Source organism: Halococcus morrhuae DSM 1307, assembly GCF_000336695.1.
In the GTDB taxonomy this organism is placed as follows: Archaea; Halobacteriota; Halobacteria; order Halobacteriales; family Halococcaceae; genus Halococcus; species Halococcus morrhuae.
On record NZ_AOMC01000124.1, the window covers coordinates 1 to 50,582 of the forward strand.

Consider the following 50,582-nt stretch of genomic DNA (forward strand, 5'->3'; position numbering starts at 1 on the left):
CTACAGACGAAGGAGACCGCCGGCCCGAACGCACGATGGGTGTAAACGTGCTCGCCGCCCGCGAACGGCATCGCCGAGACGAGTTCGCCGTAGATGAGCGCGACGAGGAGCACGAGCACCCCACCGATGGCGAAGGCGGCCATCGCCCCGTACGGCCCCGCTTCGTCGATCCAATAGCCCATCTGAATGATCCAGCCCCAGCCGACGATCGCGCCGAAGCCGATGGCGAACAGCTGCCATCGTGAGAGGACCCGTTCCAGCGACCCATCCGTGGTATCATCAGTCATGCTACCGCAATACATTCGCGAATACTTTAATGTTATGTATATTTGTTGGAGTTTCTTGTAGCTATGGACAGTATTCTTGCTGTATTCGTCAGAATTCAACCGTCGATCGGGACGCCGTCGTCGGGTTTTGTTACCGAACCCTCATGAACGACCGGCCTGCAAGCATGTCGGCCGACGAGCAGCGTCGTCCGGACCGTTCCGGCTCGGCGTGGTGGACGGTCGTTCCAATCATCGAGTCGAAATCGACAGCATTGAGCGATACACGCCCCGTATATAATATTTTGTTCGGTATATCGACGATAGTACGGTAGAAAAGTTTAAGATACTCGCGCATAGTTGTCGATATGCGCATGAGCACACTCGCATCCGAGGAGGACGTGACCGAGCGGGGAACGCTGATGATCGACCGCGACGAGCTCGACGACTGCGTCGAGATGGCGGGCGTCATCGACGCGATCGAGGACGCCTTCGTCGCCTACGAGGACGGCGACGCGGTGATGCCGCCGAAGACCTACGTCGACCTCCCCGAGGAGAACGGCGACTTCCGGGCGATGCCGGCGTACGTCGACGGCGCGGCCGGTCTCAAGTGGGTGAACGTCCATCCGGACAACCCCGTGAAACACGATCTGCCGACGGTGATGGGCGTCGTCATCTACTCCGATCCGGAGACGGCCTACCCGCTGGCGATCATGGACGGAACGAAACTCACACGCTACCGCACCGGCGCGGTCGGCGGCGTCGCCAGCCGCCATCTCGCCCCGCCGGACGCGCGCACGATGGGACTGGTCGGCGCGGGCGAGCAGGCACGCGCACAGCTGGAAGCGATCTCGAGCATCATCGATCTCGATCGCGTCGTCGTCACCGATCTAGACGAGACGGCGGTCACCGACCTCTGTGAGAAGGAGGCCGATCGCGCCGACGAGGTCGTCGGCGGTAGTCCGGAGGAGGTCGCGAGCTGTGACGTGATCTCGACCACTACACCCTCGACGGAGCCGATCCTGAAGCGCGAGTGGCTCGACGAGGGGACACACATCAACGCGATGGGGGCCGACGCGGAGGGCAAGCAGGAGCTCGACCCACGGATCATCGAGGACGCCGCCGTCGTCGTCGACGACTGGGAGCAGTGCTCGCACAGCGGCGAGATCAACGTCGCCGTCGCCGAGGGTCGCCTCGCCAGAAAGGACGTCCACGCCGACCTGAGCGAGGTCGTCAGCGGAACGCGCGACGCGCCGACCGACGAGCTCACTGTCTTCGATTCGACGGGACTGGCGATCCAGGACATCGCGGCCGCGGGTCTGATCTACGAGAGCGCCGAGGAGCAGGGTGCCGGCTACACGTTCGATCTCGTGGGCACGTAACGACTGCACCGGTAGTTCCCCGTCGCCCGGTTTCCGACCGTTTCTTCAGTCATCGTTCTACACGTAATGGGGAGGATTAAGTGCGCGTGTCGAGTATCTTCCAACCGCATTCAACTATGGACGAACGTGACATCAAGATCCTCTCGGCGATTGCGAACCTCGGCACCGGCAGCCCCGATCGGCTCCACGAGGAGACGGGCATCCCGAAGTCGACGATCTACTACCGACTGAACAACCTCCGCGAGGAGGGCGTTATCAAGAACGACCTCTACGACATCGACTACGAGAAGGTCGGGCTCGGCGTCACCATCATCGCCGAGGTCATCGCCGAGTACGACGAAGGCTACCACGAGCGCGTCGGTGAGAAACTCTCGGCCATCGAGGGCGCGGATCAAGTGTACTTCACGATGGGCGAGACCGACTTCGTCGTCATCGCCCGCCTCGGCAACCAGGGAATGGTCGAGGACCTCATCAGCCAGTTCGAGGGGATCGACGAGGTGATCCGCACCCGNTTCGTCGTCATCGCCCGCCTCGGCAACCAGGGAATGGTCGAGGACCTCATCAGCCAGTTCGAGGGGATCGACGAGGTGATCCGCACCCGCTCGATGTTCACCATCTCCACCATCAAAAACGAGCCGCGACTGCTCAAGAACTTCGAGTTCGATACGCTCGAAGCGATCGCCGACGCCGAAGACGAGTAGCGCTACTCGAACACCTCCTCGATCGACTCTTCGAGCGCCGCGACGCCCGTCTCGATGTCGTCCTCGTCGACACAGAACGGTGGCGAGAGCATGATCTGGATCAACGGTCGACCGCCGCCGACGAGCACGCCTTTCTCGCGCGTGCGGGTGAGGACGTCCGCGACGGGGTTGTAGCCGTCCTCGACGCGCGGATCGAACACCAGTTCGCCCGTTTCGGGGTCGGCGAATTCGACCGCCCAGTGGAAGCCGCGCCCGCGGACGTCACAGACGACGTCGTGATCGGCGAGACTCCTGACCCGCTCTTCGAGTGCGGGCGAGAGCTCCTGGACGTTGTCGATCAGATGGTCGTCATACTCCTCCAGAGCGGCATTGCCGGCAGCACAGGCGACCGGGTTGCCGGCGAACGTCTGGCCGATGTCCATCGCGTCCTCGCGGAGCGCCGTACCGAGTTCCGAGCGCATCAGCACGCCCGCGAGCGGCGCGTAGGCGCTCGTCACGCCCTTGGCGAACGTGATCATGTCCGGCTCGATCCCCTCGGTCTGGCTGCCGAACCACTCGCCACAGCGGCCGAAACCGGTGATGACCTCGTCGGCGATCAGCAGGATGTCGTACTCGTCACAGAGCTCGCGCACGCCCTCGAAGTAGCCCGGCGGTGCGGTGAACGCCCCGCTCGATCCGCCGACGATCTCGGTGACGAGCGCCGCGATCGAGTCCGGCCCCTGGTTGCGGATGACGTATTCGAGGTGGGCGAGCGACCGCTCGGTGAGCTCCTCGGGCGAGTCGGCGTCGAAGGCGGCATCGGCACCCCCGAACGGCGGGAGGAACTTCACGTTGCCCGTGGTCGCGGCGTGCGATTCGACCGGCAGCCGGATCGCGGGATCGCCGGTGATGCCCGCGGTCGCGTACGTGCCGCCGTGGTAGGAGCGCCAGCGGGTCAGTACCGTCGAGGCGTCCTGGAACTCGCGGGCGATCTGGATCGCCGCCTCGTTCGACTCGCTGCCCGAGATCGAGAAGAACACGTCCGTGAGCGGCTGTGGAGCGACCTCGGTCAGCGTGTCGGCGAGCTGGCTGCGCGCGTCGTTGTCCTTCGCCGAGGAAACGTATTGAATCCGATCGAGCTGCTCGGCCATCGCGTCGGTGATGGCGTCGTTGCTGTGACCCGCGTTCACACAGTACAGCTGGGAGGTGAAGTCCAGGTACTCCTCGTCATCGTCGGTGCGCACGTACGCACCGTCACCCTCGGTGATCGTCATCGGTTCCTCGTCCATGTGCCCGAAGTGAGCGAGCACGCCGCGTTCGCCCGTCCTGATCTGTTCGCGTTGCGCCATACCCACACGTTCGACCGCGAACCATTTATAGATACTGGTTGATTTGTAGCATTAAGCAGCAATTCGAAAGTGAGTAGAAGAAATAGACAAAGATAGTCTATAGAATAGATTCTAGGACAAGGACTGGTGAGACCAGGAACTTTCCTGGAGAAGAAAATCTATCGAATTCACATCTGAAGTTGTATTCTACTTCCAGTCTGCTCATATAATCAGTAACTTTCATTAACTTCCGTCGTATATGGTGAATGTGGATATGAAACAGAGACCACGACGACCGATCAAGGAGACGACCGACGCAACGAACTACGACCGCGACAGCGAAGCGATCGAGCCGCTCGTGCCGGTCATGCCGCCCGACAAGGGCGATCCAGGGCGCGAACGGCAGCGGGACGGCACGGACGGAAGCATGATGCTCGATCGCTCACAGCTGGGCCACACCACCGAGTACACGTGGGACATCGAGATGGTCGAACCGGGTGTGCCACGACTATGAGAGGACGGCCAGGGTAAAACCGGCCCTCTACCTCCCCAACGATCCGCCGCCTTCGTCCCCCCCCCCACCCCTCATTCCCATCGTGGCTCCCATTCCCTCCCCGCTGTTCCTTCCGCCCAGCGAGAACACGATCGGTGAGCGGTTGGGTCGTCGAATAGCATTCGATCGAGATTCTGTCGTCACGTTCCACGAGCGGCGAAATGTATAACCATCCCGGCAAACAACGGGCGTGACAATGATCGTCGCCGCAGTGGGTGAATCCGATCGGAGCGAACAGGTCGTCGCCGAGGCGGACGCGCTCGCGGACGCTTTCGACGAGGAGACCCACGTCGTCCACGTGCTCAGCCCGATGGAGGCACGGAAGATCGAACAGAACGCCACCGAGAGCAGTACGATGGAGCTCGACGACGACCCCGACGACGGCGAGGGAGCCGCACAGAAGATCGCTGCGGCGGCGACGGTCGGCAGCGGCGCGACGCCCGTCGGGCTCGTCGGCAAGGCCAGCGAACGGATCATCGCGTACGCCGACGAGCACGACGCCCGCTACGTCGTCGTGGGAAAACGCAAACGCTCGCCGACCGGCAAGGCGGTCTTCGGCAGCGTGACGCAGTCGGTGCTGCTGAACGCCGACCAACCCGTTCTAAGTGTCATGTGACTCCGGATCGTGGCCGAATCGTGTAGTTTGATTTCCAAATCCGATGGCCGATGTTTATTACCGAGCCAGCCGGTGGGAGGGTATGGACTGGCAGGAAGCCGAGGCGGAGTTCGAAAGCGAGGTGCTCGGCGAGCGAACGCTGTCGCGGATGTTCGAGCGGAGCGCTACCCGCCACGACGAACACGTCGCCCAGCAGTACAAGGGCGGCGTCTACGACCGCTCGCTGGCCGGTCCGATCGTGGCGCAAGCGGCCGACGGCGAGTTCGCGACCCTGACCTACCGGCAGATGCACCGGATCGTCAAGCGGCTCGCGGCGGGCTTTCGCAGCCTCGGCATCGAGGCCGGCGACAGAGTGGGGCTGTTCGCGAACACGCGCATGGAGTGGGCACAGACCGACTTCGCCGTGCTCGCCGCCGGCGGGGTCGTGACGACCGTCTACACGAGCTCCTCGCCCGACCAAGTCGAATATCTCCTTGACGATCCCGGGGCCACGGGAGTGGTCGTCGAAAATCAGGAGCTGCTCGAACGCGTGCTCGCCGTCGAGGACGAGCTCGATCTCGATTTCATCGTCTCGATGGACAGTATCGAGGGGTACGGCGACCGTGAAGACGTGCTCACGCTCGCACAGGTCCACGAACGCGGCGTCGGCTCGTTCGACCAGAGCGACTACGAGGGCTGGCTCGACGCGCGCGATCCCGACGATCTCGCCAGCCTCGTCTACACCTCCGGGACGACCGGCCAGCCAAAGGGCGTCAGGCTCACCCACCGGAACTTCAAGGCGAACGTCGATCAGGTCTACCGCCGGTTCGGGCCGCGCGAGGACAAGGGTGATCTCCCGACGATCGACCCCAGTGCCTCAACGCTCTCCTTTCTCCCGCTCGCGCACGTCTTCGAGCGGCTGGCGGGCCACTTCCTGATGTTCGCCGCGGGCGCGACCGTCGCCTACGCCGAGAGCCCCGACACGCTCCAGGAGGACTTCCCACTCGTCACCCCCTCGACGGGGACGAGCGTCCCCCGAGTGTACGAGAAGCTGTACGATTCGATCCGCGAGCAGGCCGGCGAATCCCCGCTGCGCGAGCGGATCTTCGAGTGGGCCGTCGACGTCGGCCGGGAGTACCAGCAACGGGAATCACCCGGGCTCTCGCTGCGCGCGAAACGTGCGCTCGCCGATCGGCTGGTCTTCGAACAGGTCCGCGAGGGCGTCGGTGGCAACATCGAGTTCTTCATCAGCGGCGGTGGCAGCCTCTCGCCCGAACTCGGCCGGCTGTTCGACGGGATGGGGCTACCGATCCTGGAGGGCTATGGTCTCACCGAGACCGCACCCGTCGTGGCGGTCAACCCGCCCGAAGCACCCGAAATCGGTACCATCGGCCCGCCCGTCGTCGACGAGGAGATCAAAGTGGATGCGAGCGTGGTGCCCGACGATCTCGACGCCGACGGCGAGGTCGGCGAACTGCTCGTGCGCGGACCGAACGTGACTGATGGGTACTGGGAGAACCCCGAGGCGACCGAGGACAGTTTCGATGGGGAGTGGTTCCGGACCGGTGACGTCGTCGAACGCCGCCCCGACGGCTACATCGCCTTCCGCGAGCGCTCGAAGCAGCTGCTGGTGCTCTCGACGGGGAAAAACGTCGCGCCCGGCCCGATCGAGGACGCCTTCGCCCAGCGCCAGCTCGTCGAGCAGTGCATGGTGCTCGGCGACGGCGAGAAGTTCGTGAGCGGGCTCGTCGTCCCCAACGAGGAGCGCGTTCGCAAGTGGGCCGGGGAGGAGGGCATCGACCTGCCCGAGGATTCGAGCGCGCTCTGTCAGAACGAGCACGTCCAGGCACGCATCGGCGAGGTGGTCGAGGCGGTCAACGAGAACTTCGAGTCTCACGAGCGCATCAAACGGTTCGCGCTCGTGCCCGAGGAGTTCACCGAGGACAACGATCTCCTGACGCCGACGATGAAGAAGAAACGACGGAACATCGAGGAGCGCTACGACGAGGCAATCGACGCGCTGTATGTCGACTGAGACCGCACCGCCACGCACCGCTCCGCGGAGTGAACGCCCTTATATGGTCTGGTTTCTTACCGGTCGAAACATGGAGGGTCGGGAGTGGCAACCGGCGGGGCAGAGCTAATAGCGCTCGTCGCGGGCATCATGGCGCTCGGAGTCGCCTCGCAGATGCTCGGCGATCGCTTTCGCGTACCGAGCATCATCTTCCTGTTGACCACGGGGCTGATTCTCGGTCCGTTGTCGGGGCTGGTGCTCCCCTCGCGGATCATCAGCGCCGACACGTTCGGCGGCGCGCTCCCGGCCATCGTCGGGCTCGCGGTCGCGATCATCGTCTTCGAGGGGGCCTTCCACCTCCGCATCGAGGACCTCAGACAGACCTCTTCGGCGACGATACGACTCACCACGCTCGGGGCGGCCATCTCGCTGCTCGGGACGGCCATCGTCGTCCACTACGCGCTCACCGCCCCGTGGGACATCTCCCTTCTCGTCGGCGCGCTGCTGGTCGCGACCGGTCCGACGGTCATCGCACCGATCCTCGACGTCGTCCCGGTGCGCGATCGCGTGGCGACCACCCTCGAAACAGAGGGGATCGTCAACGACGTGACGGCAGCGATCCTCGCGGTCGTCGTCTTCGAGGTCGTCTTCGAGGCCTCCGAGGGGATCGCGGCCATCCTCGTCGTCTTCGCGATCAAGCTCGGCGTCGGCATCGGCGTCGGCACGGCCGTCGCCGGCGTGCTCTGGTATCTCATCCGCTACGTCGATCTCTCGCCGGGCAACGCGCCCCGCAACGCTCGCCTGCTCGTGCTCGCCGGTGCACTGGTGGCCTACGGGCTGGCGAACGTCTGGACCTCGGAGGCGGGGATCGCCGCGGTCGCCACCGCCGGCCTCATCGTCGGCAATCTCGACATCCCCTACGAGGACAAGATCACCGATTTCAAGGGCGATATCACGCTCATGGTCCTCTCGTTCGTGTTCATCGCGCTCGCCGCGCTGCTCAACTTCGACGATCTTCCCTTCGGGCTGGGCGGGCTGGCGGTCGTGGTCGCCGTGATGGTCGTGCTCCGACCGCTCGTCGTCTTCCTCTCGACATCGGGCGGTCGGTTCACCCGCGAGGAACGGCTGTTCATGAGCGCCATCGGTCCGCGGGGCATCATTCCCGCCTCCGTGGCGACGCTCTTTGCCGTGCGCCTTCAGGCCGAAGGGATGAGTGCGGCCGCCGAAACACTCGTCGGCACCGTCTTCCTGGTCATCTTCGCCACCGTGCTGGTCGAGGGTGGTTTGGCCAGATACATTGCGGAGTATCTCGACGTGCTTCCCATGCGCGCCATCATCGTCGGCGGGGGGAAGGTCGGGCGGGATCTCGCCACACGCCTCGAAGCCCGCGGCGAGAACGTCGTCATCGTCGAACACGACGAGGAGAACGTCGAAACCGCTCGGTCGGAGGGGTTCTCGGTCCACATCGGCGACGGTGCCCACCGCGATGTCCTGCAGTCGGCGGGCGCGGAGAACGCCTCGACGATCGTCGCGACCACCGGCGACGACGACTCGAACCTGCTGGTCGCCCAGCTCGCGGCCACCGCCTTCGACACCGAACAGGTCATCGCCCGCGTCAACCAGCCGGAAAACGAGGACGCCTTCGCCGAACTCGACGTCGAAACCATCTCCGCACCGATGGCCACCTCGTGGGCCATCGACAACCGCATCGAACGGCCCGCGCTCTGGAACTGGATGACCGAACTCGGCCGCTCGGGCGACGTCCAGGAGTTCGAAGTCACCGCCGCCGACGTCGCCGGCGAAACGATCGCCGAGCTCGCGAGCGCCATCCCCGAGGGCTGTCTCATCGCACTCGTCAGCCGTGACGACGAGAACATGGTCCCCGATGGCGACTTCGTCCTCCAACAGGGCGACCGCATCACGCTCGTCGGCCTCAACGAATCCGTCGAGAACGCTCTCGAACGGTTCCACCCCGCGGACTAACCACGACCAACGACCTTTTGCTACGCTCGTTCGACGCTTCGCGTCTCACTCGCTCGCAAAATGTCGATCAAAAGCCTTCGTCACCCCCCTCACTCCGTTCGGGGGTTCCGCGGCCCGCTCGCTCATGGTTCGAAACGGCGAAGCCGTTTCGTCATCTCGGAAGACCACAGTCTTCCGATGACTCTTCGAAGTGCCTTCGGCACTTCGAGATCACGAAAGACGCTTCGCGTCTTTCGGACGACCCCGTTCGCTCGCGGTGGAGCAACTGACGCCTCCCGCGACCGCCCCGCTCCGCACAGCACCACCCCGCCGAAGCCCTCGCGCTCCCTTCGGTCGCGCTCGCCCTTCATCCGGCCAGGCCCGCCATCGCAGCCGCCACAAGCCGTCGCCATGCATCGGATTTTATCCCACAGCTGTCCCCAGGTTTTTGAGCCACCGCGCCGTCGCTCGCCTGTGAACCGATCGCAGGACGCTATCGGCGGTGATGGGTCGTGAGCGAGGCCAGAGATCCCTTCGAGATAACGGTGCTGCCGGTCGCAAGCCCCGAGGACGCCCGCACGACCTGCGCCGGCGCGGCGGCGCACCTCCGTCGAACGGGTGGTCAAGCGGTCGTCGTCCACGTCATCGAAGGCACACCGCCGACGGACGACGGCCATCCGGAACACGCCGATGAGACGTTCGCGGCCGCCCGTGAGGCGTTCGATGCCGCCCACATCGACGTCGAGACGCGCCTGGAATACGGCGAGGAGATCCCCGAGACGGTGTTCGCCGTCGCCGACGAGATCGACGCGAGCGCCATCGCGTTCACCCCGCGCGCCGGCGGCCGCTGGCTCAAACTCCTCTCGGGCGATCTGACGAACGCACTCGTCACCGAAAGCGATCGTCCGGTCATGGTGCTCCCCGACAGACACGACTAGAAAAGCCGCATTCAGCCCCGCTCAGCGCGAGAACTCGATAGCCGCACCCTGCCGCGACGACCTTTTGCTTCGCTCGATCGCTCGCCAGCGCTCGCTTCCTCGCTTGCAAAATCTCGGCCAAAATTCGCAGTCAGCCCCGCTCAGCGCGAGAACTCGATGGCCGCACCCTGACCGAAGCCGACACACTCGGTGGCGAGCCCGCGGTCGACGTCGCGCTTGTGCATCTCGTGGATCAGCGTCACCGGCAGGCGCGCGCCGCTCGCACCGAGCGGATGGCCGATGGCGATCGCACCGCCGTTGACGTTGAATATCTCATCATTGATGCCGAGCTCACGCTGGCAGTAGAGCGTCTGTGAGGCGAAGGCCTCGTTCAGCTCCACGAGCCCGTAGTCGTCGATCTCCCGGCCCGTGCGTTCGAGCAGTCCCTCAGTGGCGGGTATCGGGCCGACCCCCATGACCTCGGGCTCGACGCCCGCGACGTTGTTGCTCCCGACCTCCGCGAGCACGTCGAGACCGTGATCCTCGGCGAACCCGCGGCTCGTGATGAGGGTGGCGGAAGCACCGTCCGAGACTTGGGAGGCGTTGCCGGGCGTCACAGTCCCGTCTGATTTGAACACCGTCGGGAGCTCGGCGAGCTTCTCGGCGGTCGTGCCAGGCCGGAGCCCCTCGTCGGTGTCGATCGTCTCCTCGCCGTTGTCGATCGGGACGATCTCGTCGTCGAATCGTCCCTCCTCGGTGGCCTCGACTGCGCGCTGCTGCGAGCGCGCGGCGTACTCGTCCTGCTCCTCACGAGTGATATCGTAGCGCTCGGCGACCTCTTCGGCGGTCATCCCCATCTGGAGCTCGGCGACGTTGTGCTCCTCGTTGAGGCGTGGATGGGCGTTCTGCGTGTTCTGGCCCATCTTCACCCGGCTCATGCTCTCGACGCCGCCGGCGATGATCGCGTCGCGCTGGCCGGCACGGATCGCGTCGGAAGCCGAGATGATCGACTGTGCCGAGGAGGCACACCAGCGGTTGATCGTTGTCGCGGGAACCGATTCGCCGAGATCCGACAGCAGCGAGATCACGCGCGCCACGTTGTTGCCCTGCTCGCCGCGCTGCTGGGCACAGCCCCACATCAGATCGTCGATATCGTCGCCCCCTAGACCTGTTTCGGCGAGGATCTCGTTGATCAGCGGGATCGAGAGATCCTCGCTGCGGACGTCGGCGAAGACGCCGTCCTCCTTTCCCTGCGGGGTTCTGTATGCCGCCGCGACGACCGGTGTGGTGTCGACCATGCGTGTCGTCGGACCCGTATCGTGTTAAACCCACGCAAACCCCGAGATCTTTCATTGAAGTTTTCTGATCGGTGCGGTTCGACGGTCTTATTCGTCCGGATGGCCTACAGAGGCGGGAATGAGCAGCCCGGAACTGGACGTCGTCGAATTTCTGCTCACGACACACGTCTACAACGATGATCGTGAGCGCGACGCCGACGACCTGCCGCCACGTTACCGCCGCGCGTTCTGGTCGGACGAGGGGATCGAGCGCCCGCTGGCCGCGACCGAGGCGACCGCCGAGACCGCCACGGAGGTGGCCGACCCGTGGAGCGCCATCTCGGGCCTGATGTTCACCGATCACGACGAGTTCTCGGGATCACTGTCGCTGACCGAACGCGCGATGGCCGAGGAATGGTACGCCGAACGCGCCGACGCCGACCGAGTCGAGGAGAACCCGACGCTCGCGGCCGCCCTCGACGAGGCCGACTACGAGCGCGCCCGCGAGGCCAATCGCCCCGTTCACGCCGATCGCGTCTGGATCGACAGTCTCCTGGAGGAGTACTTCGACAACGAGGAGGACGAGGAGATGCTCGATCTCGTCGATGTCCGCGCGCCCGAGGAGGTCGAGATGACGCTCAACGATCTCGTGCTGACCAGCGATCAGAAAGGCGAGATCAAGAAGATCATGAAGGCCATCGAACACCGCGAGTATCTCGCCACCATCGGCCTGCGCGAGATCGGCAAACTCCTCTACGTGGGTCCGCCGGGAACGGGCAAGACGACCACGGCGCGAGCGCTCGCCCACGAACTCGACCTCCCCTTCGTCGAGGTGAAACTGTCGATGGTCACGAGCCAGTATCTCGGCGAGACGGCGAAGAACGTCGAGAAGACCTTCGAGGTGGCCAAACGGCTCTCGCCGTGTATCCTCTTCATCGACGAGTTCGACTTCGTCGCCAAGACCAGGAACTCCGACGAGCACGTCGCGCTGAAGCGCGCGGTGAACACGCTGCTCAAGAGCATCGACGAGATCAGCCTGATCAACGACGAAGTGCTCCTGATCGGCGCGACCAACCATCCCGACCAGCTCGACGCGGCCGCCTGGCGACGTTTCGACGAGATCGTCAACTTCCCGAAACCCGATTCGCCGATGCGCGCGGACATCCTCCGGATCGTCACCCGGGAAATGGACATCGAAGGGTTCGATCCCGAGGCGCTGGCCGCCGATACCCAAGGACTCACCGGCAGCGATCTCCGGCTCGTGCTCCGCGAGGCCGTCCTCGACGCGCTGACCGAGGAGCGCACCACGCTGACACAGGCCGACCTCGAAGCCGCAGTGCACGACTTCGAGGAGCGCGACAGCCTGAAGGACCTCGACATGATCGAGGGCGACCACGACGCCCTGGTGGCCGGCGGCGACATCAGCGCCGACGGAGGGTCCGAGGATCACGAGCACGACCACGGTGCCGACGGCCACACTCACGACCACTGATCGTGGAGGTCACGCTTCTGGGCACCGGCGACACGACTGGCACACCGACCGTCGGCTGTGACTGCGACACCTGCACCACCGCCCGCGAGAACGGTGTCGAACGGAGTCGATTCTCGGTCCACGTCCGCAACGAACGAACCGACGAGTCGTTGCTCGTCGACACGAGCCCCGACTTCCGCCGGCAGTTCCTCGATCACGACGTGGCACTCCCGGACGCGGCGCTCGTCACGCACATCCACTTCGACCATCTCGACGGGCTCGGCAACGCCTTCCGTCTCTTTTCCGATCTCCCGGTCCACGCGGCGAACGAAACCGACCCGAAGACCGGCGAGAGCGTCGCCGATACGGTACGGGGGAAGTACGACTACCTCGACGCGCTCTCAGTACACGGGCAGCGTCCGCTGGAGTCGTTTTCTTCCTGTGGCTTCGACGTGACGTTCGTGCCGGTTTCGCATCCACCGCTCGTCTGTTACGGCGTCGTCATCGAAAGCGACGACGCGAAACTCGCCATCACCGGCGACACGAACTACGGGATCCCGGACGAATCGCGCGCCCGGTTGGCCGACGCGGACCTCCTGCTCGCCGACGCCATCGCCCCCGCGGCGTTCTGCGAGCACCACCCGCTCGGTGGCGACCACCACGACGCCGACGGGACGCCGCGAACGTTCGGCACGAAACACATGACCTGCGAGGGGGCGCTCTCGCTGGCCGACGAGCTCGGTGCCACCGAGACGCGGCTGGTCCACGTCTCGCATTTCTTCCCGGCCGACGAGGCATTCGCGGAGCCGCTCGCGGTCGACGGCGAGCGCTACGTGCTGTAAACCTGGTGATACTGATAGCTACGGACGAACGCCACGGCGGCCATCGCGGCAAGCAAGAGCCCGAGCAGCGGGTCGCGGACGCCGTAGACGATCGCGAGGAGCACGGCGACGACACCGACCGCGAGCAGGACCGGTGCGACGGCGGGTTCGCCACGGCGCAGGACGGCGAGCGCGCCGAAACCGACCACGCCACAGAAGACGACGAAGCCGAGACCGAGGCCGAGCACGATCCCGGCGCCGGCCCCGAGAAGGCCGACGGCGGCCAGCGCCACGAAAGTAGTGCGAAAGCGGTCGGTCCAGTCCATATCGGGGGCGAGAGCCGGGACGGGGTAGCTGTTTCGCGTTCGGTCGCTACTGCGCCGCCGAGCTCGACGCACGATTGAGATAGCGCACCGCGATCGCGCCGAGAGCGATATCGAGCGCGATCAGGACGGCGAACGAGGGGATCAAGGTGTTCCAGACGCCGCCGAAGGCCGTCACGTCGATCACGGTCTGGACGTCGCGGCCGAGCATCAGCGCGCGGGCGGCGTCGACGCCGTAGGTGATCGGGTTGAACGTGGCGACGGTCTGCACCCATCCCGGCAGGATGTCGACCGGCAGGAAGGCGCTGGAGACGAACAGTAGCGGGAACTGGAGCAGGTTCGCACCGATGATGGTCGATTCCTGATCGCGGGTGACGAGCGCGACGATGTTCGAGAAGGCGGTAAACCAGATCGCGAAGACGATGGCGACGAGGACGATCCCGAGTGCGCCGACGATCCCGGTCTCGATGTAGGTGCCGACCTCGCCGCCCGTGTCGAACCAGAGCAGGACGTAGCCGAGCCCGAGGATGATGAACGTCTGGACGACGATCCGGACGACCTCCGAGAGCGACTTGCCGAGGAACATCGCGGCGCGGTTGATCGGCGAGACGAGCACCTTCTCGAACATGCCGTTCTCCATGTCGTCGACGAGGCCGATACCCGAACCGGCCGCCGCGACGAGCGCCGACTGGACGATGATCGCGGGCGTGAGGTAGGTCACGTAGGAGATGTCCGGCCCGAGCGCTTGGCTGAGCGCGCCGCCGACGGCCCCGCCGAAGATCTCGGTGAACAGTACCAGAAAGATGACCGGCTGGACGAGCGAACCGACGACGACGAACGGATTGCGGGTCGTCTTGATCAGCCAGCGCTTCAGATTGATCCAGACGTCCGTGAGGAAACCGTTGCTGTTACCCGCCTTGACGGTGCTCATCGCGTCACCTCCGGCGCGGCCGATTCCTGAACCGCCGCATCCGGTTCACCGTCCTCGTCGGCCGGCTCGCCGGTGATGGCGAGGAACACGTCGTCGAGGGTGGGCGAGCGCACGTCGAAGCCTGTGACGGTGAAGTCGGCATCGCGCAGCGCCAGCAGTAGATCGGTCCCGCGGCTGCGGGCGTGCTCGGAGGCGACGCTGATGCCGTCGTCGGTGATCTCGACCGTTCCGTCGGCGAACAGCTCCGAATCGCGGGCGACTTCCGCGGCGTGTGTCCGCCGCTCCTCGCTCGCGTCGTCGATCGTGATGTCGAGCACGTCGCCGCCAACCTCGGATTTCAGCGTGTCGGGTGCGTCCGTGGCGACGATCTTCCCATCCTGGATCACCGAGAGCCGATCACAGAGCTCGTCAGCCTCCTCCAGGTACTGGGTCGTGAGGAACACGGTCGTCCCCTGCTCGTTGATCTCGCGGAAATACTCCCAGAGGCGGATTCTGGCTTTGGGGTCGAGCCCTGTCGTGGGCTCGTCGAGGAAGACCAGCGGGGGTTCGTGGACGAGCGCCGTCGCCACGTCGAGTCGCTTTTTCATCCCGCCGGAGAACTCCGTCGCCTCCTTGTCGGCGACGTCGGCGAGATCGACGAGATCGAGCAGTTCGTCGATGCGCTCGGCCCGCTCGCCGCGAGGCACGCCGTAGGCCTCGCAGGCGAACTTGATGTTCTCGCGGGCAGTGAGCTCCTCGTCGACGCTGGTCTCCTGGGCCATGTAGCCGATCGTCTCCCGGACGGACTGGGCGTCCTCGATCACGTCGAACCCGTTGACCGTCACCGTGCCGGCGGTCGGATAGAGCAGTGTGGTGAAGGTCTTGATCGCGGTCGTCTTGCCCGCACCGTTCGGCCCGAGGAAGCCGAAGAACTCGCCCTCGGGGATCGCGAGGTCGACGCCACGCACCGCCTCGGTCCCGTCCGAGTAGGTGAGCTCGACACCCGTGGCTTCGATGGCGTTCATTACCAGTCGAAGGTGTCGGTCCGTCTTAAGACACCGGGATCGTGTGATTTGCTAGCCGGTGTACTGGTGGTACTCCATGCCGGGACTCTTCAGTTCGTTGTGCTTGCGTTCGAGGTACGAGTAGACCGAACCGTGGGGCGCGCCATCCAGAATCATCTCGACGGCGTTTCTGACGACCTCGATCTCTTCGGGCGTGCCGATGGCACCGACGGTGCTGCCGTAGATGACGACAAACGCGCCCGAGAGCTCGGCCATCAGCTCGCGCGTCCGGCCGTTCTCACCGATGAGACGCCCCTTCTTGCGCGTGAGATCGGTCTCGTTGCGCGTGGCCGCCTCGATATCGATGAGTTCGAGCAGCATCATCTCGTCGTCGAGCAGCGTCAGCGCGTCCTCGGGGGCGAACCCGCGGCCGATGGCCCGGACGATGTCGGGGCCTTTCAGTCCCTGCACCGGGTCCTCGACCGATTCGATGCCGACCGAGCCGGTCTCGGAGTCGATGTCGAGACGAACACCCGCACGGTCCTCGATGTCGCGCATCGTCGCGCCGCCCTCGCCGATGAGGACGCCGATGCGGTCCTGCGGAATCGTCACGTGTCGCATAGTCTTCCTACGAAACCCGGCGATTTCAACTCTTCGCACCCCGCGTCAGACGTCGCGGTAGTAGACGTACTCGACGAGCGTCTGCGAGCCGATCTCGCGCTCGCGCTCGCTGATGCGCTCGAAGCCGCGCGATTCGTAGAAGGAGACTCCGACAGCGTTCTCGGCGAGCACCTCGACGCGCAGTCGACGGCTGCCGTGGTCCGAGAGGCGGTCGCGAACGGCGTCGAGCAGCGCCGTCCCGAGCCCGTCGTTCCAGCGGTCGGGATCGACGTAGATCGCGTAGAGCTGTGCCTCCTCGTTGGCGGTCGGTGCAGCGCTCGCGTAGCCGGCGATCCCATCCGTTTCGGCGACGAGATAGACGCTTTCCGAGGCGGTGATCGGGCCTTCGAGCTCGTCGGCCGCATACCAGTCGTCGAGAATGGTTTCGATGGCATCCTCACTCAGGAACTCGTACGTTTCCCGCCAGCCGCGGCGCGCGACGCGCTGAATCCCGGGGATGTCGTCGACGGTCGCCGCTCGAACTGTCGGTGCCATACCGGACGAACGCCGTCCGTGGTAATCAGTCTTCGCGCGCGGCCGTCACGTCCGCGAGCAGCGACTCGCCGTCGGCGTCGAGCCCCTGCCGGGCGAAGAAGCTCGCCACGTTCTCGCAGTCGCGTTCGAGGAACTCCCGACTGTTGGGATGATGGATCGTCACCGCCTGTCCGAGATCGAGCACCCATAGCTGCGAGTCGTGAACGAGAATGTTGTACTCCGAGAGATCGCCGTGGACCAGCCCCGCGCTGTACAGTCGGCGCATGTATTCCCTGACCACCTCGTAGGCGGTTTCGGGGTTTTCGATCTGTAGCTCCGAGAGGCGTCTGGCGCGCTCGCCGTCCGTGCCGAGAAATTCCATCACGAGAGCGTTGCGCTCGACGGCGAGCGGTTCCGGAACGCGCAGTCCCGCCCGTTTGGCTCGCTTCAGGTTGGCGAACTCCTTTCTGGTCCACGCGAGCACGACCGCCTTTTTCTTGCCGCCGATCTCATCGAAGCGGGGATCGCCCTCCAGATATCGGCGCATCTGCGTGAAGTCGCTCGCGTTGATACGGTAGATCTTCACCGCGACGTCGTGGTCGCCGGCGCTCGCGAGGAAGACGTGCGCCTCCTTCCCGGTCGAAATCGGCCCGCCGAGCGCGTCGATGTGGCCGTCCTGGACGAGTTTGTAGAGCGCGCCAAGCGTCGCCTCGTCGAAGACGCCGCCCTCGACCTTGAACTGGTCGGCATCCTTGATGCGCTCGCGGAACTTCGCGAACTCGCGATCCTGCGTGCGGGCGGTGCGGTCGGCCTCGGTGTCGGCGACGTCGAGGTTCTCCCACTCGTCGCCCGGCGCGTCGGTCGCCTCCTCGTCGAGCAGGCCGTACTCGTCGCTCACGGGCGATCGACCTCCACACGGTACGTACTCGTCACGATGGATGTTCGACGGGCGAGAATCGAGGGTGTGCGATCGACACCGGACGGATGGAAACGAACCACGCTAGTCCTGGACGTGGCCCTCCTCGCGCAGTCGATCGGCGTCGGCTTTGTCGTAGCGCCATTCGACATCCGCCTTCTCGTCCTGCCAGTCCCACGGCGAGACGAGCACGACGTCGTCCTCGCGGATCCAGACCCGCTTTTGCATCCGGCCCGGGATCCGTGCGGTGCGGTCGGTGCCGTCCATACACCGGACCTCGATCCTGTTGGCTCCGAGCATGCCCGTGACGACGGCGAACAGTTCGTCCTCCTCGGGCATCCGGAGACCTGTTTGACTGCCACCGTCGCTCATGGCAGCCCTTCGACAGCGAGCGGTTTAAGTCTTCCAGCAGGGGCTACGACTCCATGATGAGCCCGTAGAGCAGCCCGACGAGCCCGCCGTAGAGCACCCACGCGAAAAAGCCCGCGAGCTGGAGGTTCGGGATCGCTACCCCCTCGATCCCGATGACGAACGCGAGCCAGAGCGGGATGAGCAGCACGTAGACGACCAGCCAGATGGCAGCCCCGTAGATGATCCCGAGCGCGTTCGTCGTCACGGTGAGCGCCGAGCGCTGGAGTAGAGGCACCAGAATTTCCTTAAGAACCTCGTTGCGACGCGAGAGGGAGATCACCCGGGTGACGAAGCCGTTGATCGATCGCGAGACGAACCGGACGAACGACAGCGTGAACAGCGTGCTCAGAACGAACAGCACCGCCCAGCTGACGTTGTACTCCGGCCGGGCGACGAGCGCGCCGAACTGGAGAACCCCGCCCCGGCCGAGGCCCGCCTGCAGGACGAGCCCGACGAGGATCGCGCCGACGAAACTCCCCGCGATCACCGCCAGTATCCCGTCGCCGCTCATGCGCGTTTGCGAGCCGGTGTCGGTCGCCATGTCATAGCCTCACCATCGTCGATGAAAAGCGTTCCTCCGCGGGTGACGGGCGGTTTTTATACCGATACGTCCGTGGACTGTCGGACGGCACCGTGCTCACGGCGCGTATTCGTCACCGATCATAACCACGCAACCGTCGTGAACCGGTCTATGACATTCCCCACCAATGATTTAAGATGCTGCCACGGCATGGGATCACGATGCGCGCCGTCGTCTTCCAAGGACCCGAAGAACCGATGCAGATCGAGGACATCGACCGTCCCGAACCCGATACCGACGGGATCGTCGTCGAGACCGAGGCCTGCGGGGTCTGTCGGTCGGATTGGCACGCCTGGAAGGGCGATTGGGACTGGATCGGGTTGATGATGCAGCCCGGGCTGGTCTTCGGACACGAACCCGTCGGCACCGTCGTCGAGATCGGCGAGGACGTCGAGCGGATCCGTGAGGGCGATCGCGTCACCAACCCGTTCAACACGAGCGACGGCACCTGCGTCCACTGCCGGGCAGGACGGGCAAACATCTGCGAACGGTCGGTACCGATGGGTTTTCTCGACTTCCAACAGGGGGCCTACGCCGAGGAGTATCCCGTCCGCGTCGCCGACCAGAACGCGATCAAAGTCCCGGACGGCCTCGATTCGGTCGACGTTGCCGGGTTGGGCTGTCGGTTCGCCACGGCCTTCCACGGGGTGGCTCACAAGGTCGACGTAGATCCCGGCGACTGGGTCGCAGTGCACGGCTGTGGCGGCGTCGGACTCTCCGCGATCCACGTCGCCGACGCGCTCGGCGCGAACGTCATCGGTGTGGATCTCAACCGGGAGGCGCTCGACAAGGCCGAAGAGCTCGGCGCGGTCGAGGTCGTGAAGGCCGACGAGGTGAAGGACGTCCCCCAGCAAGTCAAGGGGTTCACCGCGTCGAGTCGTGGCGTCGAGGTGAGCGTCGATGCACTGGGCATCGCCGAGACCTGCCGGAACTCCGTCAACAGCCTGATGGCGGGCGGCCAACACCTCCAGATCGGACTGACGACCTCGGAGGAGGGTGGCGAGGTTTCGCTGCCCGTGGACACGATGGTTCAGGACGAGCGCGAGTTCTACGGCTCCTACGGGATGCCACCCCACGAGTACGACGAGATGTTCCGGATGATCGACCACGGAACGCTCGATCCGGGCCGGATCGTCACCGAGACCATCCCGCTCGAAGAGGTCCCCGAGAAGGTCGCCGCCTTCGGCGACTACGACAACGTCGGCATCCCGGTCTGTAACGAGTTCTGAACCGCGAGAGTCGCGTTCACTCGCTGCCGACGAACGTTTCGAGTTCGTCGACCGCCTCATCGACGAGCGACGCTGTCACCGTTCCCTGCCAGTGGTCGATATCGGATTCGTCGAGCGTTTCGACGCTCCACGGAACGACGCGACTGGGGTCGGGCGTTCCGCCATCGATCCACTGTGAGTCGGTGATCGACAGCAGACCCTCGTGCCACGTTCTGGTCGTCAGCGCGAGAACGATGTACTGGTTTCCCTGAAACGGATGGGCGGCGTTGCTGATGACGAGCCACGGACGTGCGTAATCGCTTCCCTTGAACGGGTCAGCACCATAGACGACGTCACCGGGATCGAACGTCATTCGTCGTCCGCGTTCGGATGCCGGGTTTCGGGCGCGTACTCACGCCACTCGTCGGCGTCCTCCCGGCCGTAGCGGTCGTTGAGCCGTTCGGTCGCGCGACGGTACTGGCTGAACGATCGCAGACGTTCCTCGTCGCCGATGGCCCAGTAGTCGCCCTTGTGTCGGACGAGATCGCGTTCGGCGAGCCGGGAGAGAACGGTGCTGATCGAGTTCTTCGCGACACCCGTACGATCGGCGATTTCGGCCGCCTTGAACGCCTTGTCGTCGTTAGTGACGAGAAAGCGAAGAACGCGCTCGGGGTTGCTGAGCTCGCGGAGCTCGTCCGCAGGCGTCGACTCGAACGTCTCGATGTCGATCGTCATTGCCGGCAGTCGGTGCTCCATCGTACTAAGCGTTCCTGCTGTATGGATGTATCTACTGTATCTTCGCTTCAGTACCATCTATGTCGTTGAATTCTCCCTCACGCCACCCTCTCACATCGTCTTTTGCGCTTACTTGGAAATCGAGCGATGGACGGTTCGATCACCCGGTCATCCCTGTTCGATAGCTATTTCGAGTGCCTCGATCGTCCGAGCACTGCAGATGCACCGCCCTTAAACCGCTGTCGGGGGATGGACGAACATGCTCGACAAACTCGGACTCGCCGGCATCGTCGGCGTTCTCTGCTGTCTCGGTGGGTTGGCCGTCATCGCGTACGTCGCGCCGGTCGTCGCCGGCGGGCTGGCGCTCGTCCTGATCGGTCTCGTGCTCGTCGTGCGTAGCCTCCTCTCCGGAATGCTCTCGGCCTTTGGAATGGACGGAATGATCTAATCGCTCTCGCCGCGGTCTTCTCGCGGGCTGCGCCCGCTCGAACTGCCCGAGGCGTCCTCAGAAGTGCTTCGCACTTCTGATGGGCTGCGAGAATCGCTTCACGATTCTCGAACACTCCGTGTCTCGCTGTCGGCTCGATGTTCGCTGATGAGCTTGTCGACCATCTCGCCGGTCTGGGATTTTCGGCGCTCTCTGGCACGATCGCGCCAGCCGTCGATGGCGTCCTCGACGCCGCTCTCGCGTGCGACCGCGAGATCGTCGAGTTCCTCGATCGTCACCTCCTCGGCGGGTGCGGTCGGCACCTCGTTCTCGAACAGGATCTCGCGGGCGACCTCCGAGAGACCACCCGATTTGAGCACGAGGCGAGGTTCGCGCTCGACGAGGGTTTCGGCTGTCGAACGGCCCGCACCGCTCGCATCGCGCAGATAGACGACGTCGCCCGGCGCGAGCTCCCAGCGCTCGTCGGCCGCCCGGAGCGCGCTCGTGGTGAACTTCGCCACCGGTTTGACGGGGACGAGCCCCTGTCTCTTCTCGGCGACGTCGGCGAAGTTCGAGTGGTCGACTCGCCAGAGTTCTTTCAACCTGTCGAGCTTCGCCTCGACCTGTTCGGTTTCCTCGCGTTGCTCGTCGAGTTTCCGCTCTAACTGTTCGTTTTCGCGCTCCAGACGATCGACCTCTCGGCGTTCTCTGGCCTCGCGGCGCTCCTCGCGCCGTGCGTCCGAGAGCTCGCGCTCGTATTCGGCGATCGTCTTGTCCTTTTCCTCGATCGTCGCTTCGAGGTCGTCGACGTGCGAATCGAGGCGCTCGACGCGCGCTTCGAGGTCCTTGATGCGCTGTTCCTCGGCGGTGAGCTCGCGCGGTTCGTGGGTCTCCTCGCTCTCCTCGGAGCCATCGTCGTCGGCAAGGTCGTCCAGAACTGCCTCAACCGACTCCTCGCCGGCGACCACGCGTGCGATGACGGTCCCGGCCTCGATCCGTGGCGGTACCTTCCCCGCGATGCGCCCGAAGGTGTCCTCGTAGTCGTCGAACGCGTGGAAGGCGGCCGCCAGCGCGTCGCGCTCGTGGTCGTTGTCGTACCCTTCCTCGCGGGTGCGGTGTTGTTTCTCGTCGACGGGCAGATCGCGCTCGGGGATCCAGCCCGCCGCCGAGAAGCTCCGGCGGATCTTTTCTACCGTGGAGGGCATCGGCTCGACGTCCGCGGCGACGACCACGGGCCGACCACGCTCGATGATCCACTCGGTGACGGCGGCCGTATCGGCGGTTCTGGTGCTCAGTACGTCCAACACCTGTCCGTCGAGTCCGACGATGGCGACGGCTGTGGTCGTTCCGGGGTCGATGCCGACGAGCACGTGATCGCGGCGCTTGGCGAGCGGGCGGAACTCGATCCCGTCGCGCCTGACGCGCTCGATCTCCACCCTCGTGTCGCCCGAGCGGTTCCGTGAGACGGGGATGTCCGATGGGCGCGCCTGGACGGTGAAGACGGCGTTCGAGTAGCCCCCGTACTTCTCCGTTTCGTCCATCGCGTAGTCGAGTCCCGCCTCGTCGAGCGCGGTGGCGACCTCGCGGGCGCGGCGCTTCACCGAGCCGTGGATCCGGCGCGTGAAGCGATCTTCCGACCAGCCGCCGCTGCCCGTCGATCGCCCGCGCGCGACCTTCACTTCGGTCGTGTCGGTGAACGCCGAGACCTCGTAACCCACGTTGGCGGCGGCGAGACGGGCGGCGGCCTCGGCCTCCTTCATCGGCTTCTTGCCGTAGGGAACCCCGTGGCGGTTCGCCACCCGCGAGAGGGGTTCGGGCTGCTGGTCGCCGGTGACCTGGACCAGTTTGGTCTCGTCGGGCAGGCTTCCAAGAAAGCGGACGAGATGGTCCTTGTCGGTCGCGAGCTCGTAGACGTTGTCGGTGGCGAGGATGGCCGGTTCCTCGCGATCGACGAGTCGCTGGAGTTTGCGATGCGAGACGACATCGCGATCGAAGTTCTCGCCATCGAACGCCACGACGGCGTAGGAGGGTGCGTCACCGCGGACGTCCCCGCTCTGGACGTCGACGCCGAACACCACCGCATCGAGCGCGCTGATGCGACTGCTCACGCCACGTGTAGGCGGCCTGTCGGCATAAAACCACGGCGGGAGCGCGAACACGAACGATCGACGTGACGTGGATGAGCCCCAGATCGACTCAACGTTTTAGTCGTAGAGGAGACAACCGCCCGGTATGGTCGTGCCACCATTTGTCACCCAGTTGGAGGCGATCGCGGGCGCGAGCACCGCTCTCGTCGTCGCTGGTGTTCTCGTGGGGATCGTCTACCGATGGTACAGCAAATCTGCAGCTGCTAACGACAAGGGAGAAAGAGAGGAGCAGGAGGGAGTGGGCTTTCCGCTCGCCTCGTGGCGCTACGTCTACGACGTCGAGAAGGCCAATGCAGGCCGCGAGATCGCCGCCGTCCAAGAGCAGGCAGAGGACATTTCGGAAGCCGGCAGGGAGGCTCGGCGATAGCACGGGTGGACGATCCCTCTCCTCTCCCTCCCTTCCCGAATCATCGAACGAAGCACGACACGCTCGGGTCGCCGAAAGAACTATACTGGTGTGTAANGGACGATCCCTCTCCTCTCCCTCCCTTCCCGAATCATCGAACGAAGCACGACACGCTCGGGTCGCCGAAAGAACTATACTGGTGTGTAAAGTACACTTTACTGTAAAGGGTGCTTTACAGAATGGCAGAAGCAGCATACACCACGAGGACGAACCGAAATCGACTGACGTACATCGGTCTGTGGGCACTGGCGACCGTCGCGTACATCGGGTTGGCAGTGGCGGGCTATCCCGCCGTCGCGGCCGTCGCCTTCTTCCTCTTCGGCGGCGCGACGTTCGCGCTCGGCCGGCCCGCATCGATGTTCGACGAGCGCGACACGGACATCATCGAGGAAGCGAGCGCGAACACGATACAGGTGGTCGGTCTCGGTTCAGCGATCGTCTTCCCGACGGCGGCGATCCTGTCGGGTCTCGGCTATATCGAATTCCCGCTGTGGCTCGCGTTCGCCGGCGTGGTCATCGCGCTCGTCTTCGCGCTCTGGGGTGGGTTCCTCCTGCTCGCGCGCCGTCGTCGATGAACAACGTGCTGCCGGAGTACCGCGAACACCGCGACCTCTCGCAGGGTACGCTCGCCGAAGGCGTCGACGTCACGAGACAGACGATCAACGCCATCGAGCGCGAGCGCTACGACCCATCGCTCGACCTCGCCTTCACGCTCGCCGACTTCTTCGACTGCTCCATCGAGGATCTATTCATGCCCGAGCGGTGATCACAGCAGCGAACGCACGGCGATCTCGTCGTCGCCATCGACCCGCTCGCGGAGCGCCGTGAGATCGGTCTCGCCGTCGGCGGCAACGAGATAGGTACGGCCCGGTTCGTCACCGTAGGTTTGGTGAAAGTCGTAGACGAACCCCAGGACGATCGTGTCGTCGGGAATTTCGTCGCTCTCGTCGAGGAAAGCGACCTGCTCGCGGACGTTGTACTCGACGAGGCGGTCGATGACGTCCTCGTCGTCCGTGATGCCGCCATCGAGTGCGTCCTCGACGATGGGCACGAGCGGTTCGACGCGCTTTCTGATACCCGGTTCGTCGGGCAGCGCTCCATCGGTAGCGGCCCCATAGGCGGCCGTGACGGCACCGCAGCCGGTGTGTCCGACGACGGCGATCGTGCGCGTGTCCGTGTTGGCGACCGGGTAGAGGAGGTTGCCGTCGACGGTCGAGGAGTCCTCTACGTCCCACGCGACGTTGCCGATGTTTGCGGGCGTGAACAGCCAGCCCGGCTCCTCGACGTTCCACATCTTCTCCTGTGAGACCCGCGAGTCCGCACAGCACAGCGAGACCACGGGGGGCAATTGGCCGTCGAGCACGTCGTCGAAGTGGTCGTCCGGGAGCTGCTCGACGTGGTCGCGGTTGCGGGCCAGCAGTTCGGCGGCTGTCGCACTCGGCATGCCCGAGCCACGGCGCTCGCCGGGAAAACCCTATCCGTCGGGATAGGGAATTTCGATGTCGTCGCCGTCGTCGGGCAGGAAGGCGTCGTCGAAGACTTCGCGCGCCTCGGCCGCGAGTCGGTCGCTCTCGCCGGCGTAGCGCGATGAGACGTGCGTGAGCGCGAGGCGTTTCGCGTCGGCGCGAGTGGCGAGTTCAGCAGCCTGTCGCGCAGTCGAATGGCCGGTTTTTCCGGCGCGTTCCGATCTGTCCTCGCCGAAGGACGCCTCGTGGATCAGCAGGTCGGCATCGCTGGCGGCCTCGGTGGTCGCAGCCGTGGGCCGGGTGTCGCCGGTGTAGACGATTCGCCGTCCGGGACGGGGCTCTCCCACGACCTGTTCGGGGTCGACGACGGTGCCGTCGTCGAGTTCGACTGGGTTCCCCTCGTGGAGCTTCGAGAACAGCGGTCCCGCCGGAACACCGAGTTCCTCCGCGCGCTCGCGATCGAATCGTCCCTTCCGGTCGTCCTCGACGAGTGCGTAACCGACTGATCGAGTTCGGTGGTCGGTCTCGAAAGCTCGTACCTCGTACTCGTCCTCACGGAGCGCGACCCCGCCCGGCTGTACCTCGTGGACCCGGATGGGATAGCCGGGGCGCGCGCCGGTGACGCCGACGAGGTTTTCGACTGCCGATTTGGTACCCGGGGGTGTGTGGATGGCCAGCGCCTCCTCGCGATCGTTGAAATCGAGGGTCTGGCAGAGCCCCGGGAGTCCGAGCACGTGATCGCCGTGGAGATGGCTCAAGAAGACGTGTGAGACCGAGAAGCCGGTGCCAAAGCGCATCATCTGGCGCTGGGTGCCCTCGCCGCAGTCGAAGAGAAGGCGCTCGCCCTCGCGGCGAACCATGAGGGCGCTCGTGTTGCGCCGGGTCGTCGGGACTGCGCCACCCGTCCCGAGAAACGTCACCTGCATACCTCGCCTCGCCGGTCCGCCGGGATAGCCGCTTCGAAACCCCCACGGATGCGGTTGCAGTCGGCGCGCGCTCGCGCTCGTATGAGCGAAGCGAATCGAGCGCGAACACTGCGCGAGGGATGAGTGAGTGACGTGAGCGGAGCGAGCGGAACGAGCGAATCGGTTGGGGAGGTACGTGGGCTGTGCGGTGCAGTAGTGGAAGACGATCGTCCGCGCGAACGGGGCGAGGTTCGACCGACGGGAGAACCTCGAAAGCGAACGGCGAACGCAGTGAGCCGTGAGCAGTGAGCGGGGTTCGCCGTGAGCGAGGCGAAGCCGAGCGAGCGGGAGTTTTTAGTCCAGGTTTTTGGTCGGGGGTTGAGCGCGCGAGTGAAACGAGCGCGCGATGCCCCCGTCTAAAAAAGTGGGTGGATTTTTGTTCTCCAGTCGAAACATAGGGGTATGAGTACCGTTCGCGAACGCGCCGCCGAGAACGCGACCGAGATCACGTCATCGCTGATCGTCGGGCTCGGGCTGCTCGCACTGTTCACTGGCTGGTCGCCGATCCCGTTCTGGGTCATCTTCGCCGTCGGCTTCGCTGTCGTCGTGCCGACCGTTGCCAGACTCGCCGGCGAGGAGGAGCGATCGGACGAACGAAACGACCGAGACGGCCAATGGAAGGACAGCGAGCGTCACTACGAGGAACCATCGGCAGGGACCGAGACTGAGGATGCACTCGAAACGCTGCGCGAGCGCTACGCTCGGGGTGATCTCACCGACGACCAGTTCGAGCGCAAACTCGACGCGCTGCTCGAAACCGACAGTCCGGAGAACGCCGCCGACTGGCGGCATCGTGAGCGCGAGCGAATCGAAGAGGAATCGTAGGCTATCCGGCGGCGATCTCGGCGAGCCAGCCCGCGCGCTGGGCGATACGACGGACGGTTTCGAGGCGCGACTCGCCCCGGATCGGCGTGTTGAGCGACTGGCGAACCAGCCAGCCGAGCGATTTCCCGTCGAGTCGCCACCAGCGCACGTCCGCACGGCCGAGCAGGTAGGACTTCTCGATGTAGTCGGGGAGCGACTCGACGTAGGTGTGCTCGATGAGCAGTTCCGGCACGTACTGGATGTGATGCTCTTGTGCGATGCGCTCGGCGAGTTCCGACTCCTCGTGGCCCCAGCCGAACGTCTCCTCGTCGAAGCCACCGACGGAATCGAGGACTTCCTTCCGGATCGCCATGTTACAGCCCGGCAGCATGTCGGTGGATGTGGTGTCGTCGCCCTGATCGTACCAGGGGAGTTCGAGATCGGTGAAGCGTGCGTCGTCGGGCTGGCGAACCCGACCGGCGACGGCGGGGTAAGCGTCGAGCGCGACGCTCGCTGTCCGGAGATAGCCCGCACAGGGGATCGAATCGTCGTCGAGGAAGACGAGTTTGTCGCCGCGTGCACGCTCGATACCGACGTTGCGCGCGTGGGCCGCTCCCTCGTCGCGGCGGACAAGCAGCTCGTAGTCGTCGAACGGATCGCGTGCGAGTCGCTCGACGGGGTCGATCGTCGCCCCCTCGGGCAGCGTCGTCGGGATGATGACGCTCACCTCGACCATTACTGGCCGGTCGGGAAGCCGCGGGAAAGCCCTTCCGAGTCGCCTCGCCCGACGATGAGAGATACTGTCGCGGAGGGGACAGTCAGCAACACTTAATGTATCGGCTGGCGTTCATAGTGGCAATGGCCGGACAGGTCGTCCCGGCGGTGCCGATGGTGCTTTCGGCTATCCTGTGGTTCGTCGTTCTCCTCTCGGTCTGTTCCGTGGCGTACTGGACGTATCTGATGATCGTCGGGCGGCGCTACGAGTCGCCACCGGTCGAGCACGATCCGTCGGCGGTTCAGGTGCGACTGTTGAGCGTCGACTCCGCGCGCATCGTTCAGGAGAGCGTCGACGCGATCCCGGATTCGATCACCGACCGTCACGTCATCGCCGAGGAGCCGATGGAGATCGCCGGCGCGACCGTCCACGTCGTTCCCGATGCCTTCGAATGCGAGGCGATCCGAAAGGGGCGCGCGCTCGAATGGGCGCGCCGCAACATCCCCTGCGAGCGCGAGTACGTGCTCTATCTCGACGAGGACAGCATCATGACCGACTTCACGGGGGTGCCCGACGCCGACGTCGTGCAGTATCGCGAGCGCCCGCGGCGCAGCGGTTCGTGGCTCACCTATCTCGCCGAGATCTTCCGTCTCGGCTTTCAGGTCGAACAGCGCGCCTTCCCGTCGCTCTCCGTCCCGCTGTACGCGTGGGGCGGCGGCATCGCCATCAGAAACGAGCTCGAAGAGCACGTCACGTGGGAGACCTCGACGATGATCGAGGACACTACCTTCGTCTGGAACGCGGCCGCCGAAGGGAGCCTCGATTTCGCGCTCGCAACCCCCAAGTTCGACACGCAGGCACCGCCGACGATCCGTGCGATGATCAGCCAGCGCAGTCGCTGGCTCGCCGGCTCCCAACAGGAGAGCGGGCTGCTCGCGCCGGCCTATCGCCTGCTCACCACCGTTCGAAATCTCGCGTGGGCGCTCTCGCCGGCGGTCCCCTTCCTCACTCTCGTTCCGCTGTTCGTTCCCGGCACCGTCGCGTTCGAGACGGCGTTTCAGATCGTCTCGGTGGGTGTGTTCAGTTTCGTGCTCGTCTGGTCGGTGCTCGGCGTGCGCTACTACGACGAGTCGTGGCTCGTCGGGCTGGCGCTGTTCGTCCTCTCACCGATCGTCAGCCTGCTGCACTCGCTCGGTGCGTTCGTCGGGCTCGTCTCGCCGCCGACGGATTTCTCGGTGACGCGGAAGGTGAAACCGGAGCTCGTCGAGCGCACGGAGGCCGAGCGCGAGGCCGAGGGCGACTGACGACCCGACCATCGGGATAACATAATGTTTAACAGAACCGCCGGCGACCGCCAAACCGATAGATGGATCGTCGGACTTTCCTCCGGACGGCCGGGCTGGTCGGCATCGCCGGCGCGAGCGGCTGCTCGCTGCCGTTCGACTCCTCGCCGCTACCGAACGGGAGCGACGGCAACGGCTCGGGCGAGACGCCCGAGCTGACGCCGACGCCCGAACCGCCGGATACCCGTTCGGGAGCGGCGTTGACGGGTGTCTATGCCGGTGGCGACGGACTCGTGGCGAACCTCGACAACTACAGCAGCTGGCTCGGCCAGAAGCCGGCGGTCGCGCTCGTCTTCGTCGATGCGTTCGGGCCGACCAGCGCGAAACAGGGGTTCGTCGACGGCGCGCTGACGAACGTCTGGAAGGCGGGCCACGTGCCGCTGATCTCGTGGCAGCCGTTCGAGCCGCAGAAAAACCGGACCAGCGAGACGATCGAGCGGGAGATCGCGAACGGCGAGTACGACGACCAGATCGACGAGTGGGCCAGCCTGCTCGACAGCTGGGCGCACCCGCGCGGCGGCAACACCCGCGGCCGGCGGTTCTACTTCCGGCCGGCCCACGAGATGAACGGCAACTGGTTCCCGTGGAGCGCGGTCGATGCGACCCGCGTCGAGGCGACTGCCGTCCCGGAAACGGACGACGGGGATGGTGAGGACCCGACGGCCGGCATCCCCGATGACTACGTCGGGATGTGGCGGCAGCTCCACAAGCGGTTCTCCGAGACCGGACTCGACGAGTCGAACATCCAGTGGATCTGGTCGCCGAACGCCGACGAGATCGGCGGCATCCGCGCCGAGCGCTACTATCCCGGCGACGAGTACGTCGACTGGGTGGGGCTCGACGGGTTCAACTTCGGCGGGAGCCAGCAGTATTCGACCGGGCAGTCGAACTGGCGCTCGCCCGCTGAGCTGTTCGATCCGATGTTGAACCGAATGCGCGAGCTGACCGACAAACCGGTGGCGCTCACGGAGTTCGCCTCCTCGTCGATCCCGAGCTCAGGCAACGGCCACCAGCCACAGAAGAAGGCGCAGTGGATCGACGACGCCTACTCCTACGTCTCGGAGAACGACATCAAGATGACCTGCTGGTTCAACGTCGACAAGACGGGCCAGGACGAGACCGACTGGGCGGTGTTCGGCGGCTCGCGCGGCACCGATCAGGCCAGCGTCGGCGGCGAGCAGTATTCGTCCTACCAGAACTACAAGCAGACGCTCTCGGCCGACAAATATCTCGCCGCGCTCCCGGACTACCCCCCACTACTGACCGACGACGAGTTCGCCGGCAAGTTCTAAACGCCGCGAAAGGTCGTGTCGTCGATCGGCGGGGTGGTGGGTTCGTGATCGGCAAGCGCTTCGCGATAGCTCGGATAGCACGCGTAGCCGTCGATGCTATCGGTACCGTTTCGCCCGCCGAACACCGCCCAATCGGTCTCCTTGTCCTCGTTGAACCAGCTGTACAGCTGCACGCGCCCGTCGAAATAGTCGATCGCCGCGCACAGCCAGTCGGCCTTCCGTTCGGGGTCGTGACCGTCGGCCGTCAGCGACGAACAGCCGACCTCCGGAACGCAGAGCGGTTTATCGAACTGTCGGAGCCGTGTGAACATATCGTCGAACACCACCGCCGGCACGCTCCAGTCCGACCATTCACGACTGTCCCCCCAGTTGAACCCATCCACCCCCACCCAGTCGACGTACTCGTCACCGGGATAGCAGGCCTCGGCAGCGTGCTCGCCGACATCGGCGTGGTTGACACACCAGACCCACTGGCAGTGGTCGGCGTCGATCTCGCTGGCGAGCGCGTCGTGGACGTGTCGCCACATCTCGACGTAGTCGTCGGGCGTCGACTCGCCGACCGTCGGACTCCACGGATACCAGTCGCCGTTCATCTCGTGGGCGAGTCGGAGGTAGAGCCGACGGTCGTCGGCGGTTCCCCACTCCCCGTCGGGACCGGCCAGCCAGTCGGCCAGCCGGCCCGCCCAGTCGTCGAGATAGGCGTCGAAATCGCCGGCAGCGATCCGGCTGGCGATGTCGGGTTCGGTTTCGGCGGCGAGATACGGCTCCCAGGTGAGCAGCGGTACGCGCCCGGCGTTCCGGATGCGAGGAAGGAGACGCTCGAACAGGTGGTCGATCGCATCGCGTTGCCAGGGTGTGAACAGCGTCTGGACGGCGTGGCGCGTCCCGAGCCACTGCTCCATCGCATCGGCAACAGCCGTCCGCTCGGGATCGACGTAAACGCCCGACAGCGGAGGATTCATCGTCGGTCACCCCGGCGGGACGGTCGGCATCGGCCACGGGACGGACGCTCGCCGGCCATATCGTCGTGTTTTTATTTGCGGCACGCATGAAGCTGCTGATTACACTCGGCCATCGCGTCGAGAAACAAATGAACACAGCCTATCGGAACAGCGTCTTCGTGGTCGTGCTACTCGCAGCGACGGCACTCGCGCCCGGTATCGCCGTCGGCATCGTCTCGCAACCGATCGACGGTGACGTATCCGCACAGCAGAACGCGACCGACGCGAGCGCGAACGCGTCGGTAACGCTGACGAACCAGACGCGCACCGGACGATCGGTGTTCGTCGACCGGGCGACGCTCCCCGAGGGCGGGTTCGTCGTGCTGTCGGAGGCCGGCGAGAACGGCAGTATCGTCGGCGTGAGTCTCCCGCTTTCGGCCGGCACGCACGAAGGAAAGGTGACGTTGCGCGGCGCTCCCGGGAACGACCTGAACCGGACGCGTCTCGGCACGAACACCACGCTCGTCGCCACGCTCCACCGGGATTCGAACGACAACGGTCGCTTCGACGGGCTGCTCACGCCGGACGCCGACGAACCGTACGGCAATGGCTCCACGCCGGCGCGCGACCGCGCGACCGTCACGGTGGCCACCAGCGATCGCCCGGCGAACGCCTCGGTGACGCTGTCGAATCGGACGTCCGATGGAACGACGGTCACCGTCGATCGGGCGACACTCCCCGACGGCGGCTACGTCACCGTTCACGACGAGGAGTACAACGGCTCGAACGCAACCGAGACGCTGATCGGCGCGACCGGCTATCTCGACGCCGGCAGCTACGAGAACGTCACCGTGGGAGTTGCTGGCGAGAACGACTCCGCACCGGTCGATTCCGGGCGCATCAGCGTGGTCATCCACGAGGACACCGACGGCGACCGTGCGTTCCAGTACATGCCGTCGGACGGCGTCGAGGATCAGCCGGCGCGCGCGAACGGATCGCCGGTGGCCGATGCGGCATCGCTCACCGTCGAACGCCCATCGACGCCCACGCCGACCGCGACGGCAACCAGTTCGCCGACCGAGACGGACACAGCCACCACGGCGACGGCGGAGCCCACAGCGACGGACACGCCCACGGCGACGCCACCGCAGGAACCGGCCGACGAGAGCACACCCTATGGCGGCGAGAGCAGCGGTCGTGAGGGGATCCTCGACAACCCGCTCTTCCCGGTCATCATCGGGGTGTTCGCGCTGTTCGCCGTTCTCACGGTCGTCACGCGGTAGCGCCGGACCGACCGATTCATCTTTCTCGCGGGCGAACCGCCGGCAATGGACGGGCCGCTGTGGACCGACGAACACGCACCGGCGCTCGCGGAGCTCCCCCAGCCGGCCGTTCGCGAGTCGCTCGATCGGGCCGTCGCCGAGCCGCTGAACCTGATCCTGCACGGGCCGCCAGGAGCCGGCAAGACGGCCGCCGTGCGCGCGCTCGCCGACGAACTCCACACCGATCCCGACAATGATCTCGTCGAGCTCAACGTCGCCGACTTCTTCGGACGGACGAAAAAGGAGGTGAGCGAGGACCCGCGGTTCTCATCGTTCATCACCGCGAAACGCCGGCGGAACTCCTCGAAGGCCGATCTCATCAAACACGTCCTCTCGGAGTCGGCGAGCTACGCACCCGTCTCCGGCGAATACAAGACGATCCTGCTCGACAACGCCGAGGCCATCCGCGAGGACTTCCAGCAGGCGCTCCGGCGAGTGATGGAGCGCCACCACGAGACGACGCAGTTCGTCGTCACGACGCGCCAGCCCTCGAAGCTCATCCCGCCGATCCGCTCGCGCTGTTTCTCCATCGCCGTACGCGCGCCGACGGCCGACGAGATCGTGAGTGTACTCGAACACATCGTCGCCGAAGAAGACGTCGAGCACGACGCCGACGGACTGGAGTACGTCGCGAACTACGCCGACGGTGATCTCCGACAGGCGATCTTGGGTGCACAGACGACCGCGGAAGCGGAGGGCGAGATCACGATGGACGCGGCCTACGAAGCGCTCGGGAGCGTCGGCGACGACGATCGCGTCGAGGGGATGATCACCGCGGCCGAGCGCGGCGAGTTTCAGGACGCCAGAACAACCCTCGACGACCTGCTCGTCGAGGAGGGGCTGAGCGGCGGGGAGCTGCTCGACGACGTGCTCCGCGTCGCGCGCTCGCGGTCGGTCGGCCCGCCGCCGGCCGAACTCCACCGGCTCGCCGGCGAGATCGACGTGGAGCTCGCCGAGGGGACGAGCGACCGACTCCATCTCTCGCATCTGCTCGCCGAGCTCGGCCGATAATCAGCCAAGCACCGCGATGTGGCGAACGAGCGAACGGTGGACGCGCCGCTCGAAGCTGTCTTCGACGCTCCAGCCCGCAGCGCGCGCCTCGGCGATCCAGGAGCGATCGCCGACGATCACGGCGCGCGCGGCGATCCGTTTCGCCTCGACGAGTGCACCCGAAACGACCGAATCGAGCTCGCCCTCGATCTTCGACTGGCGACCGTAGGGCGCGTCGAAGATCACGGCGTCGGCCGCGTCGTCGCGGAGGGGGAGGCGTGTCGCGTCGGCCCGTGCGGTGGCGAATTCGTGCTCGTCGAGGTAGTGATCGAGGTTCGTCGCCGCGCCGCGGACCATCTTCGACTGGGCGTCGAACCCCAGCACGCGAGCGCCGACGAGCCCCGCCTCGACGAGCACGCCGCCGGTGCCACACATCGGATCCACGATCGTCGCTCCGGGATGTGCGCCGGCGATGTTCGCGAGTGCGCGCGCGAGCAGCGGGCTCATCGATCCCGGCTGGAAGAACGGTTTTTTCGTCGGTACGCGCGCCCCGAACCCGCGTTCGCTCTCGGCGGCGAGCCAGCCCAGTATGCAGGAATCGTCGGCGAGCAGCGCCCGCAGTTCGTGGTCTGGATCGTCGAGATCGACGGTGTAGCCGCGATCGGTGAGCACGCCACCGAGGCGGCGTTCGGCGAGCTGGGTGTCGACGTCGGCGGTTCGGCGCACGTCGCGGGCGCGGACCGCGACCGTCCCTTCGCGATCGAGTTCGGCGTCGGCGAGTTCCTCGCGGGCGCTCTCGACGGTTCCGTCGGTGCGCGCGAGAACCCGGCTCGCCCGGAGCGTGAACGCGAGGCTGGAGAGGCGCTCGGGATCGATCTCGTCGGCGAGCGCGAGACCCGACGCGAGCGGCTCGACCCCGTTCGCAGCGCTCGCGGCCTCGCGGGCGGCGAAGGGGTCGTCCTCGCCGCCGAGTTCGAGGGCGTACACCCCCGTTCGTTCGGGGCTGCGGACATGTCGCTGTCGGTCGCCACACGGAGCACTCACTTTACGTACGTGTCAACCGAGAGCATCAACCTTTATAAGTCTTAAATACGAGTTTTAAGACGAGTCATGTCTGCCCAGGACCCGAAGGAGACCATCAACATCGAAAACGTCGTCGCGTCGACGGGTATCGGTCAGGAGCTCGATCTCCAGAGCGTGGCGATGGACTTGGAGGGTGCCGACTACGATCCCGAGCAGTTCCCCGGGCTGGTCTACCGCACCCAGGAGCCGAAATCCGCCGCCCTGATCTTCCGCTCGGGCAAGATCGTCTGCACGGGGGCGAAAAGCACCGCCGACGTCCACGAGAGCCTGGAGATCGTCTTCGACAAGCTCCGCGATCTCGAGATCCGCGTGGAGGAAGACCCCGAGATCGTCGTCCAGAACATCGTCACGAGCGCCGATCTCCAGAAGACGCTCAACCTGAACGCGATCGCGATCGGGCTGGGCCTCGAAAACATCGAGTACGAACCCGAGCAGTTCCCCGGACTCGTCTACCGCCTCGACGATCCCGAAGTGGTCGCGCTGCTGTTCGGTTCGGGCAAACTCGTCATCACGGGCGGCAAGGAGCCGGCCGACGCCGAACACGCCGTCGACAAGATCACCGATCGCCTCGACGAGCTCGGACTGCTCGACGGGTAGCTACTCCCGAAACGCCGGATCGATTATCTCGGCGACGGCGACCACGTTCGTCCCGCCACACTCCGGACAGCGCTCGCCGACGACCAGCGACCCACAGTCCGCACAGGCACGGCGCTCGCGGTCGCTACGCTCGGATTCCGATTCCCGCCTGAGATCGTCGGCCGTCACCATATGTGAACGTTTCGCACGCGAGGAGAATACTGTTTCGGCCAAAACTGCACGAGCCGCGTCGCGAAAGGGCAGACACAAATCGTGTCGGGGCGAACGGTCGGTATGACCGCGAGCGTTCTCGCACAGGTCAGCCCGGCGGCGGGCGGCCCGCTCGCCTACGCGGGCACCTTCCTGCTCGCCGCGGGCGTCTACTCGCTGACCGCCCACATCGCCGCGCGGAACGTGCTCGGCGACGTCCCGATCAAGCGGGCGCTGCTGGTTGGACCGGCTCCGGCGGCCATCTCACTGTTGCTTCAGCAGTACGGCCCGCTGGCGTTCGTGTTCGCCGTCGCCGTCGATTTCGTGCTCATCCGCTACGTCTATCGGATCAAGGCCCGGACGACGGCGCTGGTCACGTTCATCCACATCGTCGTCAGCATCCTCGTCCTGTTCGTCGTGTTGAGCGCCTACCGGCTCGCCGGCACGGCACCGGTTTAGTCGACGAGGCGTTCGATCTCGGTCACCAGCACGTCGCTCGCGCCGAGGGTCTTCGCCTCGTTGATCGTCTCGAAGACATCGTGCTCGTCGACGACCGCATGGATAGCGACGCTCTCCTCGCCGGCGACGTCCATCACCGTCGGCCCGCCGAGCCCGGGGATCACGTCCCGGATCTCGTCGAGTCGCTCTTCGGGCGCGTTCATCATCACGTAGCGCTTGCCCTCGGCCGAGAGCACCGAGCTGAGCGCCGTCTCGACCTCCTGGAGCTTCGGATCGTCGGCCGCATCCGCGCGGGCGAACAGTCGGGCCGAACTCGACAGGACCTCCTCGATGATGTCGAGCCCGTTGACACGGAGGGTCGTCCCCGTCGAGGTGATGTCGATGATCGCGTCGGCCATCTCGACGTGGGGTGTGAGCTCGGTCGCGCCCGAGACCTCGACGACACCGGGATCGATCCCGCGGTCGGCGAAGAACTCGCGGGCGATGTTCGGGAACTCCGTCGCGACTGTCTTGTCGGCGAGATCCGAGACCGATTCCAGGGAGCCGTCCTTGGGCGCGGCGAGCACGAGCCGGCAGTGTCCGAAGCCGAGATCGAGGCGTTCGTCGAGCTCGACGCCGGCCTCGCGGACCTGATCGAGTCCCGTGACGCCCGCGTCGGCCGCGCCGTCGGCGACGTATTCGGGCACGTCCGCGGCACGGACGAACAGGACCGTGACGTCGGGATCCACGGTCGAGGCGTACAGCTGGCGCTCGGCCCCGTTCTCGATGTGGAGGCCGGCGCGTTCGAGCAGACTTACGGTCGGGTCGTGCAGGCGACCCTTGCTGGGCACGGCGAGGCGCATACCGGCCTCGGGTGATCGGCGATCAACTGCCTTTCGTTACCGGTGCGATAGAGTGATGCGTTCGCTGGCCCGAGAAACGGCGTGAACCGAGCGACCGACGTGCTCGTGATCGGCGGCGGCGCGACCGGGACCGGCATCGCCCGCGATCTGGCGCTGCGCGGCGTCGACGTCACGCTCTGTGAACGGGGCGGACTCGCCGCCGGAACGACGGGCCGTTCGCACGGCGTGCTCCACAGCGGGGCGCGCTACGCCGACTTCGATCCTGACGGCGCGCGCGAGTGCATCGCCGAGAACCGGATTCTGAAGGATATCGCCGGCGCGTGCATCGACGATACGGGTGGGCTGTTCGTGCAGCTCGACGGCGACGATCCGGACTATTTCGACGAGAAGCTCGCCGGCTGTCGCGAGCAGGGTATCGATGCCACGGTGCTGTCGGGTGCGGACGCACGCGAAGCGGTGCCCGAGCTCTCGGAACGGACCGAGCGCGTCATCCGAGTCCCCGATGGCGTGATCTACCCCTCGCGACTCGTCGCGGCCACGGCCGCGAGCGCCCGCGAGCACGGCGCGCGGATACTGCCGGACACGCCCGTCACTGACCTCCTGTGCGAGGACGGCGCGGTCGTCGGTGCGCGCATCGGCGGTGACGGCGGAGAGGAGGAGATCTATGCCGATCACGTCGTCAACGCCGCCGGTGCGTGGGCCGAGGAACTCGCGGCACAGGCCGGCGTCGAGGTGACGATGCGACCGATCTCGGGCGTGATGGTCGCCGTCGATCACGCGGGGATCGAGCCGGTACTCAACCGCTGTCGCCCGCCGAGCGACGGCGATATCGTCGTTCCCCACGGCTCGCAGGCAGTGCTCGGCACCACGAGCGTCGAAGTCGACGATCCAGACGACTACGACACCGACCGCGAGGAGATCGACCGGATGGTGAGCGAGTGCGCCGCGATGGTGCCCGCCCTCGAAGAGGACGAAATCTCGCGAGCGTACTGGGGCGTCAGGCCGCTGTACGCACCGGACGAGGCCGAACGTGGTGAATCACGCTCGATCTCGCGCGGGTTCTTCCTGCTCGATCACTCGCGCGACGGCGTCGACGGGTTCACCAGTATCGTCGGCGGCAAGCTCACAACCCACCGACGGATGGCCGAAGCCGTCACCGATCAGATCGCCGACGAGCTCGGCGTTTCGGGCGCGTGTCGCACGGACGAGGAGCGACTGCCCGGCCACGACGATCCCGAGAAACTCGACGCACTCGTCGTCGAGTTCGGCGCGGACTCGCCGGCCGATCGCGACGTCACCGGCGCGTGATTGTCGGAGCGAACCCGTAGATTCACGCCGCCGGACGTGAAATTCCCTGTATGACGACGCTCGAAATCACCGGTGGGCAGGTTCTCAAACCCGATATGACCGTCGAGCACGGCGACGTGCTCGTCGATCGGGAGGCGGGCGAAATCCTGGCCGTCGGTGATGTCCCTGCTGGCGACGAGACGCTCGACGCGACCGACGGGCTCGTGATGCCGGGCCTCGTCAACGCCCACACTCACCTCGCGATGGCGCTGCTGCGTGGCTACGCCGACGACAAGCCGCTCGACAGCTGGCTGCGCGAGGACGTCTGGCCGATCGAGGGCGTGCTCGAACCCGACGACGTTCGCGCAGGGGCCGCACTCGGCGCGCTCGAAAGCATCGAGGCGGGCACGACGGCGCTCTGTGACATGTACTTCGACGTGCCCGCGGTCGTCGACGCCGTCGAGCAGGCCGGCCTGCGCGCACGCGTCGGCCACGGTGTCGTCACCGTCGGGAAGGACGGCGACGAGGCCAGCGCGGATTTCGAGGAGGGGCTCGCGGTCGCGCGCGAGCAGGACGGGGCAGCCGACGGGCGCGTCTCGACGGCGTTCATGCCCCACAGCCTCACGACCGTCGACGGCGCAGAGCTCGACGAGTTCGTCCCGAAAGCCCGCGACGCGGACGTCCCGATCCACATCCACGCGAACGAGACGCGCGATGAAGTTACACCCATCGTCGACGAACACGGCGAGCGCCCGCTCGAATACGCCGCCTTCCACGGTTTGCTCAACGAGACCGACTTCATCGCCCACGGCACCCATCTCGACGCGACCGAGATCGACCTGCTCGCCGAAGCCGGGGCAGGCGTCGTCCACTGTCCGGCCTCGAACATGAAGCTCGCGAGCGGCATCGCGCCCGTCCAGGAGCTGCTCGATGCGGGCGCGACAGTCGGATTGGGCACCGACGGCGCGGCCTCGAACAACGATCTCGACGTGTTCGACGAGCTGCGCGACGCGGCGATGGTCGGCAAGCTCGCGGCCGACGATGCGAGCGCCGTCGATGCGGCCGCGGCGGTCGGGATGGCGACGGCGGGCAGCGCCGACGTGCTCGGCTTCGACAGCGGGCGACTCGCGGAAGGGAAAAAGGCCGACATCGCCGTGCTCGACCTCGATAGCGCACATCTGACGCCCCAGCACGACCTCGTCAGCCACCTTGCCTACGCGGCCTCCGGAGCGGACGTGCGCCATACCATCTGTGACGGCGACGTGCTGATGCGCGACCGTGAGGTGCTCACGCTCGACGCCGAGCAGGTACGAGAAGAGGCCGAAGAACGCGCTGCGGCCGCCGTCGAGCGGGCAAACGAACGATAAGGAAACGGATTCGCTTTCGATTCACGGACACCGATCGGTGAACGGGGAAGGGTTCAATACGCGTTGTGCAGTGAGTGTCGAAAATGCCCGACGAACAGCAAGGGTACGTTAGTTTCGACGAAATCATCGCATACCTCCGCAGCAACGGGGAATCATCTCCGGCAGACATCAGCGAAAGCAGACGGCGGGAAAACGTGGTACGTCTCCAGTGCAGAGCGTTGCAAGAGTGTGGGCTCGTCGTACAGGTCACACACGGAATATACACGCTCTCCGAACGTGGCCACCGATACGCGGACGATGAAATCGAACTTCCACGTGAGGATGGGGAGATCGACATCGAGGGGCTCAGAACGGAGCGACCACAGGCACGTCGTGGATCGCGTATTACCGATTTCAGCGAAATCGACGCCGAGACGATAAAGCGGTTCAACTACGCGTTCTACAGCAACTCTCGCGACAGATACGGGTTGGTGAACTGTTCGTCCGAAACGACCGAACGACGGATCTCGAACGTCAAGGATTTCCAGTTAGACCGCGTGATGCGGGAGTTCCCCACCGACGAACCGCTCTCCCAGCAGTGTGCCCACTGGGTCCGCGCGATCAGTGGCAAACACTTCTTTCCCGATGCGAACCACCGAACGGCGATGGGGAGCTTGGCGGCGCTACTGCAGCTGAACGGTATCGATATCCCACCTGCGTGGCCGGGAAGACATATCGACAGAACGGTTCTCAAATCCAAATTCGTGCGAAATTTCGTCGTGGATGTCCGATTCGACAACCTCTGGCGGCGTGACGAGCAGTATATCCTCTGGCATCGTCATTTCACGGCTCTGTTCCACGATTCCAAAGAACGCCAGTCTCACCGGATATCGACACAACGTCTCAAGGAATCGCTCGAAAACGCCAGAAAGACGGTTCGGCGGTAGTTACTGCCCGGTGTCGTCGGCATCGACGCATCCCATTTTGAGATACGCCATGCGATTGTTCTGGACGTCTTCTTTCATCAGCTCAAGCGCCCTCTCGCTCATGGGCACTCTACGGACCCGATCGATAATGAAACCATCGGTCAGCCATCCCGACCGAGCACTCGTGCCCCGACAGCCGCCAGTCCCGCAAGCGCCGCGAACACGCCGAATCCCGGCCCGTCCGTACTGCTCGTTCCCGTTGCATTCGTTCGATTCGCCCCACCCGTCGTCGCGGCCTCGTTCCTGGCGTTCGCCGCGGAAACGAGTCGATGGACGCCGCCACCGAGATCGCCGCCCGCAGTCAGCGCGTAGAGCTCGCCGGCACCGTCGCGACCGATGGCGATGAGATGGGCGTTCAGCTCGCCGTTGTTCGCCCCGGCGATGCGGAGCTTTTCGAACGACCGCAGCCCATCCTGGCTCGGATCGGCGACGAACAGCGATCCCTGTGGCTTGCCGGCGCGAATGCTGTAATCGCCGAAGATGTACTGGCCGTCGAGCGCGTCGACGCCGCCCTTCGAGATGTAGCCACCGATGACCGAGCTGCCGATCGGCTCGTCGTCGCGAGTGTGCGGATACTCGATGATGGGGCCGACGAGCCGCTCGCCGCCGCGGACGTCCCCCGGCGTCTCGGTCGGACAGGAATCGATGTCGCCGTTCGGGCTGAAACAGTGGGTGCCCTCGCGGACGTTCCAGCCGTAGTTCTTCCCCCTCTCGACGACGTTGACCTCCTCGTAACGGTCCTGGCCGACGTCGGCCACGTAGAGATCGCCGTCGGAAAATCCCATCCGCCACGGGTTGCGCAGCCCCCACGCGAAGTGTTCGTCCAGACCCTCCTTGCCCACCAGCGGGTTGTCGTCGGGGATGCCGTAGGGTTTGTCGCCGGTTCGGCTGTCGACGTCGATACGGAGCATGCTGCCGAGGAAGTTCTCCGTCACGTCCTGGCCGTTGCCGCCGTCGAGCGCACCGTACCAGTCCTGGACGTGGCCGGTGCCGGCGTCGTGGGCCGCGCCGCCGTCGCCGAAGGAGACGTAGAGATAGCCGTCGGGACCGAACGTGACCGCGCCACCGTTGTGGTTGCTCTGGGGTTCGGGCACTTCGATCAGTCGGCGCTCGGTACCGGGACGACCGCTGCTCAGGTCGTCGGTGGCCCGAAACTCCGACAGCACCGCCGTGTGCGAGTAGGGTTCCGGCGTGGCGTCGGTCGGTGGCGCGCTGTATCGCAGGTAGAACTTCCCGTTTTCCTGGAAGTTCAGATGGAAGGCGAGTCCGAGCAGCCCCTGTTCGCCCTCGACGGGCGTCGTGCGGTCGCTGATGTCGATGAACGGGTTCCCCTGCGCGTTCGAGTCGACCGTGTACAGCTGGCCGGTACGTTCGAGGACGAACCGCCGGTCGCCGCCCGGTTCGGGGGCGAAGTCGATCGGTTGCTCGAAGCCGTCGGCGACGGTTTCGAGGCCGATCGCCGGCCCACGCGGGACGGGTGGGGTCTGCTGTTGCTGGGGCGTCGCGCGCGCACGGCCGCCCGCGACGAGCGGGACGGCGGCACCGGCGAGTCCCAGAAATCGACGGCGTGGAACGGGGCGGTCGGTCGGGTCGGCTGTGTCGTCCATCGTTGCTGTCGTCGGATGAGAACGTCCGGGTGGCTAAAGTCCTGCCGACAGGCCGCCGGCTGCCATCGTCTTCGGTAGCGTTTTGAGCGCGCTGGCCCTTCCCCGGACATGACCACCGAACCGATCACCGAGCGTCTCGACGATCCCGCGAGCGCCCGCGAGTCGGGCCGCCAGAAGATCGACTGGGCGCGCCAACACATGCCGATCTGCGCCGCGCTGCGCGAGGAGTTCGTGGAGACACAGCCGCTCGCCGGCCAGCGACTCGGGATGGCGATGCACGTCGAAGCGACCACCGCAGTGCTGACCGAAACGCTCGCGGCCGCCGGCGCGGAGGTCGCGATCACGGGCTGTAACCCGCTCTCGACCCACGACGACGTGAGCGCGGCGCTCGACGCCCAGGAGGGAATCACCTCCTACGCCGAGCGCGACGTCGATGACGAGGGCTACTACGACGCCATCGAGGCGGTCATCGCCCACGAACCGACCATCACTGTCGACGACGGGATGGACATGGTCGCGGCGATCCACGACGACCACCCCGAACTGATCGACTCGATTCTGGGTGGCTGCGAGGAGACCACCACGGGGGTCCACCGCCTGCGCGCGATGGACGACGACGATGCGCTCGACTACCCCGTCTTCGCGGTCAACGACACGCCGATGAAGCGGCTGTTCGACAACGTTCACGGTACAGGCGAGTCCTCGCTCGCGGCGATCGCCATGACGACCAACCTCTCGTGGGCGGGGAAGACCGTCGTCGTCGCTGGCTACGGCTTCTGCGGTCGCGGCGTGGCGAAGAAGGCCGCCGGCCAGAACGCGAACGTCGTCGTCTGCGAGGTCGACCCCCGGCGGGCGCTCGAAGCCCACATGGAAGGGTACGAGGTGCTCCCGATGGCCGAGGCCGCCGCCGAAGGGGACGTCTTCATCACGACGACCGGCAACCGGGACGTGCTCACCGAAGAACACTTCGAGCGGATGAAAGACGGCGCGCTGCTGGCGAACGCCGGCCACTTCGACGTCGAGATCGATCTCGATGCGCTCGGGGAGCTGGCCGAATCGACTCGCGAGGCCCGCCCCGGCGTGCGCGAGTACGAACTCAGTGGTGGCAAACGCCTGAACGTGCTCGCGGAGGGCCGACTCGTCAACCTCGCCGCCCCCATCGCGCTCGGCCACCCGGTCGAGGTGATGGATCAGTCCTTCGGCGTGCAGGCCGTCTGCGTGCGGGAGTTCACCGAAGAAGAGTACGAACCCGGCGTCCACGAGGTGCCCGACGCGCTCGACAGGGAGGTCGCCGAGATCAAACTCGACGCCGAGGGGCTCGCGATCGACGAGCTCACCGAGACGCAGACCGAGTACATGGGCAGCTGGGATCACGGAACGTAAGCTCAGTCGCTAGCGATGAGTTTCTCCGGCGACGGGATCTCCTCGGTCGGTCTATTCAGTACGTCGAGCACCTCGTCGGCCTGAAACTCGCGATATCGTTGCTGACCGGTCGTCTCCCGGAGCACACCTTCGGTTTCCAGCCGATCGACAGCGCTGTTGGCCGCCGGATACGACATGTCGATCAGTGTGGCAGCTCCGGAGACGGTAACAACCGGCTCGGTGAAGACGGTGTCCGCGAGCTGGCGGACGGACGGGGGAGCATCCCGAAACCGTGTCCGGTACTCCTCGCGCAATCCGAGAAGGAGCTTCGCACGACTGAACGCCTCGTCGGCCTGTTCTTTGATTCCCTGGAGGAAGAACGCCAGCCATGCGTCCCAGTCGCCGTTCTCGCTGACGGCCAGCAGGCGGTCGGTGTATTCGTCCCGGTTGCGACGGATGTACGAACTGAGATAGAACAGCGGATGGACGAGGATGTCCGACGCGATCAGCATGAGCACGATCAACAGCCGCCCGACGCGGCCGTTACCGTCTACGAACGGGTGGATCGTTTCGAGCTGATAGTGGAGGACGGCGATATCGACGAGGTCGGGATAGCGGCCGGCGGACTGCATGTACTGCTCGAAGTCGTCCATCTTCGACACCGCGACATCGGGCTTCGGCGGCACGAAACGGATGCGACGACCGATACCGTTCGTCTCCTCCTCGATCCAAACGTGCTGTGAACGGAACGCACCGGGGTGTGGGTCGTCGGTTCGATCGGATTCCATCAGCGAACGGTGAAGCGATTTGAGGAGCGTGATCGAGAGCGTCTCGCGCGTGCGTCCCTCACACGTCAGTCGAGTAGTTGCGTCGCGAAGCGCCTCCGCGTAGTTCCTCGCTTCACGAACGTCCTTCGAGTCGGAGCCCTGCCGATACATGTCCGAGACCGTGACCTGCGTACCCTCGACCTGTGAGGACTGTTCGGCCTCTTTGTAGACGAAGAGACCGAACACGGTGTCCGGATCGTCGATCTCGCTCCAGAGCCCGTCCAGCCGGCCGAGCGAGTGCATCGCACGACCGTGGATCGACACGAGTTCCGCCGAGAGAGTGAGGTCCGGTGGGAGATCGTCCGGGAGATAGAACTTCGATGCGGGGAGCGACGCACCCGAATCGGCCGGGAGATATTCGCCCGGAACGGGTTCATCCACGAGATGGCCGTCTTTCATTAGCGACGCAAAGGTCGATCTTAGTAAAAGTATATCGAATATACTTTATTTAGACTGGCGATCAGCCGTCTCGGTAAACGAACGCCGAACGAGTGTTGGTCAGCAGCAGATCACGATCGAGAGTCGACAAACAACGGTGTTTTGACCGATGACCGCGAATCCGAGAAATAGATGTCACACGCAAAGGGCGACCGGCGCGAGCGCGAGCTCGTCAACCGCCTCGACGCCGCGGGCTTTGCGGTGATGCGCGCGCCAGCCAGCGGCAGCGCCACCGAGCGCGAACTGCCGGATGCGCTCGCCGGCAACGGCGAGACGTTCTACGCCATCGAGGCGAAATCCTCGTCGGGTGATCCGATCTACCTCACCGGCGAGGAGGTCGAGGCGCTCGTCTTCTTCTCCCAGAACTTCGGCGCGAAACCCCGTATTGGAGTACGGTTCGACCGCGAGGACTGGTATTTCTTCCACCCGAGCGAGTGCTACACCACCGACGGCGGCAACTACCGCGTCAAAAAGGAGACGGCGCTCGAATCGGGGACGGATTTCGACGAGCTCACCGGCGACTCCTCGCGCACGCGCCTCGACGACTACGACGGCTGAAGGCGATGCGTCGTGCGGTTGTCTGACGCGGAGTTAAGTATCACCCGGCAATTGTCCCGAATGGGCGCGCCACCGGTTCACTCCCCATCCTCCCCACTCGCGCGCCCCGAGGTCCCCGCCTCGGCGGCCCTCCCCTCCCCTTTCGTTGCATCGTCCGAAAGCGACGCATCGGTACCGTGGATCGTTGCGCGAACGCTTGCCACCGCGTCGGGATCGGCGATGAGCGCGAGACGATCACCCGGTTCGATCGCCGTCCGTGGAAGCGGGATCGTCAACGACTCGCCGGCCCGCCCGTGAGCGTAGATCCGCGCCGCATCGGGCACGTCGAGGGTGACGACGCGCTCGCCGACGACGGGCGAGTCCTCGGGCACGGTGAGCGAGGCCGCCGAGAGCCGTTCGGTGATGTCCGCGAGCACGCTGAAATCCCCGCCGAGGAGCGCCGTCTTCGCCCCGGCCGCGCCGAGCTGTTCGGGATAGATGATCTCGTCGACACCCTCGCTGTACTCGCGGTAGACCGCCGCCGAGAACTCCTCGCTGATGCGCAACACCGTCCGACAGCCGTGGTCGTTGGCGACGGCACAGACCGCGAAGTTGGTCTCGGGATCGCCGGTGAGCCCGCCGACGGCATCGGCCGCATCGAGATCGGCCTCGGCCAACACCGCCGTCGCGGAGCCGTCGCCCTCGACGACCGTGAATCCGCTCTCGCGGGCGCTCTCGACCTTCGCCGGGTCGTTCTCGACAACGACCACCTCGTGACCCTCCGTGGCGAGGAGGTCGGCCGTGCGGGTACCGACACGCCCATACCCAACGATAACACATCTCATGGCCTGCCGTAGAACGCCCGGGATGAAAACCCTATCTCCTCTCGTTTCGGCGCGCGTTCGGACGGAGCCGACGACGGCCATGAGGGGAGGGGGGTCGTGCCGGTTGGTGCATCGCTACGGGCGCGCATGTTCCTGATCAAAGGCTATGTGCCGACCCCGATTACGGGCGATCGATGACACGGATCGCCATCACCGGTGCGGCGGGCAACGTCGGACGAACACTGTTGAAGGGGTTCGACGATCACGACGTGACGCCACTCACCTACGACGACGAGGACGACATCGACGGGATCGTCTGCGACGTGACCGATCGCGAGGCGTTCACCGAGGCGCTCGCCGGCCAGGACGTCCTCGTCCATCTCGCGGGCAACGCCTCGGCGTACGCCGACTGGGACGACGTACGAGAAGTCAACATCGACGGCGTCTACAACGCCTACGAGGCTGCCGTCGCCAACGGGCTCGATCGCGTGGTCTACGCGAGCTCGAACCACGCGGTCAACATGGCCGATGTCGTCGATCCGGGCGAGCCCGAAACGATGCGGCCGGACGCGCCGCCGGTCTTCTCGGACACCGACGCACGACCCGACTCCTACTACGGGATCACGAAGGTCGCCGGCGAGGCCATCGGTAACTACTACGCCGCCCGCCACGATATCGAGGTGGTCCACGCACGCATCGGCTGGCTGATGGATCGCGAGGAGCTACGGGACACCCAGGAGAACCCCGACCACGAGTATCCCGAGGCGTACGCCCGCTTCGCCCGCGCGATGTGGCTCAGTCATCGTGACTGTCGCGACTTTCTGGAACGAGCGGCCACGGCCGAACTCGCCGAGAGTCCGGTCGCCGGCCACGGCGTCTCCCGAAACGACGAGCGCTATCTCTCGTTGACCGAAACACAGCGCGCGCTCGGCTACCGACCGCGGGACAACGCTGACGAGGCGCTCGAAAACTGACGGCTCGCGCACTACGGCCTCGGTCGTGGTTCAGTCGAACAGTTCCGCGACGAGCAGGTCGGCGATGCGTTCGTTGGTCGCCGAGCTGTAGTGGCCGCCCTCGCCGCGCTGGACGTAGAGCGACTCGACGGCTTCCGGATCGTCGGCCTCCTCGAAGTGGCGTGGGATGTCGATGGTCTCCAGGATCGGGTAGCGCTCGTCGAGCCGATCGAGCAGATCGCCGTAGATGGGGCCGTGGGTCGCCTCGTAGGCTGCATAGCGCAACTGACCGGCTATCGCGAACACCGGCGTAAACTCCTCCTGGTCGGCGTAGTCGACGAACTCGCCGACGATCGCCTCGAACAGGTCGGCCTTCCGGTCGTAGAGCTCCTCGTGGTAGCGAACCCGTGGCTGTTCGAGCCTGACTCCCGAGCGCGTCTTCGCACGGGCGGTGTCGATACCGGGTAGCGAGACGCCGAGTCGCCCTTCGACGTCCTCCAGACCGGCAGCGGCGAGATAGCGGAGCTGTTCCGGCGGGGCGAGCAGGTCGGTCGCGTACGGGAACCGTGCGAGATGCGGTTTGAACCAGTGGTCGTAGTGGTAGTCGTGCGAACGGAGGAACTCGGCGTGGTCTTCGAGGTCGAGCAGGTCCTCCCGTTCGGTGATCGGCGTCTCGACGCTCTCCAGCGAGCCGTCGTCGAGCCGGTAGCGCGGCTTCACCGCGAGCACGTTGCCGAACTCCTGATAGTGTTTCCAGACGCTCAGAATCCGGGCGATCGACGACGCCGTGACGAGGACGATCACGTAGTCGGTCGGGTCCTCCGGATACTGTCGTTGCAGCCGCATGAGCGCCTGATCGAGGCCATAGTTGCCGCCGCCGTAGTTGCCGACGTGCGTATCGAGCTTTTCGGCGAGATGGTGCTGGAAGGTCTCGTCGTCGTCGACCTCTCGACAGAAACAGTACGAATCCCCGTAGGTCGAGATCGAGATGTCGGTACTCTCATCGCGGTCGGCGGCCGGACAGACCCGACTGCCGTACTCGTCGGTCGAATACTCGACGACGGTACGGACCTCCTCGCCCGGGAGATGATCGCCGGTGTCCTTCTGTTTCGTTTGCTCGGGCTGGGGACACCAGCCGAGTTCCGCATCGAAGCTGGAGAGCTTTTCGAGCAGCGCCCGGTCGATCTCCGGGAACTCCTCTAGAACGACCGTCGGCATGCTGTTCAATCCCTCACCGTATCGCCGCAACAGTCGGCGCGAAAGGAGTTCCAGACCGACCGCGCTCCCTGCCGCAGCGCCGAGCGTCGCCCACGATCGCGTTCGTCGCCCGTCGGTCTCGACCATCACTCGACAACTGGCGGCACGGTGCTGATATACGTTGTGCTGAACGCACTCACCGGTAGTCGTATTCGTCGGCGCATGGTCCCGAAACGCCTCTCGCGTCTTTCTCGACGGAAATTCGAGGTCTGGTACGACTGAAGGGAGCACTATCCATAGCTATTTTCCGGATTTCGCCGATAGCGGGACCGGCGAGCGGAACAGATATTTGACAGCCCATCACGACCGGTCGAACATGGCCTTCGCCGAGCAAACGATCGCCGAATTCCTCGACGACGTCGCAGCACGCGCAGTCACGCCGAGCGGCGGTGCAGTCGCTGCCGTTGGCGGTGCATTCGGTGCAGCGCTCTGCGAGATGGTGTGTATCCATACGATCGAGAAAGACGACGGCGATGTGGGGGCCGGGCTCTCGACCGTTCGTACTGAACTCGAAACACGCCGGGCACACCTGCTGGAGCTCGCGGACGAGGATTCGACCGCCGTCGACGAGCTGCAGGCCGCGTTCGCGGCGTCGACCGACGAGGGGCGTGCCGAACTGATCGACGAGAGATCGCGCCGTGCTGCCGACGTGCCGCTGGATATCGCCGAAGCCTGTCTCGACGTACTCGATCACGCCAAAGCGGTGACGGCGAAGGGGAATCGAAACGCGCTGGCCGACGCCGGAACCGGTGCCTTCCTCGCTCACGCGGCGCTGAAAGCGGCGGTGTTCACCGTCCGGGCCAATCTCGAACTGATCGAGGAGCCGGCTGTCGGCGAGGAGATCGAGGGGCGTGTGGCCGAGATCGACGGGCGGGGCGACGAAGCGTTGGCACAGGTGCGAGCGAACATCGAGGACGCGATCTGATCGGGCAGCGCTCACGAACGACTCTCGGAACCGGGCCGCGGAGCCGACGATGACGCGAACCGTCGACACGAGTCCGGCGTCGGGGCTAGAAAACGCCGATCCGTCCGGCTCGCAGCACGCTGCCGAACCAGTTCGGGGGTACTGCGAGGTGGCTGGCCGTCGTAGGCGGGCGCATGAGCGCGATCGTGGGCGATCTCGAAACGGATCGACAGCCGCCGATGACGATCCCGCTGGCACATTTCGTCGTTGGCTTCTGCTTTCTCCTGCTCGGCGGTCTGCTCGGGCTCGTGGACACGGTTGCTGGCGGAGTCGGGCTGACGCAGCTCTCGCACCTCCATCTGCTCTTCGTCGGGTGGATCTGTCTCACCATCATGGGCGCGATGACGCAGTTCGTGCCGGTCTGGTCGGGCGTCGAACTCCATTCGCGCCGACTCGCGCTCGCGCAGCTGTGGCTGCTCACTCCCGGACTCGTCGGGTTCGTCACGGCGCTGCTCGCGGGGAGCCTCGATTGGCTCCCGCTGTTCGGATCGGTCATGCTCGTCGGCTTCTGGCTGTTCGTCTACAACGTCGGCCGGACGCTGCTGTGCGCTCGTCCGTTCGACGTGACCGAGCGCCATTTCGCGTTCGCGCTCGGAACGTTCCTCCTGCTGACGATATTTGGCGTGCTGCTGGCGATCGATTTCACCCAGCCACTGTTCGGATCGGCGCTCCCGCGTGAGCAGGTTCTCATGGCGCACGCCACGCTCGCGGTCTTCGGCGCGGTGCTCGCGACGGTGCTCGGCGCGCTCTATCAGCTGGGAACGATGTTCACGCAGACCTCGCTGCACGGCATCGATCGCCCGCTCAAACGGTTCGAGGAGATCGCCTATCCCACCGGCGTACTGGCACTCGCCGCTGGCCGCCTCGTGGCGAACGGAGCTCTCGCCCGTATCGGTGGGCTGCTCGTCGTCGCGAGCGTCCTCGCCATCGGTGTGATCCTCGTCAGGCGGCTCTTCGAAACGCGGGTTCCGTGGACGCCGATGCTGTCGCGGTACGCCGTCGTGGCCGTTGCGATGCTGCTCTGGGCGCTGGTGACAGCGCCAGCGTGGTTCGACGATCCGCTCGCCCGCGCGACGCTGTTCGGCACCGAGAGCGCTCACCTGCTCGCGTTCGGCGTCATCGGATTCGTGGTGCTCGGCACGCTCTATCACGTCGTCCCGTTCATCGTCTGGGTACATCGCTACAGCGACCGGCTCGGCTACGAGACGGTGCCAATGATCGACGATCTCTACGACGCGCGCGTCGCCACCGCCGATCTCGTCGCGCTCGTTGTCGGTACTGGGCTGCTCGTCGTCGGCGAGCGATTCGCCGTTCCGGATGCCGTGTTCGCCGTCGGTGGTATCGCCGCACTCGTCGGATTCGCTCTCTTCGTCGGGAACATGGTGCTGGTCGTTCGCGATCACAGCCCACAGGGACTCGGGCGTATCCTCATTCCGGCGTCACGTGAATCACGTGCCGTCGACTCCCGGCCCGAAGAGCGCTGATCCAGCCTCTCTTTCCCCCGCCACCTCTTCACCCGATCATGTTCGGAGTGGAAGCGATGACAATGGAGCAATGATATAGAAGACGAAGATCGATGACAACGACTGAATCCGAACCCATGACCGAACCTGAACCCGAACACGTACGCCTCGACGAACTGGATGGAGCACCGCACGCGGTGGTGTTCGAGCACGACGCGCCGCGTACCATCCGTCTCACGCTCGAAGCCGACCAGCAACT

Annotated in this window: 54 protein-coding genes; 29 read left to right on the top strand and 25 right to left on the bottom strand. The window is 65.4% G+C overall.

Features of this window, described 5'->3' with window-relative positions; genetic code table 11:
* Window positions 1-287 (bottom strand): amino acid permease (locus tag C448_RS10030; protein ID WP_004054422.1); only part of this gene is annotated, 287 nt, incomplete at its 3' end.
* A 350-nt stretch (window positions 288-637) separates the two neighbouring features.
* Between C448_RS10030 and C448_RS10040 the strand changes: the two genes are divergently transcribed.
* Together C448_RS10040 and C448_RS10045 are read left to right on the top strand one after the other, a co-directional pair.
* The gene (locus C448_RS10040; RefSeq protein WP_004054425.1) at window positions 638-1,645 is read left to right on the top strand and encodes an ornithine cyclodeaminase family protein; all 1,008 of its coding nucleotides are present in this window, start codon (window positions 638-640) and stop codon (window positions 1,643-1,645) included.
* Window positions 1,646-1,761: 116 nt separating this feature from the next.
* On the top strand, window positions 1,762-2,346 hold the full coding sequence (locus C448_RS10045; protein ID WP_004054427.1) for an Lrp/AsnC family transcriptional regulator: 585 nt from the start codon (window positions 1,762-1,764) through the stop codon (window positions 2,344-2,346).
* A 2-nt stretch (window positions 2,347-2,348) separates the two neighbouring features.
* Here C448_RS10045 and C448_RS10050 read toward each other — a convergent pair whose 3' ends face one another.
* Window positions 2,349-3,674 (bottom strand): aminotransferase family protein, encoded by a 1,326-nt coding sequence (locus C448_RS10050; RefSeq protein WP_004054437.1) that lies wholly within the window; start codon window positions 3,672-3,674, stop codon window positions 2,349-2,351.
* Between the two features lie 253 nt (window positions 3,675-3,927).
* Here C448_RS10050 and C448_RS10055 point away from each other — a divergent pair, with 253 nt between their 5' ends.
* From C448_RS10055 to C448_RS10075, 5 genes are all read left to right on the top strand, one after another.
* Complete coding sequence (locus C448_RS10055) at window positions 3,928-4,167, top strand: hypothetical protein (RefSeq protein ID WP_004054439.1); 240 nt, start codon at window positions 3,928-3,930, stop codon at window positions 4,165-4,167.
* A gap of 235 nt (window positions 4,168-4,402) precedes the next feature.
* Entirely contained in the window at window positions 4,403-4,822 is a 420-nt protein-coding gene (locus C448_RS10060) for a universal stress protein (RefSeq protein ID WP_004054441.1), read from the top strand.
* Window positions 4,823-4,904: 82 nt separating this feature from the next.
* Window positions 4,905-6,836, top strand: a complete 1,932-nt coding sequence (locus C448_RS10065) for an AMP-dependent synthetase/ligase (RefSeq protein WP_004054453.1) — start codon at window positions 4,905-4,907, stop codon at window positions 6,834-6,836.
* Between the two features lie 84 nt (window positions 6,837-6,920).
* Entirely contained in the window at window positions 6,921-8,798 is a 1,878-nt protein-coding gene (locus tag C448_RS10070) for a cation:proton antiporter domain-containing protein (protein WP_004054455.1), read from the top strand.
* A gap of 491 nt (window positions 8,799-9,289) precedes the next feature.
* Window positions 9,290-9,715, top strand: a complete 426-nt coding sequence (locus C448_RS10075) for a universal stress protein (RefSeq protein ID WP_004054457.1) — start codon at window positions 9,290-9,292, stop codon at window positions 9,713-9,715.
* 140 nt (window positions 9,716-9,855) lie between these two features.
* Here C448_RS10075 and C448_RS10080 read toward each other — a convergent pair whose 3' ends face one another.
* A complete protein-coding gene (locus C448_RS10080) occupies window positions 9,856-10,992 on the bottom strand; it encodes a thiolase family protein (RefSeq protein ID WP_004054460.1) in 1,137 nt (378 codons plus the stop codon).
* 118 nt (window positions 10,993-11,110) lie between these two features.
* On the opposite strand from C448_RS10080, the gene C448_RS10085 reads away from it, so the two are divergent.
* A complete protein-coding gene (locus C448_RS10085) occupies window positions 11,111-12,463 on the top strand; it encodes an ATP-binding protein (protein WP_004054462.1) in 1,353 nt (450 codons plus the stop codon).
* A 2-nt stretch (window positions 12,464-12,465) separates the two neighbouring features.
* Window positions 12,466-13,284, top strand: coding sequence for an MBL fold metallo-hydrolase (locus C448_RS10090; protein ID WP_004054464.1), 819 nt, complete (start codon window positions 12,466-12,468; stop codon window positions 13,282-13,284).
* On the opposite strand, the gene C448_RS10095 is transcribed toward C448_RS10090, so the two are convergent.
* The 8 genes from C448_RS10095 to C448_RS10130 all read right to left on the bottom strand — a co-directional run bounded on the left by C448_RS10095 (window position 13,272) and on the right by C448_RS10130 (window position 18,502).
* Complete coding sequence (locus tag C448_RS10095; RefSeq protein ID WP_004054466.1) at window positions 13,272-13,589, bottom strand: hypothetical protein; 318 nt, start codon at window positions 13,587-13,589, stop codon at window positions 13,272-13,274. The two genes, C448_RS10090 and C448_RS10095, sit on opposite strands and share 13 nt — an antisense overlap.
* Window positions 13,590-13,635: 46 nt before the next feature.
* Complete coding sequence (locus tag C448_RS10100; RefSeq protein ID WP_004054467.1) at window positions 13,636-14,517, bottom strand: ABC transporter permease; 882 nt, start codon at window positions 14,515-14,517, stop codon at window positions 13,636-13,638.
* Window positions 14,514-15,521 carry an ABC transporter ATP-binding protein gene (locus tag C448_RS10105; RefSeq protein ID WP_004054469.1) on the bottom strand — a complete coding sequence of 336 codons (1,008 nt, stop codon included), beginning with the start codon at window positions 15,519-15,521 and terminating at the stop codon, window positions 14,514-14,516. Before C448_RS10105 ends, C448_RS10100 begins: the two co-directional genes overlap by 4 nt.
* Window positions 15,522-15,572: 51 nt before the next feature.
* Entirely contained in the window at window positions 15,573-16,121 is a 549-nt protein-coding gene (locus tag C448_RS10110; protein ID WP_004054471.1) for a KH domain-containing protein, read from the bottom strand.
* A gap of 45 nt (window positions 16,122-16,166) precedes the next feature.
* Window positions 16,167-16,655: a GNAT family N-acetyltransferase gene (locus tag C448_RS10115; protein WP_004054473.1), complete on the bottom strand. Its 489-nt coding sequence runs from the start codon at window positions 16,653-16,655 to the stop codon at window positions 16,167-16,169.
* A 25-nt stretch (window positions 16,656-16,680) separates the two neighbouring features.
* On the bottom strand, window positions 16,681-17,532 hold the full coding sequence (gene rio1 / locus C448_RS10120) for a serine/threonine-protein kinase Rio1 (protein WP_004054481.1): 852 nt from the start codon (window positions 17,530-17,532) through the stop codon (window positions 16,681-16,683).
* A 102-nt stretch (window positions 17,533-17,634) separates the two neighbouring features.
* Complete coding sequence (eif1A, locus tag C448_RS10125) at window positions 17,635-17,922, bottom strand: translation initiation factor eIF-1A (RefSeq protein ID WP_004054484.1); 288 nt, start codon at window positions 17,920-17,922, stop codon at window positions 17,635-17,637.
* Window positions 17,923-17,965: 43 nt separating this feature from the next.
* Window positions 17,966-18,502, bottom strand: coding sequence for a hypothetical protein (locus C448_RS10130; protein ID WP_004054486.1), 537 nt, complete (start codon window positions 18,500-18,502; stop codon window positions 17,966-17,968).
* Window positions 18,503-18,702: 200 nt separating this feature from the next.
* On the opposite strand from C448_RS10130, the gene C448_RS10135 reads away from it, so the two are divergent.
* Window positions 18,703-19,770, top strand: coding sequence for a zinc-dependent alcohol dehydrogenase family protein (locus C448_RS10135; protein WP_049916247.1), 1,068 nt, complete (start codon window positions 18,703-18,705; stop codon window positions 19,768-19,770).
* Window positions 19,771-19,786: 16 nt separating this feature from the next.
* On the opposite strand, the gene C448_RS10140 is transcribed toward C448_RS10135, so the two are convergent.
* Together C448_RS10140 and C448_RS10145 are read right to left on the bottom strand one after the other, a co-directional pair.
* Window positions 19,787-20,122 (bottom strand): type II toxin-antitoxin system PemK/MazF family toxin, encoded by a 336-nt coding sequence (locus C448_RS10140; protein ID WP_004054490.1) that lies wholly within the window; start codon window positions 20,120-20,122, stop codon window positions 19,787-19,789.
* Complete coding sequence (locus C448_RS10145) at window positions 20,119-20,484, bottom strand: MarR family transcriptional regulator (RefSeq protein WP_004054495.1); 366 nt, start codon at window positions 20,482-20,484, stop codon at window positions 20,119-20,121. The genes C448_RS10140 and C448_RS10145 overlap by 4 nt, the downstream gene beginning before the upstream one ends.
* A 259-nt stretch (window positions 20,485-20,743) precedes the next feature.
* Here C448_RS10145 and C448_RS10150 point away from each other — a divergent pair, with 259 nt between their 5' ends.
* Window positions 20,744-20,932 (top strand): DUF7470 family protein, encoded by a 189-nt coding sequence (locus C448_RS10150; protein ID WP_004054505.1) that lies wholly within the window; start codon window positions 20,744-20,746, stop codon window positions 20,930-20,932.
* A 98-nt stretch (window positions 20,933-21,030) separates the two neighbouring features.
* Here C448_RS10150 and C448_RS10155 read toward each other — a convergent pair whose 3' ends face one another.
* Entirely contained in the window at window positions 21,031-23,019 is a 1,989-nt protein-coding gene (locus C448_RS10155) for a DUF460 domain-containing protein (RefSeq protein ID WP_004054514.1), read from the bottom strand.
* Window positions 23,020-23,143: 124 nt separating this feature from the next.
* Here C448_RS10155 and C448_RS10160 point away from each other — a divergent pair, with 124 nt between their 5' ends.
* The 3 genes from C448_RS10160 to C448_RS10170 all read left to right on the top strand — a co-directional run bounded on the left by C448_RS10160 (window position 23,144) and on the right by C448_RS10170 (window position 24,230).
* Entirely contained in the window at window positions 23,144-23,425 is a 282-nt protein-coding gene (locus C448_RS10160; protein WP_004054515.1) for a hypothetical protein, read from the top strand.
* 218 nt (window positions 23,426-23,643) lie between these two features.
* Window positions 23,644-24,039 carry a DUF2178 domain-containing protein gene (locus tag C448_RS10165; RefSeq protein ID WP_004054516.1) on the top strand — a complete coding sequence of 132 codons (396 nt, stop codon included), beginning with the start codon at window positions 23,644-23,646 and terminating at the stop codon, window positions 24,037-24,039.
* Window positions 24,036-24,230: a helix-turn-helix transcriptional regulator gene (locus C448_RS10170; RefSeq protein ID WP_004054517.1), complete on the top strand. Its 195-nt coding sequence runs from the start codon at window positions 24,036-24,038 to the stop codon at window positions 24,228-24,230. The genes C448_RS10165 and C448_RS10170 overlap by 4 nt, the downstream gene beginning before the upstream one ends.
* Here the strand turns inward: C448_RS10170 and C448_RS10175 are convergent, their stop codons facing one another.
* On the bottom strand, window positions 24,231-24,908 hold the full coding sequence (locus tag C448_RS10175; RefSeq protein ID WP_004054518.1) for a carbonic anhydrase: 678 nt from the start codon (window positions 24,906-24,908) through the stop codon (window positions 24,231-24,233).
* Window positions 24,909-24,938: 30 nt separating this feature from the next.
* Entirely contained in the window at window positions 24,939-25,856 is a 918-nt protein-coding gene (gene rnz, locus C448_RS10180) for a ribonuclease Z (protein WP_004054522.1), read from the bottom strand.
* 441 nt (window positions 25,857-26,297) lie between these two features.
* Between rnz and C448_RS10185 the strand changes: the two genes are divergently transcribed.
* Window positions 26,298-26,720 (top strand): SHOCT domain-containing protein, encoded by a 423-nt coding sequence (locus tag C448_RS10185; RefSeq protein WP_004054523.1) that lies wholly within the window; start codon window positions 26,298-26,300, stop codon window positions 26,718-26,720.
* Window position 26,721: 1 nt separating this feature from the next.
* Here C448_RS10185 and C448_RS10190 read toward each other — a convergent pair whose 3' ends face one another.
* Window positions 26,722-27,435 (bottom strand): glycosyltransferase family 2 protein, encoded by a 714-nt coding sequence (locus C448_RS10190; protein WP_004054524.1) that lies wholly within the window; start codon window positions 27,433-27,435, stop codon window positions 26,722-26,724.
* A gap of 122 nt (window positions 27,436-27,557) precedes the next feature.
* Between C448_RS10190 and C448_RS10195 the strand changes: the two genes are divergently transcribed.
* Both C448_RS10195 and C448_RS10200 read left to right on the top strand, forming a co-directional pair.
* Window positions 27,558-28,718 (top strand): glycosyltransferase family 2 protein, encoded by a 1,161-nt coding sequence (locus tag C448_RS10195; RefSeq protein WP_004054525.1) that lies wholly within the window; start codon window positions 27,558-27,560, stop codon window positions 28,716-28,718.
* Window positions 28,719-28,780: 62 nt separating this feature from the next.
* Window positions 28,781-30,049: a glycoside hydrolase family 26 protein gene (locus tag C448_RS10200; RefSeq protein ID WP_004054526.1), complete on the top strand. Its 1,269-nt coding sequence runs from the start codon at window positions 28,781-28,783 to the stop codon at window positions 30,047-30,049.
* Here C448_RS10200 and C448_RS10205 read toward each other — a convergent pair.
* A complete protein-coding gene (locus C448_RS10205; protein ID WP_004054527.1) occupies window positions 30,046-31,011 on the bottom strand; it encodes a glycoside hydrolase family 26 protein in 966 nt (321 codons plus the stop codon). The two genes, C448_RS10200 and C448_RS10205, sit on opposite strands and share 4 nt — an antisense overlap.
* Before the next feature lie 128 nt (window positions 31,012-31,139).
* Between C448_RS10205 and C448_RS10210 the strand changes: the two genes are divergently transcribed.
* Window positions 31,140-32,273 carry a DUF7282 domain-containing protein gene (locus tag C448_RS10210; protein ID WP_239640570.1) on the top strand — a complete coding sequence of 378 codons (1,134 nt, stop codon included), beginning with the start codon at window positions 31,140-31,142 and terminating at the stop codon, window positions 32,271-32,273.
* 45 nt (window positions 32,274-32,318) lie between these two features.
* Window positions 32,319-33,323, top strand: coding sequence for an AAA family ATPase (locus tag C448_RS10215; protein ID WP_004054529.1), 1,005 nt, complete (start codon window positions 32,319-32,321; stop codon window positions 33,321-33,323).
* Here C448_RS10215 and C448_RS10220 read toward each other — a convergent pair whose 3' ends face one another.
* On the bottom strand, window positions 33,324-34,289 hold the full coding sequence (locus C448_RS10220) for a methyltransferase domain-containing protein (protein WP_004054530.1): 966 nt from the start codon (window positions 34,287-34,289) through the stop codon (window positions 33,324-33,326).
* Window positions 34,290-34,412: 123 nt separating this feature from the next.
* On the opposite strand from C448_RS10220, the gene C448_RS10225 reads away from it, so the two are divergent.
* The gene (locus tag C448_RS10225; protein ID WP_004054531.1) at window positions 34,413-34,982 is read left to right on the top strand and encodes a TATA-box-binding protein; all 570 of its coding nucleotides are present in this window, start codon (window positions 34,413-34,415) and stop codon (window positions 34,980-34,982) included.
* Here the strand turns inward: C448_RS10225 and C448_RS16315 are convergent, their stop codons facing one another.
* Window positions 34,983-35,153 carry a hypothetical protein gene (locus C448_RS16315; protein ID WP_004054532.1) on the bottom strand — a complete coding sequence of 57 codons (171 nt, stop codon included), beginning with the start codon at window positions 35,151-35,153 and terminating at the stop codon, window positions 34,983-34,985.
* 102 nt (window positions 35,154-35,255) lie between these two features.
* On the opposite strand from C448_RS16315, the gene C448_RS10230 reads away from it, so the two are divergent.
* Window positions 35,256-35,630 (top strand): DUF7473 family protein, encoded by a 375-nt coding sequence (locus tag C448_RS10230; RefSeq protein ID WP_004054533.1) that lies wholly within the window; start codon window positions 35,256-35,258, stop codon window positions 35,628-35,630.
* Here C448_RS10230 and hisG read toward each other — a convergent pair.
* Window positions 35,627-36,472 (bottom strand): ATP phosphoribosyltransferase, encoded by an 846-nt coding sequence (gene hisG / locus C448_RS10235; RefSeq protein WP_004054534.1) that lies wholly within the window; start codon window positions 36,470-36,472, stop codon window positions 35,627-35,629. The two genes, C448_RS10230 and hisG, sit on opposite strands and share 4 nt — an antisense overlap.
* An 81-nt stretch (window positions 36,473-36,553) precedes the next feature.
* Here hisG and C448_RS10240 point away from each other — a divergent pair, with 81 nt between their 5' ends.
* The 3 genes from C448_RS10240 to C448_RS10250 all read left to right on the top strand — a co-directional run bounded on the left by C448_RS10240 (window position 36,554) and on the right by C448_RS10250 (window position 40,052).
* Window positions 36,554-37,780 carry an FAD-dependent oxidoreductase gene (locus tag C448_RS10240; protein WP_004054535.1) on the top strand — a complete coding sequence of 409 codons (1,227 nt, stop codon included), beginning with the start codon at window positions 36,554-36,556 and terminating at the stop codon, window positions 37,778-37,780.
* A gap of 50 nt (window positions 37,781-37,830) precedes the next feature.
* Entirely contained in the window at window positions 37,831-39,126 is a 1,296-nt protein-coding gene (locus C448_RS10245; protein WP_004054536.1) for an amidohydrolase, read from the top strand.
* Window positions 39,127-39,320: 194 nt separating this feature from the next.
* A complete protein-coding gene (locus C448_RS10250; RefSeq protein ID WP_152415565.1) occupies window positions 39,321-40,052 on the top strand; it encodes a hypothetical protein in 732 nt (243 codons plus the stop codon).
* Window positions 40,053-40,192: 140 nt separating this feature from the next.
* Here the strand turns inward: C448_RS10250 and C448_RS10255 are convergent, their stop codons facing one another.
* A complete protein-coding gene (locus C448_RS10255; protein ID WP_004054538.1) occupies window positions 40,193-41,698 on the bottom strand; it encodes a PQQ-dependent sugar dehydrogenase in 1,506 nt (501 codons plus the stop codon).
* A gap of 108 nt (window positions 41,699-41,806) precedes the next feature.
* Between C448_RS10255 and C448_RS10260 the strand changes: the two genes are divergently transcribed.
* On the top strand, window positions 41,807-43,081 hold the full coding sequence (locus C448_RS10260; RefSeq protein WP_004054539.1) for an adenosylhomocysteinase: 1,275 nt from the start codon (window positions 41,807-41,809) through the stop codon (window positions 43,079-43,081).
* Between the two features lie 2 nt (window positions 43,082-43,083).
* Here C448_RS10260 and C448_RS10265 read toward each other — a convergent pair whose 3' ends face one another.
* Window positions 43,084-44,286 (bottom strand): Fic family protein, encoded by a 1,203-nt coding sequence (locus C448_RS10265; protein WP_004054540.1) that lies wholly within the window; start codon window positions 44,284-44,286, stop codon window positions 43,084-43,086.
* Between the two features lie 171 nt (window positions 44,287-44,457).
* Here C448_RS10265 and hjc point away from each other — a divergent pair, with 171 nt between their 5' ends.
* Window positions 44,458-44,883: a Holliday junction resolvase Hjc gene (gene hjc, locus C448_RS10270; protein WP_004054541.1), complete on the top strand. Its 426-nt coding sequence runs from the start codon at window positions 44,458-44,460 to the stop codon at window positions 44,881-44,883.
* A gap of 77 nt (window positions 44,884-44,960) precedes the next feature.
* Here hjc and C448_RS10275 read toward each other — a convergent pair whose 3' ends face one another.
* The gene (locus C448_RS10275; RefSeq protein ID WP_049916249.1) at window positions 44,961-45,707 is read right to left on the bottom strand and encodes a potassium channel family protein; all 747 of its coding nucleotides are present in this window, start codon (window positions 45,705-45,707) and stop codon (window positions 44,961-44,963) included.
* 173 nt (window positions 45,708-45,880) lie between these two features.
* Between C448_RS10275 and C448_RS10280 the strand changes: the two genes are divergently transcribed.
* Complete coding sequence (locus tag C448_RS10280) at window positions 45,881-46,660, top strand: NAD-dependent epimerase/dehydratase family protein (RefSeq protein ID WP_004054543.1); 780 nt, start codon at window positions 45,881-45,883, stop codon at window positions 46,658-46,660.
* 30 nt (window positions 46,661-46,690) lie between these two features.
* Here the strand turns inward: C448_RS10280 and C448_RS10285 are convergent, their stop codons facing one another.
* The gene (locus C448_RS10285; RefSeq protein ID WP_004054544.1) at window positions 46,691-47,983 is read right to left on the bottom strand and encodes a hypothetical protein; all 1,293 of its coding nucleotides are present in this window, start codon (window positions 47,981-47,983) and stop codon (window positions 46,691-46,693) included.
* A 229-nt stretch (window positions 47,984-48,212) separates the two neighbouring features.
* Between C448_RS10285 and C448_RS10290 the strand changes: the two genes are divergently transcribed.
* Both C448_RS10290 and C448_RS10295 read left to right on the top strand, forming a co-directional pair.
* On the top strand, window positions 48,213-48,821 hold the full coding sequence (locus tag C448_RS10290) for a cyclodeaminase/cyclohydrolase family protein (RefSeq protein WP_004054545.1): 609 nt from the start codon (window positions 48,213-48,215) through the stop codon (window positions 48,819-48,821).
* Window positions 48,822-48,994: 173 nt separating this feature from the next.
* Window positions 48,995-50,344, top strand: a complete 1,350-nt coding sequence (locus C448_RS10295; RefSeq protein ID WP_004054546.1) for a hypothetical protein — start codon at window positions 48,995-48,997, stop codon at window positions 50,342-50,344.
* The last annotated feature ends 238 nt before the right edge of the window (window positions 50,345-50,582 follow it).

What these genes read in the sequence shown, in the direction of transcription:
- C448_RS10145 (WP_004054495.1), bottom strand. Translation starts at nt 20,484, where the DNA reads ATGACGATCGACATCGAGACGTTCGAGTCGACGCCTGCGGACGAGCTC.
- C448_RS10295 (WP_004054546.1), top strand. Translation starts at nt 48,995, where the DNA reads ATGAGCGCGATCGTGGGCGATCTCGAAACGGATCGACAGCCGCCGATG.
- C448_RS10290 (WP_004054545.1), top strand. Translation starts at nt 48,213, where the DNA reads ATGGCCTTCGCCGAGCAAACGATCGCCGAATTCCTCGACGACGTCGCA.
- C448_RS10210 (WP_239640570.1), top strand. Translation starts at nt 31,140, where the DNA reads ATGAACACAGCCTATCGGAACAGCGTCTTCGTGGTCGTGCTACTCGCA.
- C448_RS10080 (WP_004054460.1), bottom strand. Translation starts at nt 10,992, where the DNA reads ATGGTCGACACCACACCGGTCGTCGCGGCGGCATACAGAACCCCGCAG.
- eif1A (WP_004054484.1), bottom strand. Translation starts at nt 17,922, where the DNA reads ATGAGCGACGGTGGCAGTCAAACAGGTCTCCGGATGCCCGAGGAGGAC.
- C448_RS16315 (WP_004054532.1), bottom strand. Translation starts at nt 35,153, where the DNA reads ATGGTGACGGCCGACGATCTCAGGCGGGAATCGGAATCCGAGCGTAGC.
- C448_RS10130 (WP_004054486.1), bottom strand. Translation starts at nt 18,502, where the DNA reads ATGGCGACCGACACCGGCTCGCAAACGCGCATGAGCGGCGACGGGATA.
- C448_RS10215 (WP_004054529.1), top strand. Translation starts at nt 32,319, where the DNA reads ATGGACGGGCCGCTGTGGACCGACGAACACGCACCGGCGCTCGCGGAG.
- C448_RS10160 (WP_004054515.1), top strand. Translation starts at nt 23,144, where the DNA reads ATGGTCGTGCCACCATTTGTCACCCAGTTGGAGGCGATCGCGGGCGCG.
- C448_RS10185 (WP_004054523.1), top strand. Translation starts at nt 26,298, where the DNA reads ATGAGTACCGTTCGCGAACGCGCCGCCGAGAACGCGACCGAGATCACG.
- C448_RS10260 (WP_004054539.1), top strand. Translation starts at nt 41,807, where the DNA reads ATGACCACCGAACCGATCACCGAGCGTCTCGACGATCCCGCGAGCGCC.
- C448_RS10230 (WP_004054533.1), top strand. Translation starts at nt 35,256, where the DNA reads ATGACCGCGAGCGTTCTCGCACAGGTCAGCCCGGCGGCGGGCGGCCCG.
- C448_RS10200 (WP_004054526.1), top strand. Translation starts at nt 28,781, where the DNA reads ATGGATCGTCGGACTTTCCTCCGGACGGCCGGGCTGGTCGGCATCGCC.
- C448_RS10150 (WP_004054505.1), top strand. Translation starts at nt 20,744, where the DNA reads ATGCTCGACAAACTCGGACTCGCCGGCATCGTCGGCGTTCTCTGCTGT.
- C448_RS10190 (WP_004054524.1), bottom strand. Translation starts at nt 27,435, where the DNA reads ATGGTCGAGGTGAGCGTCATCATCCCGACGACGCTGCCCGAGGGGGCG.
- C448_RS10065 (WP_004054453.1), top strand. Translation starts at nt 4,905, where the DNA reads ATGGACTGGCAGGAAGCCGAGGCGGAGTTCGAAAGCGAGGTGCTCGGC.
- C448_RS10195 (WP_004054525.1), top strand. Translation starts at nt 27,558, where the DNA reads ATGGCCGGACAGGTCGTCCCGGCGGTGCCGATGGTGCTTTCGGCTATC.
- C448_RS10060 (WP_004054441.1), top strand. Translation starts at nt 4,403, where the DNA reads ATGATCGTCGCCGCAGTGGGTGAATCCGATCGGAGCGAACAGGTCGTC.
- C448_RS10115 (WP_004054473.1), bottom strand. Translation starts at nt 16,655, where the DNA reads ATGGCACCGACAGTTCGAGCGGCGACCGTCGACGACATCCCCGGGATT.
- C448_RS10040 (WP_004054425.1), top strand. Translation starts at nt 638, where the DNA reads ATGAGCACACTCGCATCCGAGGAGGACGTGACCGAGCGGGGAACGCTG.
- C448_RS10095 (WP_004054466.1), bottom strand. Translation starts at nt 13,589, where the DNA reads ATGGACTGGACCGACCGCTTTCGCACTACTTTCGTGGCGCTGGCCGCC.
- hjc (WP_004054541.1), top strand. Translation starts at nt 44,458, where the DNA reads ATGTCACACGCAAAGGGCGACCGGCGCGAGCGCGAGCTCGTCAACCGC.
- C448_RS10205 (WP_004054527.1), bottom strand. Translation starts at nt 31,011, where the DNA reads ATGAATCCTCCGCTGTCGGGCGTTTACGTCGATCCCGAGCGGACGGCT.
- C448_RS10135 (WP_049916247.1), top strand. Translation starts at nt 18,703, where the DNA reads ATGCGCGCCGTCGTCTTCCAAGGACCCGAAGAACCGATGCAGATCGAG.
- C448_RS10170 (WP_004054517.1), top strand. Translation starts at nt 24,036, where the DNA reads ATGAACAACGTGCTGCCGGAGTACCGCGAACACCGCGACCTCTCGCAG.
- C448_RS10055 (WP_004054439.1), top strand. Translation starts at nt 3,928, where the DNA reads ATGAAACAGAGACCACGACGACCGATCAAGGAGACGACCGACGCAACG.
- C448_RS10085 (WP_004054462.1), top strand. Translation starts at nt 11,111, where the DNA reads ATGAGCAGCCCGGAACTGGACGTCGTCGAATTTCTGCTCACGACACAC.
- C448_RS10225 (WP_004054531.1), top strand. Translation starts at nt 34,413, where the DNA reads ATGTCTGCCCAGGACCCGAAGGAGACCATCAACATCGAAAACGTCGTC.
- C448_RS10050 (WP_004054437.1), bottom strand. Translation starts at nt 3,674, where the DNA reads ATGGCGCAACGCGAACAGATCAGGACGGGCGAACGCGGCGTGCTCGCT.
- hisG (WP_004054534.1), bottom strand. Translation starts at nt 36,472, where the DNA reads ATGCGCCTCGCCGTGCCCAGCAAGGGTCGCCTGCACGACCCGACCGTA.
- C448_RS10255 (WP_004054538.1), bottom strand. Translation starts at nt 41,698, where the DNA reads ATGGACGACACAGCCGACCCGACCGACCGCCCCGTTCCACGCCGTCGA.
- C448_RS10175 (WP_004054518.1), bottom strand. Translation starts at nt 24,908, where the DNA reads ATGCCGAGTGCGACAGCCGCCGAACTGCTGGCCCGCAACCGCGACCAC.
- C448_RS10110 (WP_004054471.1), bottom strand. Translation starts at nt 16,121, where the DNA reads ATGCGACACGTGACGATTCCGCAGGACCGCATCGGCGTCCTCATCGGC.
- C448_RS10280 (WP_004054543.1), top strand. Translation starts at nt 45,881, where the DNA reads ATGACACGGATCGCCATCACCGGTGCGGCGGGCAACGTCGGACGAACA.
- C448_RS10245 (WP_004054536.1), top strand. Translation starts at nt 37,831, where the DNA reads ATGACGACGCTCGAAATCACCGGTGGGCAGGTTCTCAAACCCGATATG.
- C448_RS10140 (WP_004054490.1), bottom strand. Translation starts at nt 20,122, where the DNA reads ATGACGTTCGATCCCGGTGACGTCGTCTATGGTGCTGACCCGTTCAAG.
- C448_RS10105 (WP_004054469.1), bottom strand. Translation starts at nt 15,521, where the DNA reads ATGAACGCCATCGAAGCCACGGGTGTCGAGCTCACCTACTCGGACGGG.
- C448_RS10275 (WP_049916249.1), bottom strand. Translation starts at nt 45,707, where the DNA reads ATGAGATGTGTTATCGTTGGGTATGGGCGTGTCGGTACCCGCACGGCC.
- rnz (WP_004054522.1), bottom strand. Translation starts at nt 25,856, where the DNA reads ATGCAGGTGACGTTTCTCGGGACGGGTGGCGCAGTCCCGACGACCCGG.
- C448_RS10265 (WP_004054540.1), bottom strand. Translation starts at nt 44,286, where the DNA reads ATGAAAGACGGCCATCTCGTGGATGAACCCGTTCCGGGCGAATATCTC.
- C448_RS10100 (WP_004054467.1), bottom strand. Translation starts at nt 14,517, where the DNA reads ATGAGCACCGTCAAGGCGGGTAACAGCAACGGTTTCCTCACGGACGTC.
- C448_RS10165 (WP_004054516.1), top strand. Translation starts at nt 23,644, where the DNA reads ATGGCAGAAGCAGCATACACCACGAGGACGAACCGAAATCGACTGACG.
- C448_RS10285 (WP_004054544.1), bottom strand. Translation starts at nt 47,983, where the DNA reads ATGGTCGAGACCGACGGGCGACGAACGCGATCGTGGGCGACGCTCGGC.